We start from the raw sequence: 56,586 nt of genomic DNA, 5'->3' as shown, positions 1-56,586 counted from the left end.
GACTTGGGAAAAGGCACCACGCCGCACGACGTGCTGCCGCGCCATATCGGCCATGAGCAGCGCAGCGCACGGCTGCTCAAGGCCGTGTGCGAACGCTTGCGCGTGCCGGTGGAATGCCGCGAACTGGCCGACGTGGTGGCGCGCGAGCACGGCAACATCCACCGCAGCGGCGACCTGGGCGCTGCCGCGCTGGTGCGCCTGCTGGAGCGCTGCGACGCCATCCGCAAACCCGCGCGGCTGGACGAGATCCTGCTGGCCTGTGAATGCGATGCGCGCGGACGCCTGGGTTTTGCCGATCGGCCCTACCCGCAGCGCGCGCGCATCAACGCCGCGCTCGCGGCCGTGCAGTCGGTCGCCACCAGCAGCGTGGCTGCGCACGCTGCGCAACTGGGCCTGAGCGGCCCCAAGGTGGGCGAGATGATTCACGCCGCCCGCGTACAGGCCGTGGCCGACTGGCTTCACGCCACCGCGCAGCCTGCCCCAGAGCCTCAGGGCAACGCTGGCTGAGCACCTGTGGTGCCTGGCCCTGGTGAGGATTCCCGGTGAGGATTGGCCGCGGGTACGCAGCAACAGCCATTCGTATGGCGAATCGTTAGCGCCGCGGCCCCACAACAGGGGCGCGCGCCACACGAGGGTTGGTTCCGCAGCGCCTTACACCGATTGCACCCAGCGCGCGATATCGGCCGCGCCCAGCGCGCCGGAGATGCGCGCTGCCTCCTGTCCGCCGCGAAACAGGATCATCGTCGGGATGCTGCGGATGCCGTAGCGCGCCGCGATCGCGGGGTGCGCCTCGGTATCCAGCTTGGCCAGCCGCACGCGCGGCTCCAACTCGCGCGCAGCCTGAGCGAAGGCTGGCGCCATCTGGCGGCAGGGGCCGCACCACGGCGCCCAGAAGTCCACCACCACGGGCAGGTGGCTGCGCGCCACATGCCGATCGAAGCTGGACGCATCCAGCGCCAGCGGTTCGCCCGTGAACAGTGGCCGGTGGCAGCTGCCGCAGTCGGGCGCACTGCCCAGTTGCGCAGCCTGCACGCGGTTGGTGGTGTGGCAGTGGGGGCAGACGACGTGCAGTGCTTCGGGGGAGCTCATGGAGGACCTCGCGGGGGTTGGCGAAACCAGGCAATTGCGGGTAAGGGGTCAGGTTTTCAATGCCTACGGCCCTGCGGGTAGCCGGCCTACAGTGGCCGCGCACGTGCAGGGTTAAGGTTGCGGGCGATGCCCACGCCGCCTCTGCCGACTTCCCGCCACGCCCTGTTCCTCGACTTCGACGGCACGCTGGCCGACATTGCCGCACAGCCGCATGCCGTGCAGCTGCCACCCGGCGTGGTGGACTGCCTGCAAGCGCTACATGTGCGGCTGGAGGGGGCGCTGGCCATCGTCACCGGCCGCACCATGGCCGATATCGACCATTTTTTGGACCCGCTGCGCCTGCCCGTGGCCTGCGAGCATGGCGCGCAGTACCGCCTGGGCAACGGGCGCAGCGGCGGCCTGCCGGCGCTGCCACTGCAGCCGCTGCTGGCCGCGCTGCGCCCGCTGATGGCGCAGCACCCCGAGCTGCTGCTGGAGGCCAAGAGCGCCGGCCTGGCGCTGCACTACCGACAGGCGCCGCAACTTCAGGCGTTGTGCCTGCAGGCGATCACACAGGCGCTGCGTGAGGTGCCGGGCGCCGAGTTGCTGCACGGCAAGTTCGTGTACGAGGTCAAGCCCGTGGGGCCGGACAAGGGCCGCGCGATCACGGACTTCATGCGCCTGGCTCCCTTCGCCGGGCGCGCGCCGCTGTTCGTGGGTGACGATGTGACGGACGAAGCCGGCTTTGCCGCTGCACAGTCGCTGGGGGGCCTGGGCATCAAGGTGGGCGAAGGCGCGACGAGCGCCCACGCGCGGCTGGCCACGCCCGCCGCCGTGCGCCAATGGCTGCAGCAGGCCGTGGGCGAGGAGATCACATGACGAGCAAAGCACCTCACGTGGGCGCCACCGCCATGGCCGCACCGTCGCTGGCGCTGGGAATGATCGGCAATTGCACCATCAGCGCGCTGGTGGATGCGCGCGCCTGCATTGTCTGGAGCTGCATGCCACGCTTTGACGGCGACCCGGTGTTCAATGCGCTGGTCCAGCCCGGCCCCGATGGCAGCCGCTTCGCCATCGAGCTGGAGGACTTCGCCCGCAGCGAGCAGTGGTACGAGCCCAATACCGCCGTGCTGCGCACGCACCTGACCGACGCGCACGGCAACTGCCTGGAGGTGACCGACTTCTGCCCGCGCTTCTTCGCACGTTCTCGCGCCTTTCGCCCCGTGATGCTGGTGCGCCGCGTGCGACCGGTGCGGGGGGCACCGCGCATCCGCGTGCTGGTACAGCCGCGCTACGACTGGGGCATGGCCCAGCCCGCCCTCACGCGCGGCAGCAACCACATCCGCTACGTGGGGGGCGACTTCACGCTGCGGCTGAATACCGACGCGCCCGTGGCCTACGTGCTCTCGGGCGAGCCCTTTGTAGCGGGGCGCGAATACAACTTCCTGCTCGGCGCAGACGAAACGCTCTCCGGCGGCATTGGCGACACCGCACGCCACTATGAGCAAGAGACCGTGTCGTACTGGAAGCACTGGACCCAGCGCCTGCATCTGCCGCTGCAGTGGCAGGAGGCCGTGATCCGCTCGGCCATCACGCTGAAGATGTCGCTGTTCGAGGACACGGGCGCCATCGTCGCGGCGATGACCACGAGCATCCCCGAATCCGCGCACAGCGGCCGCAACTGGGATTACCGCTACTGCTGGCTGCGCGACGCGTTCTTCGTGGTGCGCGCGCTCAACAGCCTGTCGGAAGTGGGCACCATGGAGGACTACCTGCGCTGGCTCGGCAACATCGTGGCCAAAACCGGCAGCGGCCACATTCAGCCGCTGTACGGCATCGGGCTGGAGCACGAGCTGCCCGAATCCGTCCTGCCCCACTTGGCTGGCTACCGCGGCATGGGCCCGGTGCGCGTGGGCAACCAGGCGGCAGAGCACTTCCAGCACGACGTGTACGGCAACATCGTGCTGGGCGCGGCGCAGTCCTTCCACGACCGGCGGCTGCTGCACCCCGCCGGCGCCGCGGAGTTCGAGCGCCTGGAGCGCGTGGGCGAGCTGGCCGTGCAGGTGTACGGCAAGCCCGACGCGGGCATGTGGGAGCTGCGCACGCGCGCGCGCATCCACACCTCGTCAGCCCTCATGAGCTGGGCAGCCTGCGACCGGCTGGCCAAGATCGCACGCGCCCTCCAACTGCCCGAGCGCGCCCATTACTGGCAGCAGCATGCGCAGCGCATGCATGGCGAGATCCTCGAGCGCTCGTGGCACGCCAAGCGCCAGGTGTTTGCCGAGAGCTTTGGCGGCAGCGAGCTGGACGCCAGCGTGCTGCTGATGGCCGAGGTGGGCCTGATCCACCCCACCGATCCGCGCTTCGTGAGCACGCTGGACGCCATGGAGCACACGCTGTGCGACGGCCCCTTCATGCGCCGCTACGAGGCCGCGGACGATTTCGGCAAGCCCGAGACCGCGTTCAACATCTGCACCTTCTGGCGCATCGACGCGCTGGCGCGCACCGGCCGGCGCGAGCAGGCGCAGGAGATCTTCGAAGCCATGCTGGCCGTGCGCAACCCGCTGGGACTGCTGTCCGAAGACACCCACGCCGCCACCGGCGAGATGTGGGGCAACTTCCCTCAAACCTATTCCATGGTGGGCATCATCAATGCCGCCATGCGGCTGTCCGCCCCCTGGGACAGCGTGATCTGACCTGGAGCCTTCCTGCATGAGCCGACTCGTCGTCATCTCCAACCGCCTGGCCGACCCGCGCAAGAGCGCTGCCGGCGGCCTGGCCGTGGCCCTGGGCGACGCGCTGGCACGCACGGGCGGCCTGTGGTTCGGTTGGAGCGGCACCGTCACCCGGGACGGCACGCCCGGCGAAGGTGCGTTGCAAACACACCAAGCCGGCAACGTGACCCTGGCCACCGTGGACCTGTGCCAGGCGGACCACGCGGCCTATTACCAGGGCTACGCCAACAGCGTGCTGTGGCCGGTGCTGCACTACCGGCTGGACCTGGCAGACTTCAGCGCCAGTTACAGCGAGGGCTACCGCCGCGTGAACCAGATGTTCGCGCGCAAGCTGCTGCCGCTGCTGCGCGAGGACGACGTGATCTGGGTACACGACTACCACCTGATTCCGCTGGCGGCGGAACTGCGTGCGCTGGGTTGCCGCCAGCGCATCGGATTTTTCCTGCATGTGCCCGTTCCGCCGCCGCTCATCCTCGCAGCGCTGCCGCAACACGAGTGGCTGATGCGTTCGTTCTTTGCCTACGACCTGGTGGGCCTGCAAAGCGAGGCCGACGTCGTCCACTTCACACGCTACATGGTCAACGAAGCCCATGCGCAAGAGCTGGACGGGCAGCGCCTGCGCGCCTTCAACGCCACCGTGCGCGTGGCGGCCTTCCCCATCGGCATCGATGTGCAGGAGTTCCAGCGCCTGGGCCGCGCACCCGATGCGGTGCAGACCTGCGAAGCCCTGCGCGCGGAGTATTCACGCCGCCAACTGTTGCTGGGCATTGACCGGCTGGACTACTCCAAGGGCATCCCGCACCGCGTGCGCGCCTTCCGCCAGCTGCTGGAACGCTACCCCGAGAACGAGCACAGCGCCACACTGGTGATGATCGCCTCGCCCTCGCGCGACGACGTGCACGCCTATGCCGACCTGCGCCAGGAGCTGGAGGGCCTGTGCGGCGCCATCAACGGCGACTATGGCGATCTGGACTGGATGCCGCTGCGCTACATCCACCGCACCGTCGCCCGCAAGCGCGTGCCCGGCCTGTGCCGCGCGGCACGCGTGGGGCTGGTCACGCCGCTGCGCGACGGCATGAACCTGGTGGCCAAGGAATACGTGGTGGCGCAAGAGCCCGAGGACCCGGGCGTGCTGGTGCTGTCGCGCTTTGCCGGCGCGGCCGAGCAGCTCAAGGAGGCCTTGCTGGTCAACCCCTACGACACCCAGGGCATGGCCGACGCGATCCAGACCGCGCTGCGCATGCCGCTGTCCGAGCGCCAGTGGCGCCATGAACGGCTCATGGAACGCATCCAGCGCCAGGACGTGCACTGGTGGCGCAACAGCTTCCTGCAGGCGCTGCGCGACGAGGCTGCGCCGCCGGTCACCGCGCCGGCAGGGGCCGTGGCAGCCTCTTGAGGGTTGTCTGGGTGCACGCGTCCTGCGCGCAGCGGCCCCTCCACGCCCCAGCCGGTCAAGGCTGCAGCTGTGGAGTTCAGCCCGGCTGCTGCAGCAGAGCTAACGCCGCGTAGTCGCCCACCTGGCCGCCCAGCCCCGCAGGCTCCAGCTCTACCCCGGCGGTCAGCGCGGGGAAGTAGCGCGCCAGTTGCGCACGCAGCAGCGGCAGCAGCAGCGCCTGGTGGTGCAGGAACACGGCACCGCCCAGGCTGATGCGCCGCAGGTCCAGCGTGGCCACCAGGTTGTACAGCAGCCGTCCCATCAGCACGCACAGCGCCTGCACTTCGGCCAGCGCGGCCGCGTCACCCGCGTCCGCCGCCGCCATCAGCGCAGGCGCCTCCCGGCCCAGTCGGCGCGGCAGCGCACTGCCCGCGACGAGCGACTCCACATCGCCCTGGTTGCCGCAGCCGCACAGCGCCACGTCGCTGCCCGCGTAGGGGTCGCCCACGTAGCTGTGGCCGGCATGGCCCGCGTTGCCGTTCTTGCCACGCAGCACGCAGCCGTCCACGCACAGGCCGACGCCGATGCCGGTGCTCCAGGTCACATAGGCGCAATCGTCCTCCCCCCGCAGTGCTCCCCACAGCCGCTCGGCCTGCAGCGCGGCGACGGCATCGTTGGCAACATGCACGCGGTCTGCGCGCAGCGCCTGCGCCAACGGCGCCTGCAGCGGCACCCGGGTCCAGTCGTTGCCCAGGCCGCGCGGCGCACCGGCGAGCCCTCCGCAGATGTTCGGGTTGACCACTTCGACCATGCCCGCACTCCGCACGAACGGCCCGCAGGACGCCACGCCCACACCCGCCAAGTCCGAACGCTTGATGCCCTGCTGCGTGCAGGCGGCATCCAGCAGCCGCAGCACCTGCTGGGCCAGCGCATCCGGCGCACCGGTCTTGGCGGTGGGCTCCGCCACGCGCGTGAGCAACACCGGCGGCCCGCTGCCGTTGGCAGGGTCCGCCAGGCACACGGCCACCTTGGTGCCGCCAATGTCCACGCCGGCATGCAGGCCCGGCGACTGGGAGGTATGAGGTTGCTGCGGCATGGGGCCCATCATGGCGCAACCGCGGCCGCCTCGGCTGTAGGGCAAAAACGTTTATCTCAATTGATAGCTACCCGCGCTTGTCCAGCGAGGGTTAGCGCCATAAAACGCTCACAACCATTTGACCGCTAGTGTAGTGTTTGATTCTTAATGAAACTTAATTGAGCAACCACGCTCCAATGCTCTACTACGGTTTGCATTGGAGTGAAAAATTGCGAGTTGCCCCGACGATTGTGTTGACGGATGAAGAGGAAAGCGAGCTGAGCCGGCTGGCGCGCTCCAAGCGCACCAGCGTCAGATTGGCCCAGCGCGCCCAGATCGTGCTGCTGGCCGCGCAGGGGCTGCAAAACAAGGATATTGCCGAGCAGCTTGGCATTGGGCGCGTGCAGGTGGCGCGCTGGCGTGAACGCTACCTGCAATTGGGGCTGCAAGGTATCGAGCGCGACTTGCCGCGCGGCGCACCGCCGGTGAAGGTGGATGTGGCCAAGCTTGTGAAGCTAACCACACAGACCAAGCCCGAGGCGGCCACGCACTGGAGCACGCGCACGATGGCCGCTGAGTTGGGCGTCAGCGCCAGCACCGTGATGCGCCATTGGCAGGCCCACGGTCTCAAGCCTCACATCGTGCGCGGCTTCAAGGTCTCGCGCGATCCGCAGTTCGTGCAAAAGCTCGAAGACATCGTGGGGCTTTACATGTCGCCGCCCGAGCATGCGCTGGTGCTGTGCTGCGACGAAAAGAGCCAGGTGCAGGCGCTGGACCGAACGCAGCCCGGGCTGCCGCTCAAGAAGGGGCGCGCGGCCACCATGACGCACGACTACAAGCGCAACGGCACAACCACCTTGTTCGCTGCGCTCAACGTGCTCAACGGTCAGGTCATCGGCCAGTGCCAGCAGCGCCACACCCACATCGAGTGGCTGAAGTTCCTGCGTCAAATCAATCGGGAGACGCCCAAGGACAAGACGCTGCATCTGATCGCCGACAACTACGCCACGCACAAGCATCCAGCTGTGCAGGAGTGGCTGGCCAAGCACCCCAGATTCAACATGCACTTCACGCCGACCTCGGCATCGTGGCTGAACATGGTCGAGCGCTTCTTTCGCGACATCTCCGAGAACCGGCTACGCCGCGGGGTGTTCACCAGCGTGCCCGAACTCGTCTCGGCCATCGATGAGTACATCGCGCATCACAACACCAACCCCAAGCCGTTCATCTGGACCAAGAACGCTCGCGACATCCTGCAAAAGGTCATCCGCGCCAATAGCCGATTAAGTTCCAAACAGAATGCAACACTACACTAGGCTGAGCAGGAAGCTCAGCAGCACGGTGCTGGCCAGCGGAATGAACCAGTCGCGCCCGAAGAGGCGGAACTGAAAATCCCCCGGCAGCCGGCCCAGCCCCAGGCGGCGCAGCCAGGGGGTGAGCCCGTTGATGAGCACCAGGGCGAGGAAAACGACGAGAAGCCAGCGCAGCATGGGCCGAGTGTAGGCGCCTGCAGCCCGCGTGGCGTGCCGCTAGGGCCTGTGATGGAAGGAGTCGCGAAGCTCATGACAGCCTGCCCATCAAGGCGCGTGACGCAGTGCGTGCGCCCGCACGCACAAGGAACGCAACACCGAGGGGGCTGTCATGAGCTTCCCTTCGGGTTGCCTCGCAAAGGGGCCGTCTGCGGCGTTGCCCGCGCTGGCAAGGCACGAGCCTTGCGGCGCGCAAGCGCCTGGCATCCACCTTCTTTGCGAGGCAATGCGATCCCCTTCCATAGTGTTCACAGGCCCTAGCGCTGCACGCCCCAGCGCCGCACCGTCAGGCGCTCCAGCGTGTGAAATCCCAGGTTCTCCACCGCCAGGCCGATGGCGATCACCATGGCGAGGCCCGCGAAGACCTTGTCTGTGTAGAGCTCATTGCGGTTCTGGAAGATGTACCAGCCCAGGCCGCCCTGCCCCGAAGACGCGCCGAACACCAGTTCCGCCGCGACCAGCGTGCGCCAGGCGAAAGCCCAGCCGATCTTCAACCCCGACAGGATGAACGGCAGCGCCGCGGTCACCAGCAGTTGCAACACGTAGCGCAGCCCCTACAAGCCGTAGTTGCGCCCCGCCATGCGCAGCGTCTCGGGCACGCCTTGAAAGCCTGCGTAGGTGTTGAGCGCCAGCGGCCACAGCACGGAATGCACCAGCACGAAGACCAGGCTGCCCTCGGATCGTGGGGTAAAGCGGACATCGTGACAGCCCCTGTAGAACCCTCAGAGCCGGTGGCTCCGGTCACCCTGCGCAAAGCCCAGGGGCCGCCACGGCGCGCCTGCGCCCACGGCCAGCACCTTGAACAGCTCGCCCATCTCGTGCTCCATCATCAACTTGGCCGCTTGGGCGCGCTGGGCCTGCGTCAGCCGCTCCAGTTCGGATAGCAGACCGCAGTTGATGAGAAAGTGCGCCTGCGTCGTGTAGCCCAGCACCTGCAGCCCCGCGTCCTGCGCGGCCAGGGCCATCGCGGTGAAGTTGACGTGCGCGGTGATGTCCTTGAGGCCTACGTCCGCCAGCGGGTCGGAATCCACCTGGTGCCCGCGGTGGCACACCAGCGTGCCCATGTGCCGCTGGGGGTGGTAGTACTCGTCCTCGCCAAAGCCGTAGTCGATCAGGAAGGCCGCGCCCCGCACGAGGTGCTGGGCCAGCGTGCGCATGAAGGCCTCGCCCTGGGGGTGGATCTCGGTGAGGTAGTCGTGCGGGCCGTCGATCTCCACCGGCGGGCGCAGCGGGGTGGGGCGGTCTTGCCACACAAAGCCGTTGCCCGACTCGTCCAGGGCCACGCCGCGTTCGTGCCACAGGCCCGCGCGGCGCTGCAGCAGTTGAACGGGCATGGCGTCCAGCACCTCATTGCCCACCACCACGCCCTGCATCTGATCGGGCAGGCGGTCGACCCAGTGCACGCGGTCGCCCCAGGCCGCCAGCGTGGCCTGCTGGCGTGCGCGCAGGCTGCCCGACAGGTCCACGATGGTGTAGCGCCGCACGCGGTCGCCCAACGCGCCCAGCAGCTGCGCGGCCAGCGCGCCGCTGCCGGCGCCAAACTCCCAGACCTCGTCGGTGGCGGTGGCGTCCAGTGCCTCGCGCACCTGGCGGGCCAGCACGCGGCCGAAGACGGGGGACAGCTCGGGCGCGGTCACGAAGTCGCTGCCGCTGGCGGGCATGGCGCCGAACTTTGGCAGGTCGCCCGCGTAATAGCCCAGGCCCGGCGTGTACAACGCCAGCGCCATGAACCGGTCGAAGCCGATCCAGCCTCCCGCCTCGGCAATGGCCTTGGCGACATGGGTCTGCAGGGCGCTCGGTAAAATTGTGGGTTTGCTCGTCACGCGTCCGATTGTCCCCCAATGACCTCTCCTGCCCGCCCCCGCACCGTGCTGGTGACAGGCGCCGCCCGGCGCCTGGGCCGCAGCATTGCGCTGGCGCTGGCGGCCGGGGGCTGGCAGGTGGCCGTGCATTACCGGTCTTCGCAACAGGACGCTCTTGAAACAGTAGCTGCTTGCGCAGAACTGTCGGGCTCTAGTGCCCATTTTGATGCTGATTTTGCCGATGAAGCGGCCGTGCGCGCCCTGTTGCCGCGCGTGGTGGCGCACTTCGGTGCGGTGGATGCGGTGGTCAACAGCGCCTCGCTGTTCGAACACGACACGGCCGCCAGCTTCAGCTACGCGCTGCTGGAGCAGCACCTGCGCAGCAACACCGGCGCACCGGTGCTGCTGGCGCAGGCGCTGCATGCCCATCTGGAGCAGCGCGCCGCCGAGGGCGAAGCCGACGTGCAAGGCGCGGTGGTGAACCTGCTGGACCAGAAGCTGTGGAACCAGAACCCGGACTTCCTGAGCTACACCCTCTCCAAGGCCGCGCTGGAAGCCGCCGGCACCATGCTGGCCATGGCGCTCGCGCCGCGCGTGCGCGTGGTGGGCGTGGCGCCGGGGCTCACCCTCACCAGCCATCTGCTGACGGGCGAGCGCTTTGAGCGCATGCACGCACTGAGCCCGCTGGGCCGCTCGTCCACGCCAGAAGACGTGGCCGCCGCCGTGCGTTTCGCGCTGGACAATCGCTCGCTCACCGGCACCACGCTGCTGGTGGACGGCGGCCAGCACCTGATGCGCTTCGAGCGCGACTTCTCCCTGATGTGAACCCCGCACGCCCCGCCATGCACACCGCCGCCGGCACCCAGATCCTCACGCTCACCGGTTTGCGCTTCGACGCGAACCTGGGCATCCTCGCGCACGAAAAAAACGCGCCCCAGCCCATCCAGGTGGACGCCGAGCTGAACCTGGGCACCCAGCCCCTGGCGCCGCGCGACGACGACATCCAGCACGTGCTGGACTACCGCAAGGTGCGCCAGATCATCATCGACGAGTGCACGGCCGAGCATGTGAACCTGCTGGAGAGCCTGATCGGCAAGCTGGCCAACCGGCTGATGCAGCTGCCCGGCGTGCTGGGCGTGCGCGTGAAGATCGCCAAACTGGAAATTTTTGATGACTGCGAAGTCGCCATTCGCGTCGAGACAGGACAGTGGTAAACCCATGAACACCGCCAACAACACCCTTCCCACCGCCGCCGACTGGGCCGGCGAAGATGCCGCGCCCGATGCGGCCGACACACGCAAGATCCAGCGCGAGTCCCACAAGCTGGAAAAGCGCCTGTGCCGCGAGGTGGGCCGTGCCATCACCGACTTCAACATGATCGAGGAAGGCGACAAGATCATGGTGTGCATGTCCGGCGGCAAGGACAGCTACACGCTGCTGGACATCCTGCGCAAGCTGCAAAAGCGCGCACCGGTGAAGTTCGACATCGTGGCCGTGAACCTGGACCAGAAGCAGCCCGGCTTCCCCGAGCATGTGCTGCCGGACTATTTCAAGAGCATCGGCGTGCAGTACCACATCGAGAACCAGGACACCTACAGCGTCGTCAAGCGTGTGGTGCCCGAGGGCAAGACCACCTGCAGCCTGTGCTCGCGCCTGCGCCGCGCCATCCTCTACAAGGTGGCGGACGACCTGGGCTGCACCAAGCTGGCGCTGGGCCACCACCGCGACGACATCGTCGCCACGCTGATGCTCAACATGTTCTACGGCGGCCGCATGAAGGGCATGCCGCCGAAGCTGGTCAGCGACGACGGCAAGCATGTGGTGATTCGCCCGCTGTGCTACGTGCCCGAAAAGGACACGGCGCGCTGGGCGCAGTACCAGCAGTTCCCCATCATTCCCTGCAACCTGTGCGGCAGCCAGGACGGCCTGCAGCGCGTGGCCGTCAACGAAATGCTGCGCGAATGGGACAAGAAGTTCCCGGGCCGCATCGAGAGCATGTTGCGCGCCATGGGCCACGTGGTGACCACGCACCTGATGGACCCCCACCTGCACGACTTCAAGAACGCCAAAGCCACTGGCATTGCCGACCCGAATGGCGACATGGCGTTCGATCACGAGGAATTTCCGGTCGCACCCGCGCTGCCCGGCCTGCAGGTGGTGCAACTGGGCTGAACGCAGCGCCGCGCAACGCCGTACCATCACAGGCGCGGGGCCTGATGCCCCGGGGAGATACCGCCATGGCCTTCCTGCGCCACATTCCTGCCCTCGCGCTGTGCGCCGCGGCCGCGCTGCTGGCCGGCTGCGCCGGTCCGCGCCTGGTGGAGAGCGACGTCAGCAGCTTCTCCACCCTCAGCGCCCTGCCCAGCCCACCCACCTACCGCTTCGAGCGGCTGCCCTCGCAGCAGGCGCAGGCCGCAGCGTTTGCACCCATCGAGGCCCTGGCCGAACAGGCGCTTGCGCGCGTGGGCCTGCGCCGCGACGACACCCAGCCACGGCTGGTTGCACAGATCGGTGCCGAGGGCGGCTACGCCACACCGCGCTACTGGCCCTATGCGCCCGATCCGTTCTACGGCCGCTTCGGCTGGGGCCTGGGCTACGGCGGTGGCTGGGGTTTTGGCGGCATGGGCTGGATGATGGACGGCCCGCCCACCCTCTACCACCGCAAGGTCAGTCTGATGCTGCGCGACGCCGCTTCGCAGCAGGTGGTGTACGAAACCTCGGCCGTGTACGAGGACGTGTGGACGGATGATCCCGCCATCTACGGCGTGCTGTTCGACCAGGCGCTCACCGGCTTCCCGCGCCCCCCAGCGGGCCAGCGCAAGGTCCGCACAGAAATCACGCCACAACGCTGACTCCCCCGCGACCTGAAAGGACCCGCCATGCGAAGCTCCATCCGACACCTTGTTCTGTGCGCCTGCCTGGGCACCGCGAGCCTGGTCGCCCAGGCATCCGGCCTGGGCGACACCCTGCGCGGCGCGACCGGCGGGGGTGCCAGCCCCTCCACGCTCGGCGGCATGTTGGGTGGGGGCGCTGCGCCGTCGGCCCTGTCTGCCATGGGTTTGAGTGGATCGGCCACCCCCAGCAACGCTGCCGGGGTGATCACCTACTGCATGAAGAACAACTATCTGAATGCCGACAAGGCCGCACTGGTCAAACAGCAGCTGCTGGGCAAGATGGGCCTGGGCGCGGCCCAGCCCGAGCCCCGCGACGAGGGCTACCTGAGCGGCCTGTCGGGCATGGTCAGCGGTTCCAACGGCAAGCAGTTCAACCTGAACCGCCTCAAGGGCGACCTGAAGGAAAAGGCCTGCGACTTCGTGCTCGACAACGCCAGTTCCCTGCTCTGACCCCACGCCTGCGCTCTTTTCCATGCACGCCACCCGCATCATCGCCATCCGCCACGGCGAAACCGCCTGGAATGTGGACACCCGCATCCAGGGCCATCTGGACATACCGCTCAACGACACCGGCCTGTGGCAGGCCCGGCAGGTGGGGCAGGCGCTGGCCGACGAAGCGGTGGCCGCCATCTACAGCAGCGACCTGCAGCGCGCCTACGCCACGGCCGAAGCCGTGGCACGCACCACGGGCGCGCCCCTCACGCCCGTGCCCGGCCTGCGCGAGCGCAGCTTTGGCAGCTTCCAGGGGCGCACCTTCCAGCAGATCGAGACCGAATCCCCCGAGCAGGCCCTGCGCTGGCGCAAGCGCGATCCCCACTTCGTGCCCGACGGCGGCGGCGAGTCGCTGGACATGCTGCGCGAGCGCATTGCTGTCACGGTGGACGGCATTGCCGCGCGCCATGCCGGCGAGCAGATCGTGCTGGTGGCCCATGGCGGGGTGATGGACGTGCTCTACCGCCTGGCCACGCGGCTGGACCTGCAGGCCCCACGCACCTGGCAGCTGACCAACGCCGCCATCAACCGGCTGCTGTGGACCGAGGGCAACGGCCTCACCCTGGTGGGCTGGGCCGACACGCAACACCTGGAGAACGCGAGCCGCGATGAGATCCACTCCTGAGCATCCGCCCGAACACCTGCGCGCCACCGTCGGGCTGCGCGTGGACCTGATCGACACGCCAGCACTCGTCGTCGACCTGGATGCCATGGAGCGCAACATCCAGCGCATGGCCGAATTCGCGCACAAGCACCAGGTGCGCTGGCGCCCCCACGCCAAGATGCACAAGAGCGCCGAGATCGCCCTGCAGCTGGAAAAGGCCGGCGCGCGCGGCCACTGCGTGCAGAAGGTGTCCGAAGCCGAGGCGCTCGCCGCCGGCGGCGTGGCCGACCTGTACATCAGCAACGAGGTACTGGGGGGAGCCAAACTATTGCGCGCGGCACGCCTGGCCGCGCAACTGGCCGCACGCGGCGGGCGGCTGGGCATCGCGGTAGACAGCGAAGAGGGCATCACCCGCCTGTCCGAGGCCATGCGCGTGGCGGGCAGCGACGCCGGCATCGACGTGTTCGTGGAGATCGACGTCGGCCAGGGCCGCTGCGGCGTGCCGCCCGGCCCGGCGGCGCTCGCCCTGGCCCAGGCCGTGGCAGCCCAGCCGCGCCTGCATTTCGCGGGCCTGCAGGCTTACCACGGCAGCGCACAGCACCTGCGCAGCGCGGCCGAGCGGCGCGCGGCCATCGCCCACGCAGTGCAGGCCGCCGCCGATACCCGCGCGCTGATCGAGGCCGCGGGCCTGCCCGTGCCGCTGGTCACGGGCTCCGGCACCGGCACGCTGGTGCACGAGGCCGCCAGCGGGGTGTATGGCGAACTGCAGGCCGGCTCGTTCCTCTTCATGGACGCGGACTACGCTGCCAATGAACGCGAAAGCGCCCAGCCCGCCTTCGAGCATGCGCTGTTCGTGAAGACGCAGGTGATCTCTGCGCGACCCACGCACGTGGTGTGCGACGCAGGGCACAAGAGCCACGCCATCGACTCCGGCCTGCCCCTGGTCTGGGGCCTGCCGCCGGAACGCGACCTGCGCTACGCCAACGGCGGCGACGAACACGGCGTCCTGCACGCAGCTGGCCCCAAGGCGCGCCTGCCGGCCCTGGGCCGCATGCTGTGGCTGGTACCCGGCCACTGTGACCCCACGGTGAACCTGCACGACTACCTGATTGGCGTGCGCGGCGGCCTGGCGCACGGCGTAGTGGAGCGCGTCATCCGCGTGGATGCACGGGGCGCGGTGACGTAAGCGCCAAGCAAGGCGCGCGGGCACACTGTCTCCTGATGGAAGACATTGCTGCCGGTGACCTCAAGGCCATACTGCATTCCCAGAGGGCCAACATCTACTATCTGGAGCACTGCCGGGTGCTCGTCAATGGCGGCCGCGTCGAGTACGTGACCGACGCGGGCAAGCGAAGCCTGTACTGGAACATTCCCATTGCCAACACCACGAGCATCTTGCTGGGGACGGGCACCTCGATCACGCAGGCCGCCATGCGAGAACTGGCGAAGGCAGGCATACTGGTGGGCTTCTGCGGTGGTGGCGGTACGCCGCTTTTCGCAGCCAATGAAGTCGACGTAGAAGTCGCTTGGCTCACACCGCAGAGTGAGTACCGGCCCACCGAATACCTGCAGTACTGGGTGAAGTTCTGGTTCGATGAGGAACTGCGCCTGCACGCCGCGAAGCAGTTGCAGACCTGGCGACTGCAGCGGCTGGCGGCCGAATGGAACAGCCGCTCTTTGCGTGAAGCCGGTTTTTCCATCGATCTGGGTCGTTTGCAGAGCCTGGTGCAGCAGTTCACACCACTGATCAGCAACGCCCCTGATGTGACAGCGCTGCTGACTGACGAGGCACGCTTGACCAAGGCCCTCTTCAGGCTGGCCGTGGAAGCCGTGGGCTACGGGGAATTCACGCGGGCCAAACGCGGAACGGGTACCGACGCTGCGAACCGCTTCCTTGACCATGGCAACTATCTGGCCTATGGCCTGGGCGCTACCGCGACCTGGGTGTTGGGCCTGCCGCACGGGCTGGCGGTATTGCACGGCAAGACGCGACGGGGTGGTCTGGTATTCGACGCAGCAGACTTGATCAAGGATGCAGCCATCCTGCCGCAAGCCTTTCTGTCGGCGATGCGGGGCGATGATGAACAGCAGTTCCGCCGCCAATGCATAGAGGCGTTGACGCGCAGCGAATCATTGGATTTCATCATCGACACACTCAAACACATCGCCAGCACGACGTCGCGGCTGGCCGACGCGCCCCCTCCTGTCCGGGAGCCAAATGCATGAACGTGCTCTTCGTCGCGCAATGCACCAAGCGTGCATTGACTGAAACCCGCCGCATCCTCGATCAGTTTGCGGAGCGGCGCGGCGAGCGTACCTGGCAAACGCCCATCACCCAAGCCGGGCTGGACACCGTGCGCAAGCTGCTGCGCCAGACCGCACGCAAGAACACCGCAGTGGCCTGCCATTGGATTCGTGGGCGTGACCACAGCGAGTTGCTATGGGTGGTGGGCGACGCCAGCCAATTCAACGACCAGGGTGCGGTGCCCACCAACACCACGGCCAGCAACGTGCTGCGCGCAGGCGATGAAAACGCCTGGCACCACCTGCCCCAGATGACCGCCCTGGCCGCGCTGGCTGCCCTGCTGCACGACCTTGGCAAGGCCACGCAGGCGTTTCAGGATAAGCTCAAAAACCCCGGTCTGCGCGAGCGCAACCACTACCGGCATGAATGGGTGTCGGTGCGGCTGTTCCAGGCCTTCGTGGGCCAGGACGATGACGCTGGCTGGCTACAACGGCTGGCGGCCTATGCCGACGCAGACACCGATGCGCAGGCACTGGAGGCAGCGTGGCTGGACCATGCGGGCGGGCGGCTGTTGCGCGATGGGCTGGACGAGCCCCAGGCCAAGCAACATTTGCCATTTGCCCGCCTGCCGCCGCTGGCCCAGGCGGTGGCGTGGCTGGTGTTCAGTCACCATCGCCTGCCCTGCCTGCCTGTGGAGCAGGCACAAGGCGTGGACGCAGAGGACATGGAAGACGGCAGGCGCACACACCGCCGTTTCGGTGCGCGCCCCGGCTTCATCAACACCGGCGATTTGGACGACGTGCTGCTGCGCATCAGCGCCGACTGGAACGAACCACGCGAGCACGCAGAGCCCTCCACTGTGCGTGCCCACTGGCACTTTCCGCACGGCCTGCCCGTCACCAAACCCGCCTGGCGCAAACAAGCCGCCCGCTACGCACGCAAGCTGCTGGAGCTGTCACAAACCGCCGGACAAGGCACGGTAGTGCACGACCCGTTTGCCATGCATATTGCGCGCCTGTGCCTCATGCTGGCGGACCACCACTATTCCAGCCTCACCAGCGCCGCCGCACGCGCCCCGTACCTCAGCCAAGGCTACCCGCTCTACGCCAACACCCGCAGCAATCACTATCAAAACAATAGCTGCTCACGCTTGATGGATAAGCGCCAGAGCCCAATTTTTAATCAAACGCTGGACGAACACCTGCTGGGTGTGCAAGCCCATGCCACGCTAGTGGCACGCTCCCTGCCCAGCCTCACGCACAGCCTGCCTGCACTCAAGAACCACAAACCCCTCAAAAAACGCAGCGCCGACCCGCGTTTTGCCTGGCAAGACAAGGCCGCCGACCTGGCCGCCAGCGTGCGCGCCCGCGCAGTGCCGCAAGGCGCGTTCATCGTCAACATGGCTTCCACGGGCTGTGGCAAGACGCTGGGCAACGCTCGCGTGATGAACGCGCTGGCCGACCCCGCCACCGGCCTGCGTTGCGCCTTTGCCATGGGACTGCGCACGCTCACGCTGCAAACCGGGCGCGTGTTCCAGAACGACCTGCAGCTGAGCGACGAGCAACTGGCCATCCAGGTCGGCGGTGCCGCCAGCCGGGCTCTGTTTGAATACTGGGAACAGCAGGCCGAAGCCACCGGCTCCGCATCCAGCCAAGCGCTGCTGGACGAAGCGGGCACGGTGCTCTACGAGGGCAACGACCAGCACCCGCTGCTGCAGCGCCTGACCGACGACGCCAAAGCCCACGCCCTCATTGCCGCGCCCCTGCTGGTCTGCACCGTAGACCACCTTACCCCCGCCACCGAAAGCCTGCGCGGCGGCCGCCAGATTGCGCCCATGCTGCGCCTGCTGACCAGCGACCTGGTGCTGGACGAGCCCGACGACTTTGACATGGCCGACCTGCCCGCTCTCACCCGTCTGGTGCACTGGGCGGGCCTGCTGGGCTGCCGCGTGCTGCTGTCATCGGCCACACTGCCGCCCGCGCTGGTGGAAGGGCTGTTCCTGGCCTACCGTGCCGGGCGCGCCGTGTACCAGCGCCACCGCAGCGAACGGCCCAGCGAGCCTGTGAACATCTGCTGCCTGTGGATCGACGAGTTCCACCAGACCACGCAGGACTGCGCGGATGGGCCCGCCTTCCGCGAAGCGCACACCCAGTACGTGCGCAAGCGCGTTGCCAAGCTCAAGCAGGCCGAGGTGCGGCGGCTGGCGCAGATTGCGCCCCTGCCCGACACCTGGCACGGCATGCAAGAAGCCGAACGCCGCAAAGACTTTGCCCGCCTGGTGCTGGAACAGGCTTGGCAACTGCACCAGCAGCCCCACAACCACAGCACCGATGCCAGCGGAAAGCGCGTGAGCCTGGGCCTCATCCGCATGGCCAACATTGCCCCGCTGTACGACGTGGCGCTGGCGATGTACGCAGCCGATGCTCTGCCGTCCGAGTTGCAAGGCCAGGTCCGCATTCACCTGTGCGTGTACCACTCGCAGTTCCCGCTGCTGCTGCGCTCGGCCATCGAGCAGCAGTTGGACGCCCTGCTCAACCGACGCGGAGCCAAAGACGGGCACGACCCCGCGCTGCACCGCCCCGCCCTGCGCGCCCTCATAGACGCCCACCCCGAGCCCCACCACCTGTTCATCGTGCTGGGCAGCCCCGTGACCGAAGTGGGCCGCGACCACGACTACGACTGGGCCGTGGTCGAGCCCTCGTCCATGCGCTCGCTCATCCAGCTGGCCGGGCGCGTGCGGCGGCACCGGCCTGAGGCCGTGGTCGGGGTGAACATGGTGGTGCTGGACAGCAATCTGCGGCATTACAACAAGCCCGACAAGCCTGCGTATGAAAAGCCGGGGTTCGAGACAGCGCATGCGCCGTTCCAGCTCAAGTCACACTATTTGCATGATCTGCTGGCACGCGAGATGGGCCAATCCGCCGCATGGGCAGTAGACGCACAACCGCGCATTGACCTGCCGGCCGACAAGCTTCTGCCCAGCCGCCGCTGGATCGACCTGGAGCACGCCCGCATGCACGACAGCCTGCTACCTAAGCCACAAGGCACCGCAACGCCCACGCATGCGGCCTGCCTGCAATGGCACGAGCCCCAGCCCGACGCGCCCCGGTCCCTGTGGCTTACCGGCCTGCTGCCGCAGTTCCAGCGGTTCCGCCAGGACGATCAAAAACGCGACGACGTGGCCCTGCTGCCAGACGAAGAGGAAGAAACGCTGTTGCTGCACCGCGTGCAAGACGGAGAGCGGCGCTACGAAAAGCTCTTTGTACCCATCCACCAAAGCTTGTGCCACCCGGTGCCCGCAGCGCAACTGGCATCAGCCAGCGTGTCGCCCTGGCCGAAGTTGGGTTTGATGGAGGAATTGGCCGCACTGGCACAGGCGCGGGGCTTGTCGCTGGAGCGATGTGCTGAACGCTATGCCACCGCCAGCCTGCCTGAATCGCAGGCAGGCTGGCGATGGGATGAGCGTTTGGGCTTTAGCAAGAAAGCCTGAGCTGCCTATGCGGCAGTGAATGTCAGCAGGTCAGTGACTTTTCTGAGCTGTCTAGTCGACAGTGAGGGGATGGTACATCTTCATCGACTGCAAAAATTTCAGGCTACATCTTTAATTTTTCAGCTGGTCATTGACTGGTATGAATTTTTGAGCATAATAAAAACCCGAATGCAGCTGGAACCTGCATTCGGGTTTTATCAACAACGTGCTTCTCGGCACCAACAAGAAAGTGAGGTCACAGTGGATAGCTTTCACGCCCTCAGGAGGGTTTTGTCGGCTACCTAGCCGTTTCCACATCCCCGGTTGGTTTTGTGCTGACCGGGGAATTCTAGCTTCCAACCCTTTTGGAAAGGTATTCCCATGTCTGAAGCCCCTGCAACAGGTGGCAAGGCGGGCTACCGAGCGGCCATCAGTGCCTTCTTGCAAGAACGATTGCAAGCCAAGCTCGACAAGCTCAAGCCTGACGATCCCCAACGCGATGAGGTGATTGCTTCGTTCGCCCATGATGTGTGGCTGGCCAGCGCTGCCAAGCGCGTGGAACAAATCCAGGCCGTAACCCATTCCCTCAAACCCATCCACCCCGATGCGCGGGGCACCAACCTGTACGTGGAACCCCGCACCCTGCCGCCGCTGGCCGAGCTGGGCAGCCACGCATTGGGTGAGCGCTTTGTAGGCGATGTGGTGGGTAACGCTGCGGCGCTGGATGTGTACAAGCTGCTCAAGCTGGAGGTGAACGGCCGCAGCCTGCTCACCGCCCTGTTGGCGCACGATGCCGACGCATTGGCAGCGCTGCATGCCGACCCGGCCCAGGCCGAGAAGCTGCGCGATGCTTTTGTATCGCTCACCCAGCCCCGCGCTGAAGGCCCCAGCAGCCACACGCTGGCCAAGCAGCTCTACTGGTTCACCGGCACTGACGCCTGCGACGACGCCCACTACACCCTGCTGGCCCCGCTGTACGCCACATCGCTGGCGCATGCGGTGCATGCCCAGGTACAGGAAGACCGCTTTGGCGAGGCCAACAAGGCCGCCCGCCAGGCGCGGCGCGAGCGCAAGATGCATGACGGCGTATTCCATGACTACCCCGACCTAGCCGTACAAAACATGGGGGGGTCAAACAAACAGAATCTAGGGCTGCTCAACGTTGCGCGTGGAGGTAAGAACTACCTGCTGTCATCGCTGCCGCCGCAGTGGCAAGCCAGCGCAGTGCGGCTGCCGGTGCATGCGACTTCGGTGTTTGACCGCCTGTTCATCGCCCGGCCCGAGGTGCGCCGCACGGTGCGGGCGCTGCGGGTGTTTTTGGAGTCCAACCCCGACGCCAATCTGGCCACCCGTGATCGGCGCGAGGAACTGCTCGACGCGCTGGTGGACGAGCTGGTGTCGCTGGCCGCCGAGTTGCAACAGATGCTGCCACCGGGCTGGAGCTGGGATGACGAGCGCTTTGCGGATCTGCACCGCAGCGAGCAACTGTGGCTGGACCCGTTGCGTGCCGAAAAACCCGATGAAGCCGACTTTGCCCGCGAGTGGCTGCAGATGGACTGGCCTGCCGTCGTGGGTCAGCGCTTTGCCAACTGGCTCAACGCGCAGCTGCGCGGCAAGCTGCCCTTGGGCGATGCGGAAGCCCGTGCATGGCAGAAGGAGTTGCTGACCGACGAGGACGGTTTTCAGCAGCAACTGCGCACACTGCGCCAGCGGCTTGACCGCACAGCGACGGAGGTCATGCCATGAAGCAACCCCAAGCCATCCTCGTACTGCCCCACCTGCGCATTCAAAACGCCAACGCCATTGGCAGCCCGCTCACGCATGGCTTCCCGTCTATCACTGCCTTTACCGGCGTGATGTGGGCGCTGGAGCGCAAGCTGGCCGAGGCCGGTGTGCCGCTACAACTGCACGGCGTGGGCGTGGTGTGCCACCACCATCAGGAGCAGGTCACGCAGGGCTATGTGCGCAACTTCAACCTCACGCGCAACCCGGTGGACAAAGACGGCAGCACCGCCGCCATCGTGGAAGAAGGCCGCATGCACCTGCAGATCACGCTGGTGCTGGCCGTGTCAGAAAAGCGCGCGCCCGGCACCCCGGCAGCGCTGGTGCAAAGCAACCAGGCACAGCTGGACGAATGGGCTGCGCAAGCGGGCCACATCCTGGCCGGCATGCGCGTGGCGGGGGGCAGCGTGCTGCCATCGCGCCCGGTGCCAGGCAAGCGCGTGCGGCCCTGGATGGCCGTTGTGCCTGAAGACCCTGTGGCGGCAGAGAAGGAGTTCCGCCAATGGCGGCGGCAGTGGCTGCCGGGCTTTGCCCTGGTGGGGCGGGATGACCTGTTGGCCCAGTACCTGCAAGCGCTGCGCACCGCCCAGCCCGACGCCACGCTGCTGGACGCCTGGCTGCATGCGGCCCGCTTCAACTACGCGCCGGTCGTACCTGACGGCGAAGCCTCAGCACCCGATGGGCAGGTGAAGTGGGAGGACCCGCAGCGCCGCAAAGGCAGTGGCTGGGTCGTGCCCATCCCCGTGGGCTATGCGGCGCTCACGCCCAGCCATGCCCCCGGCACCGTGCGCAATGCACGCGATGCCAGCGTGCCCATGCGGTTTGTGGAATCGGTCTACGCCCTGGGCGAGTGGATCAGCCCGCACCGCCTGACGCATCTGGCCCAGTTGCTGTGGCATGCCGAAGCCAACGAAGCACAGGGCTTGTACCGCTGCCGCAATGGCTACCAACCCGCCCAGTCGGAAGACGCTAACAGCAACTCAAACACCGAAACGCTAGACGAATGGGACGACGACGAGGCCTATGCATACACCTGAGCCCCGCGTGCCCACCCCTTCGCATCCAACACCCCTATTTTTGAAAGATTGACACCATGACCGACAAACTCACTACCGCATCCGTCCTGGCCTTTGAACGCAAGCTGGACCCATCCGACGCCGTGTTCCATGCAGGCCGCTGGGACGACCGCGCACAGTCGCACGCGTGGCAGCCCGTCACTGTCCGTGAAAAGTCTGTGCGCGGCACCATCAGCAACCGCCTCAAGGCCAAGGACCAAGATCCCGCCAAGCTGGACGCCGCCATCGAGAACCCCAACCTGCAAACCGTGGACGTGGCCGCCCTGCCCGCTGAGGCTGACACGCTCAAGGTGCAATTCACGCTGCGCGTGCTGGGAGGCGCGGGCACGCCATCGGCGTGCAACAGCGCGGCCTACCAAGCCAAGCTGCTGGCTACGGTGCAGGGCTATGTGCAGCAGCACGGCTTTGGCGAGCTGGCCCGGCGCTACGCGGCCAACCTGGCCAATGGCCGCTTCTTGTGGCGCAACCGCGCCGGGGCCGAGCAAGTCGAAGTGACGGTGGAGCAGATGCAGAACGGGCAGGCTGCGCAGATATGGTCTTTTGATGCCCTGGCGCTTAATACACGGGCGGTAGGCGCTATCAATACAGAAGCAAAAGGCCTCGACGAGCTAGGCCAGGCGATGGCTGCCGGGCTGGCCGGATCACAGCATGTGCTGCTGCGTATCACGGCCTTTGTGCGCCAGGGTGCGGGGCAAGAGGTGTTCCCATCGCAAGAGCTGATTCTGGACAAGGACAGTGCTGGCAAGAGCAAGACGCTGTACCACGTGGACGGCGTGGCCGCCATCCACTCGCAAAAGATCGGCAACGCCATCCGCACCATCGATACCTGGTATGAAGGCGCTGAAGAACTGGGCCCCATCGCGGTGGAGCCCTACGGCTCCGTGACCACCCAAGGCAAGGCCTACCGCCAGCCCAAGCAAAAGCTGGACTTCTACACCCTGCTGGACAACTGGCTGTTGAAAGACCAGGTGCCGCCCGTAGAGCAGCAGCACTTTGTGATGGCAGTGCTGATCCGTGGCGGCGTATTTGGCGACGCCAGCTGATGGGCGAGGCGCCATGACCACGCACTACATCAACATCACCCTGCTGCCCGACCCGGAGTTCAGCCACGCGCACCTGCTGGGCGCGCTGGTAGCCAAGCTGCACCGTGCCCTGGTGCAGGGGCATACCACCGACATTGGCGTGAGCTACCCGCAGCACGTGAGCCAGCCGCTGACAAAGCGCACCCTGGGCGCGGTGCTGCGCCTGCACGGCACGCCCGAGGCGCTGCAGCGCCTGATGGAGGAAGACTGGCTCAAGGGCATGCGCGACCACACGCAGGTGGGCGAGCTGCTGCCAGTGCCCGCCAACGCACAGCACCGCACCGTGCGACGCCGCCAGTTCAAGACCAACGCAGACCGCCTACGCCGCCGCCGCATGCAGCGCAAGGGCGAAACCGCCGAGCAGGCCGCAGCTGCTATCCCCGACACGGTAGAGCGCCGACCTGACTTGCCGTTTGTGCAACTGCGCAGCAGCAGCACTGGTCAGTCGTTTTGCTTGTGCGTGGAGCATGGCCCACTGCAACCGCTGCCTGTGGCCGGGGCCTTCAACGCCTATGGCTTGGGGCATGACGCGACCGTGCCTTGGTTTTGAGCCTGTTTGACCCTTTTTTCAGGGGCCATGGCAGGGCCTTGTGAATCAAGCACTTACGGAGCACCCTAGGAATTGGGGTGTTCTGGCTTTATGGGGGAATGTTCTTTAAAAACAGAACGTTGGGTGGGATAGGGTCCAGTTCACTGCCGCATAGGCAGCTCAGAAATTTCGCGTCAAAGCTGTGGCTCGAATCGTCTTGTTCACTGCCGCATAGGCAGCTCAGAAATACCTCATGAAGTACGCCTCCAAAGTGGAGTCGTTCACTGCCGCATAGGCAGCTCAGAAATCCTGCACGCCCGCAGCACGCCCGGCATGGTGGTTCACTGCCGCATAGGCAGCTCAGAAATTGCCAGGTCAGCGCATCGCGGTCGAAGTCGTGTTCACTGCCGCATAGGCAGCTCAGAAATAAATCGCGCAGATGCACATGCCGCCCCACCAGTTCACTGCCGCATAGGCAGCTCAGAAATCTGAATCGACACAGGAACCGTCTTAGACGCCGTTCACTGCCGCATAGGCAGCTCAGAAATGGATGTGTACATCATCACGCAGGGCCCCAACGTTCACTGCCGCATAGGCAGCTCAGAAAACACCGTAAGCTGCATGCCATGAGTGCTCAAGGTTCACTGCCGCATAGGCAGCTCAGAAATTGGAGCCATTGGCACGCGGAGGCCAGCTCTTGTTCACTGCCGCATAGGCAGCTCAGAAACTGGTGCAGCCCATGATTGGGCGCATACTGGCGTTCACTGCCGCATAGGCAGCTCAGAAAAGCCGCAGTCCTCACACCCGGATGTAAGTAGAGTTCACTGCCGCATAGGCAGCTCAGAAAACGCGCAAGCCGTCATAGGCCGGAGCGGTCCAGTTCACTGCCGCATAGGCAGCTCAGAAACGGCGGGGGTGCGGGGAGGCAACCGCCCGGCGTGTTCACTGCCGCATAGGCAGCTCAGAAAGCTGGGTTGGCGAGCTGGGCGTATCCGGCATGGTTCACTGCCGCATAGGCAGCTCAGAAAAACGCGCCTGCCCGTTGAGCAGCCATTCATTAGTTCACTGCCGCATAGGCAGCTCAGAAAACCCGGAAAACCTTTTTGGTGGTGGCGTGTGCGTTCACTGCCGCATAGGCAGCTCAGAAATGCGGGGCACGTGTCTTGTTTCGTTTCATAGGGTTCACTGCCGCATAGGCAGCTCAGAAAGATTTGAGCCAATCGAGCGTAGTAGACATGCCGTTCACTGCCGCATAGGCAGCTCAGAAAGTTCGGTGCTCGCGCTTCGCGCTGCGCTCCGCGTTCACTGCCGCATAGGCAGCTCAGAAAACCCGTTGAAGTCCTTTTCCCTGAGCCTGTCGGTTCACTGCCGCATAGGCAGCTCAGAAAAATCCATCCCAGCTGGAACAGACGTCGAATACGTTCACTGCCGCATAGGCAGCTCAGAAAGCCATAGGCGTAGAAAACCAAGACTGAGAAGTGTTCACTGCCGCATAGGCAGCTCAGAAATTGTAGCCCGCCTGGAACGGGTATTTAGTGCCGTTCACTGCCGCATAGGCAGCTCAGAAAACTACAAGGCAGACGGTTTCCAATTTCCAGATGTTCACTGCCGCATAGGCAGCTCAGAAATGCGTGCGGGGTGTCTAGCAGCACCTCAAGCTGTTCACTGCCGCATAGGCAGCTCAGAAAACAGCCGCAGCCCGATCCTGAGCCCGGTGACGGTTCACTGCCGCATAGGCAGCTCAGAAAAACATTAATGGCCTGCAAATTGACCATGAGTTGTTCACTGCCGCATAGGCAGCTCAGAAATTTCCCGTGCGGATGCGATGGGCGGTGGCGTAGTTCACTGCCGCATAGGCAGCTCAGAAAGCCGTCTTTTTGCATAGAACCGAGCGTCTACAGTTCACTGCCGCATAGGCAGCTCAGAAAATGAGCCAGTACGCCAGCAAGGACGACATGATGTTCACTGCCGCATAGGCAGCTCAGAAATTGCCGAGTGGCCCTAGCAGTTCAGCCAGTGCGTTCACTGCCGCATAGGCAGCTCAGAAATTCGGCGCGACCTGAAAAGCGCCGTGCTGGCTGTTCACTGCCGCATAGGCAGCTCAGAAATGCATGCCGATGCGGCTTACCTCATCGGTCGCGTTCACTGCCGCATAGGCAGCTCAGAAATGCCACGTTGAAATCATCAAGGACACCCCATGGTTCACTGCCGCATAGGCAGCTCAGAAACGGGGCACGCGGAGCGTTACCGGCATGGCTTGGTTCACTGCCGCATAGGCAGCTCAGAAAAAGCGGAAGCTGCGCAACGATCCAATGTTTGCGTTCACTGCCGCATAGGCAGCTCAGAAAACGCGCTGGAGGCGCTGTATTCAGTGCTTGACGTTCACTGCCGCATAGGCAGCTCAGAAAAAAACGCGCGCCACCAGCTTCGTGCCGCTGCTGTTCACTGCCGCATAGGCAGCTCAGAAACCTGAGCGCCCCAGCCAGATTGTCCACGTCGAGTTCACTGCCGCATAGGCAGCTCAGAAAGCAAAGCAGTGGAAGCGCCGCGCCCTGCAAGCGTTCACTGCCGCATAGGCAGCTCAGAAAATGACCACCACCCCACACGGGCAAGTGCCAGAGTTCACTGCCGCATAGGCAGCTCAGAAAAGCCCACACAGGAACGAGTAAGCGATAGGCCTGTTCACTGCCGCATAGGCAGCTCAGAAATGCGTCATCAAATCGTTTGTCTGCGCGAAGCGGTTCACTGCCGCATAGGCAGCTCAGAAAACCTCGACCACCACAGGGGGCCAACATGGCTGGTTCACTGCCGCATAGGCAGCTCAGAAACTTTAAACCCGCTACGGATGAACGACGCCTCGGTTCACTGCCGCATAGGCAGCTCAGAAATTGAGCTGCGCGGCGGCGACAGCGGCTTCCACGTTCACTGCCGCATAGGCAGCTCAGAAATCAAACCGGCGCGGCGCTGGGGCCTCTGTAAAGTTCACTGCCGCATAGGCAGCTCAGAAATGAACTGCCGCGAGTCCGCCTGATGAGCGACGGTTCACTGCCGCATAGGCAGCTCAGAAATCGATGAAGCCGCGCTGAAAGAGACTCATCCCGTTCACTGCCGCATAGGCAGCTCAGAAACACGGCGTCGAGCATGTCGCCAATGGGGTCTGGTTCACTGCCGCATAGGCAGCTCAGAAAAATCTGAGCGGATGGTTTCGATGAAGTCTGCTGTTCACTGCCGCATAGGCAGCTCAGAAATTCGTGCCCTTCGTGAGCTAATCGGGCGAATTGTTCACTGCCGCATAGGCAGCTCAGAAAAAGGCAGAGCCGGTGCCTACGGGCGAGTTGACCTGCAACCCGCCACCCGTACCAAGGCAATAGAGAATCCGCGCAACCGAGAGGAAGCGCGATGCGCAAGAGCAGGTATCCGTTCAGAAAGTCCGCTCGTGCTTGAGAAACAATGCGCGCAGGTTCACTGCCGCATAGGCAGCTCAGAAAAGGATCACCAGCGTTGCCGCTGCGATCCATGGGTTCACTGCCGCATAGGCAGCTCAGAAACATGCTCGCCGGCCCTCTCATCGCTCTGTGCTTGTTCACTGCCGCATAGGCAGCTCAGAAAGACTCATCGCGGCGCACGCCCTGCCAGCTGATGTTCACTGCCGCATAGGCAGCTCAGAAAAGGCGCAGACATAGGCCGCAAGAGCCAGATAAGTTCACTGCCGCATAGGCAGCTCAGAAATTCACCGAACAAGCCGACGCCGCCGCCCTTGCCGTTCACTGCCGCATAGGCAGCTCAGAAAAGCACGAGACCAATAGCGGCGAGCGCGTCGGTGTTCACTGCCGCATAGGCAGCTCAGAAAAACGCAGGAGACGTTTGACATGAACTACACTCCACCCAGCCCGCCCGAACTGCTACTGGACAACCAACTGTGCTTCGCGCTGTATTCCGCGTCGTTGGCCATGACCAAGCTCTACAAGCCGCTGCTCGACACCCTGGGCCTGACCTATCCGCAGTACCTGGTGATGCTGGCGCTGTGGGAGCGTGACGGGCTCACCGTCTCCGAGCTGGGCGAGCGCCTGTTCCTCGACTCGGGCACGCTCACGCCGCTGCTCAAGCGCCTGGAAGCCGCAGGCCTACTGGTGCGGCTGCGCGACGTGCAGGACGAGCGCCGCGTGCGCATCACGCTCACCGGCCAGGGGCGTGCGCTGCGTGATGGCGCCCAGCCCATCCCGCACTGCGTGCTGGCCCGCACGCAGTGCACACCCACCGACATTGGCGCCCTGACCGCGCAGCTCCATGCGCTGCGCGACCGGCTCGTGCAGCCGCAGGCCTGACACCGTTTTCCCTCATGCCCCGTTGGCGGGGCCTTTGTTCCACTCTGAAAGGATGCACCCATGACCACGCTCGACAAGGTTCTCTACACCGCCCGCGCCCACACCACCGGCGGGCGCGACGGCGCATCGCGCAGCGATGACGGACGGCTGCAGGTCCAGCTGTCCTCGCCCGGCGGCAGCGGCACGGGCACCAACCCCGAGCAGCTTTTCGCCGCCGGCTACTCGGCCTGCTTCATCGGCGCCATCAAGGCCGTCGCCGCGAAGCAAAAGCTGACCCTGCCCCAGGACTTGGCCATCGACGCCGAGGTGGACCTGGGCACGATCCCCAATGCCTACGGCATCGCCGCACGCCTGAAGGTGCACCTGCCCGGCATGGACCGCGCCCAGGCGCAGCAGTTGGTCAACGACGCGCACCAGGTCTGCCCCTACTCCAACGCCACACGCGGCAACATCGACGTGACGCTGACCCTGGCCTGAGGCACCGTAGCGGGCGGCGCAGTTCTCCGCGTTTTCCCTAGTCTGGCGGGATACCCATTGCAAGCGAGCGCTCAGCTTCCGGGTTCATCATGCGCGGTCTGTCCCCCGCTTCGCCTGCATTGCCCGCGCCATGAAGATCGCCCTGCTGTCCGACATCCACGCCAACCTGCCCGCCTTCGACGCTTGCCTGGAGCATGCGCGAGCGCACGGTGCACAGCAGTTCGCGCTGCTGGGCGACCTGGTGGGCTATGGCGCGGACCCCGGCCCGGTGCTCGACCGGGCCATGCAGCTGGCCGCCGCGGGCGCACTGTGCGTGCGCGGCAACCATGACGCAGCCGCCCTCGCCCCGCCCGCCGTCGCCCAAAACCTGGGCGACCAGAGCGCACAGTGGACCCATCCGCACCTGGACGAGCGCCAGCGTGCCTTCCTGGCCGGCCTGCCGCTGACCGAGCGCCTGGGGCCCGACGCGCTGCTGGTGCACGCCAGCGCCGACGGCCCCGAACGCTGGCACTACATCACCGACAGCAACGCCGCCGAGCGCTGCATGACCGCCGCCACGCGCATCGACCCGGCCATCCGCTACGTCTTCTGCGGCCACGTGCATGAGCAGGCGCTGTACTTCCTCACGCCCACGGCCAAGCTGATGCGCTTTTCGCCCCAGCCGGGCGTGCCCGTGCCCGTGCCGCCGCACCGCCAGTGGCTGGCCATCGCCGGCTCGTGCGGCCAGCCGCGCGATGGCGACACGCGCGCCATGTATGCCCTGTTCGACCCGGACGCCGCCACCATCACCTTCCAGCGCGTGGCCTACAACCATGCCGCCGCCGCGGCCGCCGTGCGCGCCAGCGGTCTGCCCACGTTCTTTGCCGACCGGCTGGAGCGCGGGCGCTGAGCCGTCCTTTCCACCCTCTAGGACCAGACGCACCACCGCCCCATGAAGCTGCTCACGCCCGGCACCGAGATCGACGGCTTCGTGGTGCATGAGTGCATACACGCGGGCGGCATGGCGCACATCTACCGCGTGGGCTATGCCAATGCGTCGCGCGACCCGGGCTTTCCCATGGCCATGAAGATCCCGCGCATGACGGCAGGCGACGGGGCCGAGAACATCGTGGGTTTCGAGGTCGAGCTGACCATCCTGCCCACGCTGTCGGGCCACCACGCGCCGCGCTTCGTGGCGGCGGGTGACCTGATGCGGCTGCCCTACCTGGTCATGGAATACGTGCAGGGCGATACGCTGCAGCATTGGCTGGACGATCGCCCGCCGGGCGACACCGCTGCGCGCAGTGCGGAGACCATCGCCCGCATCGGCGGCGCCATGGCGCTGGCCGCGCACAGCATCCACCAGCAGAACGTCTGCCACCTGGACCTGAAGCCCGCCAACGTGCTGCTGCGCGAAGGCGGCAGCGTGGTGCTGCTGGACTTCGGCCTGTCCTGCCACGCGCACTACCCCGACCTGCTGGCCGAGGAAATGCGCCAGGCCGTGGGCTCGCCCACCTGGATCGCGCCCGAGCAGGTGGTGGGCGTGCGCGGCGACCTGCGCAGCGACATCTTCGCGATCGGCGTCATGCTCTACGAGATGGCCACGGGCGAACTGCCTTTCGGCTCGCCCACCACACAGGGCGGCATGCGCCAGCGCCTGTGGATGACACCTGCGCCGCCGCGCCAGTACCGCCCCGACCTGCCCGAGTGGCTGCAGGAGGTGATCCTGCGTTGTCTGGAACCCGAAGCCGCGCAGCGCTACCCTTCGGCCGCGCACTTGGCCTTCGACCTGGCCAACCCCGACCAGGTGCCCATCACCGAGCGCGGCCGGCGCCTGCGCGGGCCCGGCGTGGGCGCGCACTTCAAGCGTTGGATCAAGGCTGCGGGCATGCACTACCAGCCCAGCCCGCTGCCGGCGCGCCAGATCGCCGAGGTGCCCATCCTCATGGTGGCCGTGCCGCACGACGACGTGACGGACGCCACGCTGTACTCCTTGCGCGAAGCGGTTGCCCGTTCGCTGGGCATACGCCCCGGCGCGCGGCTGGCCTGCGTGACGGTGATCTCGCCCTCGGCCAGCAGCACGTCCGACAGCACGCGCAGCGAGACCATGCTGCACCGCACGCACCTGGCGCGGCTCAAGCAGTGGGCAGCGGGGCTGGACCTGTCGCGCCACAGCGCCAGCTACCACGTGCTGGAGGCCAGCGACGTGGCCCAGGCCCTGGTCCGCTATGCCGAGGGCAACCGCGTGAGCATGATGATCCTGGGCGCCGCCATGCACGGGCTGCAGTTGCAGCGCTTCATCGACACCGTGCCCATCCGTGTGGCGCGGGATGCACCCTGCACCGTCATCCTGGTCAAGCAGCAACTGCCTTTCGACGCGCTGGGCCAGTGACCCCGCGGGGCTGCCGCAAGCGTGACAATCACGCCATGACCGCGCCCCACACCGATGACACGCTCCACCCCTACGCCAGCCTCACGCCCGACCTGGTGCTGGACGCGCTGGCCAGCGTCGGCTTGTATGGCGACGGCCGGCTGATGGCCCTGGGCTCCTACGAGAACCGCGTGTACCAGGCCACGCTGGAAGACGGCAGTCGCGTGGTGGCCAAGTTCTACCGCCCGGGGCGCTGGAGCGAGGCGCAGATCCTGGAGGAACACGCCTTCTCCCAGGAGCTGGCCGATGCCGAGGTGCCCGTGGTCGCGCCCCTGCTGCTGCACGGCCGCAGCCTGCACCGGCATGCGGGCTTCGACTTTGCCGTCAGTCCCTGGCGCGGCGGGCGCACGCCCGAGCTCGACGACTTCGAGGTGCTGGAGTGGCTGGGCCGCTACCTCGCACGCATCCACAACGTGGGCGCAGCCCGGCCCTTCGCGCAGCGCCCGGCGCTGGACCTGCAGACGTTGGGCCAAGAGCCGCGCGACTGGCTGCTGGGCGCACAGATCATTCCCCTGGACCAACAGACGGCATGGCGCGATGCCTGCGAACAAGCTCTCGAATTAATAGCTGCTGGCGCTTGTCTATCGGGCGCTACAGGCCAATTTGGCTTAAAAGACGCGAGCAACATCCGCCTGCACGGTGACTGCCACCCCGGCAACGTGCTGTGGACGCCCGTGGACGACGCCGGCCACGGCGGCCCGCATTTCGTGGACCTGGACGACGCGCGCATGGGCCCGGCCGTGCAGGATCTGTGGATGCTGTTGTCGGGCGAGCGCCGCCAGCGCACAGTACAGCTATCGGCACTGCTGGACGGCTACGAGCAACTGCGCCCCTTCGACCGGCGCGAGCTCGCGCTCATCGAGCCGCTGCGCACACTGCGCCTGATCCACTACAGCGCGTGGCTGGCGCGGCGCTGGAGCGACCCGATCTTTCCGATCAACTTTCCCTGGTTCGGCAGCAGCGACTACTGGCGCGGCCAAGTGGACATGCTGCATGAGCAGATCGAGGCCATGCAGGAGCCACCCCTGGTCGCCTGAGGACGGTCAGCCAGCCGGTCGCTGCGGGGCCGGCGAGGCAGCCAGGGACTGCTTCCACCCCCGCACGATCACATCGGTGAAAAACTGACGGTCCAGCCAGAGCCAGACCAGCACCGGCACCAGCGTGGGCAGTACCAGCACGCCCACCTGGTAGCCGTAGACGATGGCCTCCAGCTGCCACTGGTCCACGCGCAGCACCCGCACATCGAACTGCGCCGCGCCCGCCAGTTGCATGAGCAGGTACATCACCAGGCTGAAGGCCTGCGCCGGCAACAGCAAGACATAGCCCAGCGCCGCGCGGGAGGCCCGCCCCGGCGCACGCGCGGCACCCCAAGCCGCCACCAGCAGGGCGGCAAAGATCGGCAGGCCATAGGCGTAGCGGCCCGGGTCGGCCTCCAGCGTGACTTCGGCCCGGCGCCCGCCGGAGTTGGGTACGGCAATCTCCACCGCGGTGTCCACCTCCATGCGGCCCGGCTGCTGGTGTACGCCGCGCACCCACATGGGTGCCGCCTGTTCCAGCGCCACATGGGAGAGCCATGCCACAGGGTAGGAGAGCCATGGCGAGGCCTTGGTCCACAGCAGCGTCAGCACAATCATGGCGCCAAAGGCATACAGGACAAAGCGCGTGAGCACGGAGGGTCGGCGCGCAGGGGCTCCGGTTTGCACGGGTTTTGTCACGGGGAAATCCTCCTGCGCCTGGGGGCTCAGCGCGGCGACAGGTCGAGCGAGGTGCTCACCTGCCCCTGGCCCTTGTCCAGGCGTGGCATCACCAGCGGCATTGGCGGGGCGGGCGGCTCATCGGGTGGCGGCGTTTCCTGGGGCGGCTGGGCCTTGGCACCGGCACGGACCCAAAGCAGCCAGACGATCAGCACATCCAGCATGATGAGCCCCTGCCACAGGAATTCGTGCGCAAAGTTGAACACCGCCGTGTTCCACTGGCCCAGGTAGAAGAGGCTGATCACCCGCACCACGTTCAGTGCCTGCACCGCAGCAAAGCCTGCGACCAGGCCGAGCAGTTTGTGGCGCAAGGAGGAAGGAAAGGCGATCACGGCCGCGAACAGGACGATGCAGGCCTCGATCCCGTTGCACCCCGGTTCGATGGACACGCCAAAACCCGTGAGGGTGTTCCACAGCACCTTGCCCTGCGCGCCGGCCGTGGTATCAAACCAGGTGACCAGCCCTGCGCAGATGCGGGCCAACAGCGCCGTCCAGGGCAACTGGACACCGCCAGCGCTATCGACCTGACATGCCTGTCATCGGGTGCTGCGGCAGGGGCTCAGCAGGCTCAGCCCTCACGCTGCTGGCCCTCTTTGGACCTGCCTAGCCCACCCTGCAACGAACTGCGCGAGGACCGTGCGCCTCCATCAGTCCTGCTTGGCCCCGGATATTTTCACCAGCTTATCGATGATGGGGTTGGACGCCTCAAAGTCCTTGCGGAACTGTGCGGCCCCGCCTTCCACGCCTTCCAGGCCGAAGACCTGCAGGCGGGCCTTCATCGCGGTGGAGTGGATGATCTGCACCGCCTCCTTCTCCAGACGGGCCAGGATGGGCTTGGGCGTGCCCGCCGGCGCCAGCATGGTGAACCAGGCGATGGTCTTGAACTCCGGGTCGGGAAAGCCCGCCTCGGCCATCGTGGGCACGTCGGGCAAATCGGCCAGTCGCCGGGGGCCCAGGATCGCCAGCGGGCGCAGGCGCTCGGCCTTGATCTGCGGCTGCGCGGCGGCCAGCGTGCCCATACCCCAGGAGACCACGCCCGCAGACAGATCCTGGATGTGCGGCGCCTCGCTCTTGTAGGCCACGTGCGTCATCTCCAGCTTGCGCGAGTCGCTGAGGTAGGCGCTCATCAGGTGGCCGGGCGAGCCGGTCCCGTACGAGCCGTAGTTGATCTTGCCCTTGTTCTGTTGCGCCCAGGCCATGAATTCCTTCATGTTCTTGACGGGCACGTTGGCGTTGACCATCAGCACCAGGCTGGTCGCAGCGATCTGGGTGATGAACTCGAAGTCCTTGCGGATGTCGTACGGCACCTTGGAAAACATGTGGTGCGCGTAGAACACGGGCGTGGAGTACGACACCAGCACCGTGTAGCCATCAGGCGCCGCACGCGCGACCGCGTTGGCGCCCAGCATGCCCGAAGCCCCGCTCTTGTTGTCCACCACCACCGGCTGGCCCAGGCGCTTGCCCAGTTCGTCGGCCAGCACGCGGCCCACCACGTCGGTGCCGCCCCCGGCGGCAGCCGGGATCACCATGGTGATGGGCCGGCGCGGATAGTCCTGCGGCGCGGCCGCATTCTGGGCCAGGGCCAGCCCCGAACAGCCCCACACCAGGGCAGAAAAAACCAGCGATGTCTTGATTCCCATGTCACAACCCTTTTTGATCGGAACGCAGGTTTCGATATTCACCATCTGAGGTCCAGACAACCATTAGGGATAGCCTTGATGTGGACCGGGACACGCGGAACCGCCGTGGCGCAAAAAAACCCGGCCTGCTTGCGCAGGACCGGGTGTGGTCGGTCTGTAGAGACGGCCCGGCACAGGCCGGGCGCGAGGGTGGCAGGCCCGCCTCAGGCCAGTAGCGCGTTCACGCGCTTCACGTACGCGGCCGGGTCCTCCGGCAGGCCTCCTTCGGCCAGCAGCGCCTGGTCGAACAGGATGTGTGCCAGGTCGTGAAAGTGCACGCTGCCGTCCAGCTTCTTGACCAGCGCATGCTCGGGGTTCACTTCCAGCACGGGCTTGGCGTCAGGCGCGCTCTGGCCGGCCTGCTTGAGCAGGCGCGCGAGCTGCGTGCTCATGCCGCCGTCCTGCACCACCAGGCAAGCGGGCGAATCAACCAGGCGCGTGGTCACGCGCACGTCCTCGGCCTTGTCCTTGAGGGCTTCCTTGAGCTTGGCGAGCACGGGCTTGAAGGCCTCGGCGGCCTCCTCGGCCGCCTTCTTCTCGGCCTCGTCCTGCAGCTTGCCCAGGTCCACTGCGCCCTTGGCCACGGACTGCAGCGGCGTGCCGTCGAAGTCCTGCAGGTAGTTCAGCGCCCACTCGTCCACGCGGTCGGTCATGAGCAGCACCTCGATGCCCTTCTTCTTGAAGACTTCGAGCTGCGGGCTGTTCTTGGCGGCGGCCAGCGTGTCGGCGGTGATGTAGTAGATGGCCTCCTGGCCCTCCTTCATGCGCGCCTTGTAGTCGGCAAAGGAAACGCTCGGCGTATCCGATGTGGTGGAGGCAAAGCGCAGCAGCTTGGCCAGACGTTCGCGGTTGGCGAAGTCCTCGCCCAGGCCTTCCTTGAGCACGGCGCCGAACTCGGCGTAGAACTGGGTGTACTTGCCTTCCTTGGCCTTGTCCTCGGCGCTGACCACGTCCTGCACGCCATCGGCGCCTTCCGCCGCTGCCTCATGCTTGTCGTGCTTGGCCAGGTCCTCGAGCATGGACAGCACGCGCTTGACCGAGCCGTCGCGGATCAGGCGCACGTCACGGCTTTCCTGCAGCAGCTCGCGGCTCACGTTCAGCGGCAGGTCGGCGGAGTCGATCACGCCCTTGACGAAGCGCAGGTAGCTGGGCATGAGCGACTCGGCGTCGTCCATGATGAACACGCGCTTGACGTACAGCTTCACGCCGGCCTTCTTGTCGCGGTTCCACAGGTCGAACGGCGCCTTGGCAGGGATGTACAGCAGCTGCGTGTACTCGGTGTTGCCCTCGACGCGGTTATGGCTCCAGGTGAGCGGGTTCTCGAAGTCGTGGCTGATGGACTTGTAGAAGTCCTGGTACTGCTCGTCGGTGATGTCCTTCTTGGGCCGCGTCCACAGGGCGCTGGCCTTGTTCACGGTTTCCCACTCGCCGGTCTTCACCATCTGGCCCGGCTCGCCTTCCTTCTCGCTCTCTTTCCACTCCTCCTTTTCCATGAGGATGGGCAGGCTGATGTGGTCGGAATACTTGCCGATCACCTGCTTGATCTTCCAGGCGTTGAGGAACTCCTCGGCATCCTCGCGCAGGTGCAGGATCACGCTGGTGCCGCGCGCCGCACGCTCGATGGCCTCCACCTCGAAGTCGCCCGCGCCGCCGCTGGCCCAGCGCACGCCTTCGCTGGCGGGCAGGCCCGCGCGGCGGCTCTCGACCGTGATGCGGTCGGCCACGATGAAGCCCGAGTAGAAGCCCACGCCAAACTGGCCGATCAGCTGCGCGTCGGCCTTCTGGTCGCCCGACAGGCGGTTCATGAAGTCGCGCGTACCGCTCTTGGCGATCGTGCCCAGGTGGTCAATGGCCTCCTGCTCGCTCATGCCGATGCCGTTGTCGGTGATGGTCAGCGTGCGCGCTTCCTTGTCGAAGGACACGCGCACCTCCAGGTTGGGCGCATCCTCGTACAGCGCGGCATTGTTCAGCGCTTCAAAGCGCAGCTTGTCGCAGGCGTCCGAGGCGTTGGAGACCAGCTCGCGCAGGAAGATCTCTTTGTTGGAATACAGCGAATGCGTGACCAGGTGCAGCAGTTGCGCCACTTCGGCCTGGAAGGAATGGGTGTGCTTGCTCATAGGTGTTTTTCAAACAAGGGCAACGGGAAAGAAATCACAGGGGATTCAACCATGTTCTCCGGCGCGGCCGGAACGCATGCGCAGGTGGGGGCGCCGCGGCCGGCTTCAAGGGGCGCGGCACGGCGATTTGCCCCCAACCAATGCCACGCTGGCCGCATGCCCCAGCGTCGGCGCGATCCTGAGCGCGGTGATCTACAACGCACCGCTGTCGAGCGGCAGCAGCGACTGAACGCCCACCGCAGCCATCAAAAAAGAGAGCGGCTTGCGCTCTCCTTTTCTGCATTTCAAATGGTTTTGAAGTGCAAACGCCCTTTTGGCGAGCGCTAGCAGCTCCTGATTTAATAGCTTAAAAGCGCTCACCCGGCGCCAGATAGCGCCACTGGCCCGGCGGCAGCTTGCCCAGCAGCACCTGGCCGATGCGGATGCGCTTGAGGCCCACCACCTTGAGGCCCACCAGCTCGCACATGCGTCGGATCTGGCGCTTTTTGCCCTCGCGCAGCACGAAGCGCAACTGCTCGGGGTTCTGCCACTCCACCACCGCCGGCTTGAGCTGCTGGCCGTCCAGCGCCAGGCCATGGTTCAGCAGCGCCAGCTTGTCGGCGGGGAAGACGGCGCGCACATCCTGCGCGCGATCGCCGTACTGCACGCGCACCAGGTACTCCTTGTCCACCGTCGAGTCCTCGCCGATGAGCTGGCGCGCCACGCGGCCGTCCTGCGTCAGCACCAGCAGGCCCACGGAGTCGATGTCCAGCCGCCCGCAGGGTGCCAGGCCCTTGAGTTGCGCCGGCGCGAAGCGCGTGCGGCTCTCATCGTCCTTCCAGTGCGTACGTGGGTTGATCAGCGCCACGGCCGGCGTGTGGCCGTCCTCGGCCTGGCCGCTCACATAGCCCATGGGCTTGTGCAGCAGGATGGTCACCTGCTGGCGCTGGTGGCCCTGGGCCGCGCGGTCCACGTCGATGCGGTCGTGCGGCCCCACCTGCAGCCCCATGGCCGCCACCTGCCCGTTGACGCGCACCCAGCCCTGGGCGATCCAGTCGTCGGCCTCGCGGCGCGAACACAGCCCCAGATCGGCCATGCGCTTGTTCAGGCGCATGCGGCCGTCTGCAGGCGCCTGCGCAGCGCCAGCGGGCGCACGGGTGGCAGGAGGGCGCGGCGCGGCCGGCGCGTGCTGGCTCGCCGTACGGGGGGCGCCTGCCGCGCCGCTGGGTGCGGCCGTGCCGGCCGTGCGGCCTGCGGACCGGCCCGGCGCCTTGCCGGTAGCCACAGGTGCTGCGGGCGTGGTCGGCTTGCGCAGCACCAGCCGCGGGCGCAGCGGAGTGGGGGAAGCAGAAGCGGACGGTGCGGGGACGGACCGTGCGGGGGGGCGTTCGGGCGTTTCGGGCATGGCGCTATTGTCTCGCGCCGTGGAGCGCGCCGCGCCCCGCCCCATCTACCGCGCCTTCAGATCATGGCGGCGGGCTCGTTCTCGTCGGCCGGCGCCCTGCGCGGTGAAGCGCGGCGCCGGGGCCCGGGGCGGCCCGCGTCCGCCGGCTCCATCCGCCTGAACAGGCTGGTGCGCAGCGCCTGCAAGTCCAGCACGCGCAGGCCGCCGTACTCCACGCGGATCGCCCCCTGCGCTTCCAGGGTCGCCAGGGCCTCGTTCACACGTTGGCGCGACAGGCCGACCAGGTAGGCCAGCTCCTGCTGGGTGATGCGCAGCACTTCCCCGACGCCCGGGTAGAGCACGGGGTTGAACAGCGCCGCCAGGCTGCGCGCCACGCGCAGGTCGGGGTTGGTGAGGCGGTCGATTTCCCGCGCGGCGATGAACTGCGCCAGGCGCTCGTTGAGCTGGTTCATCACGAAGCGGTTGAAGCCGATGGAATGGTCCAGCAGCCAATGGAAGGTGTCGATGGGCAGGCCCGCCACCACGCTCCTGCGCAGGGCCTGGATGTTGTAGCGGTAGGGCTCGCGCTTGACCGCCGTGCCTTCGCCGAACCAGCCGCCGGGGGGCACGCCGGTGAAGGTCATGGTCAGCCCGTCGGCGTTGTCCGCGCTCATCTTGAGCAGGCCCTCGACCACCCCAAACCAGTACGTCACCGGCCGGCCCACACGGCACACGTAGTCGCCCGGCTGGGCATCGCCGACGGCCAGCGCTGCCACCGCCCGTTCGCGCTCGGCGGGCTGCAGCAACGCCATCCAGGGAATGCCGCTGAGTTCTTGGGCCGTGGGCGGGCGGCGCCGCTGGTGCAGGGAGGCGTCTTGGCTCATGCGCGCAAGCATGCGGTCAAAGCGCGCAGCGGGGCAGCGGGAATACCACGAACCAACGCCTGGCCGGTCCGAGGTATCGACACACCCTGGTGCTATTGATTTAATAGCTGTTGGCGCTTACTGATTCTGGGTTCAAGCCCTGTTTGACTACAAACCCATCACTGCGTCGGCAAGGCATAGCGGTAGCCGCGAAACGCCCACACGGTGCGCGCCGGCTCGATGCGCTCCAGCACCAGGCCGGGGGCGGCGGTATCCCCCTCGTGCAGCACCTGGCCGTTGACGATCACCATGCGGTACACGGGGTTGGACGAGTAGGTCACGCCCGCGAGCTGCAGGGTGGGCAGTTGCTCACGCACGCTCGCCGGCAGGTCGGCCTGGGCAAAGACGGTTCCCGTCGATTCCTGCGGCGCGGGTGCCGGCGGCGCAGCGCGCGGGGCCGGTGCGCGGGCAGGCGCCGCGGGGCCGGCGCGCTGCGCTCGGGCCGGGGGCAGGCGCTTCGGCGCGGGCGGAGCGCTCGGGCGTGGGTTTGGATGCTGGTGCCGGTGCTCGCGCTGGCGCTGGCGCTGGCGTTGGCGTTGGCGTTGGCGTTGGCGTTGGCGTTGGTGTTGGCGTTAGTGTTGGTGTTGGTGTGGATGCGGGCGCAGTTTCGGGCGCAGGCGCTGCCCCATGGGCCGGCACGGCCATCGGCGCGGCGGCGGCTGGAGCGGCAGGCGCCGGTATCGCGGGGCGGGCGCAGGCACCACCGCGGCCACCGTCGCACTGGGCGCACGCACCAGCCACCAGGCGCCGGCTGCCGCCCCTACACCCGCCAGCGCTGCAAGCACCATCCAGGGCAGCCCCCGCGCCGGTGCGGCGCGCTGCACGGTAGGCACCGCGACGGGCGACGCGGGGGTATGCAGGCCGGGCACGCTGCCACGGCCGCGCTCGGCCTGGGCGCGCCGCAGCGCATCAAGAATGTAGGACATGGGTTCAGGCTCCGCTGAGCAAACGCGGCTCCGGCACGCCTGCGGCGCGGTTGAGCAACATCAGGGTCAAGGGACCAGCGCGGCCATCGGGCGTGAGGCCCTGGCCCAGCTGAAATTGGTGGATGCGCGCGCGGCGCGCGGCGGGCGTTGCGGTACGGGCTGCGGCGGTGCCCGCGCCGGCGGCCGCCAGTTGCTGGTCCAGCCAGGCAGCGCCCGCGGCAGTGGCGGTGACGTCGCCCGAATCGGCCAGCTCGGCAGGGGCCTTCCACAGCGTGGCAACCTCGCCGCGCCACAGCGGCGCAAGCTCCGTCACGCGCACCTGCAGCGTCTGGCCCTGCACGCCTTCCAGCGTGGCGGTGCCGTCATCCAGCCGGCGCAGCAAGACCGCCACCTCAGGCGCCAGGGCCTCGCCCTGCGCATCGCCCTCGGCGGGCCGCAGCATCAGCAGCACGGGCCGATCAAGCTGGCGCAGCAGGTTCAGGCTGGCGCGGCGGCTGCGGTAGCAGCGCAGGCCCTCGGACGCCAGCGCGGCGCAGGGGTCCGCGGCGCCGTCGGGCACGCTCGCCTGCCACTGCCGGGCCAGCGCCTGCCAGGCCGCCGGCGCCTGCGCCACGGGCTGGATGGCCAGGAACTGCGCCAACGTCGGCGGGAGGGCCGGCGCGTCGGGCGCAGAAGCGGCCGAGGCGGGGGATGACGCGGGCACGGCCGCAGCCGACGCGGCGATGGCCGGCACCTGCGCCTGTGTCTGTGCCTGCGTGGAGCCGGCGCCACCGTCTGCAAGCGGCCACCAGCCCAGGGCCCAGGCCAGCCCGCCCAGCGCCGCCGCGCCCACCAGCCCGCCGGTTCCAGCGGCCAGCCAGCGCCCCGCCGTGCCGGGGCGCGCCGTGGCGGGCGCATCGAACACCTCGCGCGCGGCGCGGCGCACCATGGCATCGGTCACCTCGCGCACACCCGCGCCGTAGGCACCCAGCAGGGCACGGTCGCACAGCAGGTTGATGCGCCGCGGCACGCCACCCGTCAGCGCGTGCACGCGCGCCAGCGCCCGCTGCTGAAAAGGCAGCGGCCCTTGCAGCCCGGCCACGGCCAGGCGGTGGGCGATGTACTGGCGTGTTTCGTCGGCGCTCAAGGCGTCCAGGTGGTAGCGCGCGATCACGCGCTGCGCGAGCTGCTCCAGCTCCGGCGCCGCCACCATCGCACGCAGTTCGGGCTGGCCGATGAGGATGATCTGCAGCAGCTTGCGCTCGCTGGTCTCGAGGTTGGTGAGCAGACGCAGTTGTTCCAGCACATCGGGCGCGAGGTTCTGCGCCTCGTCGATGATGAGCACGTTGTTGCGCCCCGCCGCGTGCTGCTGCAGCAAGAAGTCGTTGAGCGGGTCCAGGCAGTCCTTCACGGTCTCCGCCCCCGGTATGGCGGGGCGGTGCGCCACGCCAAATTCGTCGCAGATGGAGCGCAGCAGCTCAGGCACCGTGAGCTTCGGGTTGAAGATGTAAGCAACGTTGCACTGCGGCGGAATCTGTTCCAGGAAGCAGCGGCACACCGTGGTCTTGCCGGTGCCGATCTCGCCCGTGAGCAGCACGAAGCCGCCGCCCGCATCCAGGCCGTACAGCAGGTGGGCCAGGGCTTCGCGATGGCGCTCGCTCATGAAGAGGTAGCGCGGGTCGGGCGCGATGGAAAAAGGCGGGTGTTCGAGTCCGAAGAACGGGGCGTACATGGCGGCGAGCATAGCGCCCTCGCCTGTCGCGCCCATGAACCCCTCAGCTCCCCGCGATCACCACCTGTCGAGGGCGGTCAGGGTTAGACCCCTGAGGACTAACCCTTGAATTGTCATCGCAAAGACAAGATAACGTCAAAGTCGTTCCTACCATTGGTTGCAAACCGGCAGCGGACTTCGTGTTTCCCGTGCGCTGCCCTCCACAGACCCTGATAGGAACCGGAATGAAGACCACATTCCCCCATCTACTGCTGCAGCACGCCGCCCAGCGCCCCGACGCTGCAGCACTGCGCGAGAAAGAATATGGCATCTGGCAGACCTGGAGCTGGAAGGACGCCGCGGCCGAGGTGCGCCACATGGCCTGCGGCCTGCTGTCGCTGGGCTTTGCCAAGGGCCAGAACCTGGCGCTGATCAGCGACAACCGGCCACACCTGTACATGGGCTTCGTGGCCGTGCAAAGCGTGGGTGGCGTGCCGATTCCGCTGTACCAGGACGCCGTGGCCGCCGAGATGACCTTCGTCATCCAGGACGCGGAGATTGCCTTCGCGTTTGCCGAAAACCAGGAACAGGTGGACAAGCTGCTGGAAGTGCGCGAATCGGTATCCGGCATCCAGCACATCATCTACGACGACCCGCGCGGCCTGCGCCACTACGACCAGCCGGGCCTCATCAGCACCGCGCAGTTGGTGGCGCGCGGCGCCGAATGGGACAAGGCCCACCCCGGCGCATGGGATGCCCTGGTGGAGCAGATCGACCCGCAGGACGTGTCGGTGATCCTCTACACCTCGGGCACCACGGGCAAGCCCAAGGGCGTGTGCCAGACCCATGCCAGCTTCATCGCCTCTGCGCAAGGCGCGGTGGAGGTGGACCGCCTGGGCCCGCAGGACAACGTGATTTCCTACCTGCCCCCGGCGTGGGTGGGCGACCACCTGTTCTCGCTCGCGCAGTGGATGGTGGCCGGCTTCACCATCAACTGCCCCGAGTCCGCCAGCACCGTGTCCATCGACCTGCGCGAGATCGGCCCCACCTACTACTTCGCCCCGCCGCGCGTGTTCGAAGGCATGCTGACGTCGGTCTCCATCCGCATGGAAGACGCCGCTGCGCCCAAGCGCTGGCTGTTCGAGAAATGCATGCAGCTGGCGCGCCGTGTGGGCTCCGACCTTCTGGACGGCAAGCCCGTGGGCGCAATTGACCGCCTCAAGTACCGCCTGGCCGACCTCGCCATCTACGGACCGCTGCGCAACGTGATGGGCCTGTCGCGCATCCGCGTGGCCTACACGGCAGGCGCGGCCATCGGGCCCGACCTGTTCCGCTTCTTCCGCTCCATCGGCATCAACCTCAAGCAGCTCTACGGTCAGACGGAAACCTGCGCCTACGTCTGCCTGCAGCGTGATGGCCAGGTAGACCTGAACACCGTGGGCCAGGCGGCTCCCGGCATCGAGCTGAAGATCGCCGACAACGGCGAGGTGCTGGTCAAGGGCGTGTCGGTGCTCAAGGAGTACTACAAGCGGCCCGACGCCACCGCCGAGGTGATCGACGCCGAAGGCTACTTCCACACCGGCGATGCCGGCGTGATCGACGCCAACGGCCAGCTGCGCATCATCGACCGCGCCAAAGACGTGGGCAAGACGGCCAGCGGCGCCATGTTCGCGCCCAACTACATCGAGAACAAGCTCAAGTTCTTCCCGCACATCAAGGAAGCCGTCTGCTTCGGCAACCAGCGCGATCAGGTCTGTGCCTTCATCAACATCGACTACGAGGCCGTGGGCAACTGGGCCGAGCGCCAGGGCATCCCTTACGGCGGCTATGTGGACCTGGCCTCCAAGCCCAAGGTGATCGAGCTGATCGCCGACTGCATCTCGCAGGTGAACGCCGACCTGGCCGCCGAAGCCGGCATGGCCGACACGCAGGTCGCGCGCTTCCTCGTGCTGCACAAGGAGCTGGACCCCGACGACGACGAACTGACCCGCACACGCAAGGTGCGCCGCAATTTCATCGCCGAGAAGTACGGCGTGCTGGTGGATGCGCTGTACACGGGCAAGGCCGAGCAGTTCATCGAAACGCAGGTGAAGTTCGAGGACGGGCGCAAGGGCAGCGTGAGCGCCACGCTGAAGATCACCGACGCCAAGACCTTCCCCGCCACCCGGGCGGCCGCCTGACACGCAACGAGGCAGCAGACACATGACCAGCAAGAAGATTGGCGACGTCATCCTCGACGTCAAGAACATCAGCCTGCGGTTCGGCGGCGTCAAGGCGCTCACCGACATCTCATTCAACGTGCGCGAGCACGAGATCCGCTCGATCATCGGCCCCAACGGCGCGGGCAAGAGCTCCATGCTCAACTGCATCAACGGGGTGTACACGCCGTCCGAGGGCTCCATCACCTTCCGCGGCCAGACCTTCGGCCACATGAACAGCCGCCAGGTCGCCGAGATGGGCATCGCGCGCACCTTCCAGAACCTGGCGTTGTTCAAGGGCATGAGCGTGATCGACAACATCATGACCGGGCGCAACCTCAAGATCAAAAGCAACCTGCTCCTGCAGGCACTGCGCATCGGACCGGCCGAGCGCGAGGAGATCGCCCACCGCGAGAAGGTCGAACACATCATCGACTTCCTGGAGATCCAGGCGCACCGCAAGACCCCCGTCGGCCAGTTGCCCTACGGCCTGCAAAAGCGCGTGGACTTGGGCCGGGCCCTCGCCATGGAACCTCAGGTGCTGCTGCTGGACGAGCCCATGGCCGGCATGAACGTGGAGGAGAAGCAGGACATGTGCCGCTTCATCCTGGATGTGAACGACGAGTTCGGCACCACCATCGTCCTCATCGAACACGACATGGGCGTGGTGATGGACATCAGCGACCGCGTCGTGGTGCTGGACTACGGCAAAAAGATCGGTGACGGCGCGCCGGACGAAGTGCGCAACAACGAAGACGTGATTCGCGCCTACCTGGGCACCAGCCACTGAGGGCAAGCAAATGGCATTCTTTCTCGAAACCCTGATCGGCGGCCTGATGGCCGGCATGCTCTACGCGCTGGTGGCACTCGGCTTCGTGCTGATCTTCAAGGCCTAGGGCGTCTTCAACTTCGCGCAGGGGGCCATGGTGCTGTTCGCGGCCCTGGCCATGGCGCGCTTTGCCGAGTGGATCCCGGAGTGGACCGGCATCAGCAACCCCATCGTGGCCAATCTGGCCGCGTTCCTGATCGCAGGTCTGTGCATGTTCGCAGTGGCCTGGTTCATCGAGCGCCTGGTGCTGCGCCACCTCGTGAACCAGGAAGGCGCCACGCTGCTCATGGCCACGCTGGGCATCACCTACTTCCTGGAAGGCCTGGGCCAGACCTTCTTCGGCAGCGACATCTACAAGATCGACATCGGCATGCCCAAGGACCCGGTGTTCCTGCTGGACACCGTGTTCGAGGGCGGCGTGCTCGTGAACAAGGAAGACGTGATTGCCGCAGGCATTGCCGCCGCCCTGGTGGTGGTGCTGAGCATCTTCTTTCAAAAGACCAAGACCGGCCGCGCATTGCGCGCCGTGGCCGACGACCACCAGGCGGCGCAGTCCATCGGCATCCCGCTCAACCACATCTGGGTCATCGTGTGGTGTGTCGCCGGTGTCGTGGCACTGGTGGCCGGGATGATCTGGGGCTCCAAGCTGGGCGTGCAGTTCTCGCTGACCACGGTGGCGCTGCGCGCGCTGCCGGTGGTGATCCTGGGCGGCCTGACCTCGGTGCCGGGCGCCATCATCGGCGGGCTGATCATCGGCGTGGGCGAGAAGCTCTCCGAGGTGTACCTGGGCCCCTTCGTGGGCGGCGGCATCGAGATCTGGTTTGCCTACGTGCTGGCCCTCGTGTTCCTGCTGTTCCGGCCCCAAGGTTTGTTCGGCGAGAAGATCATCGATCGCGTATGACATACGCGATCAACCCGCAGGGTTCTTCGCCGCAGGCGAAGGATGGTCTTCCGGCGAGGGCACGCAGTGCCCGCAGCCAAAAGATCATCGCCCTTGGTTGAAAGATTTGGAGTAAATAATGTTCTACCGCGAAAACGGCCAGTTCAAGACCACCTACAAGGCCGACCAGCAGATCTTTCCCATCACCCAGGACCGCATCGCCATCCTGCTGCTGTTGGCCGTGGCCTTCGTGGCGGTGCCCGCGATGGCGTCGGACTACTTCTACCGCGCCATCCTGATCCCGCTGGTCATCATGTCCATGGCCGCGCTGGGCGTGAACATCCTCGTGGGCTACTGCGGGCAGATCTCGCTGGGCTCGGGCGCCTTCATGGCGGTGGGCGCCTACGGGGCCTTCAACTTCTTCGTGCGCTTCCCCGGGATGCCGCTGGTGCCGGCCCTGATCCTGGGCGGGCTGTGCGCCACGTTCTTCGGCATCCTGTTCGGGCTGCCCAGCCTGCGCGTGAAAGGGCTGTACCTGGCCGTGGCCACGCTGGCGGCGCAGTTCTTCAGCGACTGGATGTTCCTGCGCATCAAGTGGTTCACCAACAATTCCGACTCCGGCTCGGTCTCGGTCAGCAACCTGCAGGTCTTCGGCATGCCGCTGGACAGCGCCATGGCCAAGTACCTGTTCTGCCTGACGCTCCTGGTGGTCGTGGCCCTGCTGGCCAAGAACCTGGTGCGCGGCGCCATCGGCCGCGAATGGATGGCCATCCGCGACATGGACGTGGCCGCCGCGGTGATCGGCATCCGCCCGATGTACGCCAAGCTCAGCGCCTTCGCCGTCAGCTCCTTCATCGTCGGCATGGCGGGCGCGCTGTGGGCCTTCGTGCACCTGGGTTCGTGGGAGCCGGCGGCGTTCTCGGTCGAGGTGTCGTTCCGCCTGCTGTTCATGGTCATCATCGGCGGCATGGGTTCCATCATGGGCGCGTTCTTCGGCGCAGCCTTCATCGTGGTGCTGCCCATCTTCCTGAACCAGTTCCTGCCCGCGGTGGCCGGCATGTTCGGCGTGGACATCTCCACCGCCGCCGTGTCGCATGCGGAACTGATGATCTTCGGCGCGCTGATCGTGTGGTTCCTCATCGTGGAGCCCCACGGCCTGGCCAAGCTGTGGTCCATCGGCAAGCAAAAGATGCGCGTGTGGCCCTTCCCCCATTGATGCCATTGCAAGGTGTGTTCCGCGCCGACCGGCGCAATTCAGGCGACGTTCCATCCAACCACAAGGAGACAAGACCATGAAATTCACCCGACTCGCTGCGGCCGCCACGGTGGCCTGCACCCTGGCCGGCTTTGCAGGCGCCGCCGCCGCCCAGGCCAAGGAACAGTTCTTCCCCCTGCTGTCGTACCGCACGGGCCCCTACGCACCCAACGGCGTGCCATGGGCCAACGGCAAGCAGGACTACATCAAGATGATCAACGCGCGCGACGGCGGCGTGAACGGCGTGAAGCTGACCTGGGAAGAGTGCGAGACCGGCTACGCCACCGACCGCGGCGTGGAGTGCTACGAGCGTCTGAAGAGCCGCCCCGGCGTGACGCTGTTCGACCCGCAGGCCACCGGCATCACCTTCGCGCTGACCGAGAAGGCGCCCGTGGACAAGATCCCGCTGATGACGCTGGGCTACGGCCTGTCGGTCGCGCAGGACGGCATGGCGTTCAAGTGGAACTTCCCCTACATGGGCAGCTACTGGACCGGTGCCGACATCCTGATCCAGCACATCGGCAAGAACGCCGGCGGCCTGGACAAGCTCAAGGGCAAGAAGATCGCGCTGGTCTACCACGACAGCCCGTTCGGCAAGGAGCCGATCCCGCTGCTGCAGGAGCGCTCCAAGATGCACGGCTTCGAGCTGCAGATGCTGCCCGTGACCGCGCCCGGCGTGGAGCAGAAGGCCACCTGGCTGCAGGTGCGCCAGAGCCGCCCCGACTACGTGCTGCTGTGGGGCTGGGGCGTGATGAACTCCACCGCCCTGAAGGAAGCCCAGGCCACCGGCTACCCGCGCGACAAGATGTACGGCGTGTGGTGGGCCGGTGCCGAGCCGGACGTGCGCGACGTGGGCGATGGCGCCAAGGGCTATCACGCACTGGCGCTCAACGGCCATGGCACGCAGTCCAAGGTCATACAGGACATCCTCAAGCACGTGCATGGCGCCAACCAGGGCACGGGCCCCAAGGACGAAGTGGGCTCGGTGCTGTACACGCGCGGCGTGATCATCCAGATGCTGGGCGTGGAGGCCGTGCGCCGCGCGCAGGAGCGCTTCGGCAAGGGCAAGGTCATGACCGGCGAGCAGGTGCGTTGGGGCATGGAAAACCTGGCGCTGGACCAGAAGAAACTGGACGCGCTGGGCTTCACCGACCTGATGCGCCCGCTGTCCACCAGCTGCGCGGACCACATGGGGTCCACCTGGGCCCGCGTGCACACCTGGGACGGCAAGCAGTGGAAGTTCTCGTCCGACTGGTACCAGGCCGATGAGCAGGTCATCAAGCCTATGGTCAAGGCCGGCGCGGACAAGTACCTCGCCGACAAGAAGATGTCCCGCCGCGAAGCGGGCGACTGCCAGTCCTAAGGACGTCCCCTGAGGCGCTGCGCGCCATCGTCCTTCTCGTCGGGAAGGGGGATGGCGCCGGTGGTCGGGCAAGACCCGTTCCACGGCGCCCGCTGGCGCGGGTTGCGCCAGGTTCAAGCGGCTGCGCAGGGCAGCCGCCAATCGAGAGGGCTGTGGCGACAGCCCTGCCGATTGGCACCACTACAAGGGCAAGGCTATGGAGTCCAGAAACATCGTTCTCAGCGTCAATGGCATCGAGGTCATCTACAACCATGTGATCCTGGTGCTCAAGGGCGTGTCGCTGCAACTGCCCGAGAAGGGCATCGTCGCCCTGCTGGGCGGCAACGGCGCGGGCAAGACGACCACGCTGCGCGCGATCTCCAACCTGCTCAAGGGCGAGCGCGGCGAGGTCACCAAGGGCAGCATCGAGCTGCGCGGCGAGCAGATCCAGAACCTCTCGCCCGCCGACCTGGTCAAGCGCGGCGTGGTGCAGGTCATGGAGGGGCGCCACTGCTTCGCCCACCTGACCATTGAGGAAAACCTGCTCACCGGCGCCTACACCCGCACCGACAAGGCCGAGATCGCGGCCAACCTGGAGAAGGTCTACAACTACTTCCCGCGCCTGAAGACGCGCCGCACCAGCCAGGCGGCCTACACCTCGGGTGGCGAGCAGCAGATGTGCGCGATCGGCCGAGCCATCATGAGCAACCCCAGCATCGTGCTGCTGGACGAGCCCTCCATGGGCCTGGCGCCGCAGATCGTGGAAGAGGTGTTCAACATCGTGAAGGATCTCAACGCCAAGGAAGGCACCACCTTCCTGCTGGCCGAGCAGAACACCAACATGGCCCTGAAGTATGCCGACTACGGCTACATCATGGAAAGCGGCCGCATCGTCATGGACGGCGCCGCGCAGGACCTGGCCAGCAACGAAGACGTGAAAGAGTTCTACCTGGGCGTCGGCGGTGGCGAACGCAAGAGCTTCAAGGACGTCAAGAGCTACAAGCGCCGCAAGGGCTGGCTGGCCTAATTACTCTCAAATTAATAGCTGCTAGCGCTTGACAGACAAGCGCTTAAGGCCGATTTTGCCCTAAACCTCTCCCAACGACAGGAGACCCAGGCATGAGCATGTTCTACGACGCCCTGGAAACCCGCGCCCCCGCCGAGCGCGAAGCCGCCCTCATGGCGGCCCTGCCCCGGCAGATCGCCCACGCCCAGCAGGCCAGCCCGGCCTTCGCCGGCATCCTGGCGGGCGTGGACGCCACCACCATCACCGACCGCGCCGCGCTGGCCCGCCTGCCCGTCACGCGCAAGTACGAACTGCTGGAGCGCCAGCAGGCGCAGCGCGGCCAGAATGCGTTCGGCGGCTTCAGCGCCCTGGCATTCGGGCGTCACATGCCCCGCGTGTTCGCCAGCCCCGGCACCATCTATGAACCCGAGGGCGCGCGGCCGGACTACTGGCGCATGGCACGCGCCATGTATGCCGCGGGGTTTCGCCCCGGCGAGCTGATCCACAACAGCTTCAGCTACCACTTCGTGCCTGCCGGCTCGATGATGGAAACCGGCGCCCACGCACTGGGCTGCACGGTCTTTCCGGGCGGCACGGGGCAGACCGAGCAGCAGGTGCAGGCCATGGCCGAGCTGCGCCCGGCCGGCTACATCGGCACGCCCAGCTTCCTGAAGATCATCCTCGACAAGGCCCACGAACACGGCGTGGCGCTGCCCAGCGTGACCAAGGCGCTGGTCTCGGGCGAGGCCTTCCCGCCCTCGCTGCGCGACTGGCTGGCCGCGCGCGGCGTGACGGGCTACCAGTGCTACGCCACGGCAGACCTGGGCCTGATCGCCTATGAGACCAGCGCGCGCGAAGGCCTGGTGCTGGACGAGGGCGTGATCGTCGAGATCGTGCGCCCGGGCACCGGCGACCCGGTGCCCGAGGGCGAAGTGGGCGAGCTGGTCATCACCACGCTGAACCCCGACTACCCGCTGATCCGCTTCGGCACCGGCGACCTGTCGGCCGTATTGCCGGGCCAGTGCCCCACGGGCCGCACCAACACCCGCATCAAGGGCTGGATGGGCCGCGCGGACCAGACCACCAAAGTGCGCGGCATGTTCGTGCACCCCGGCCAGATTGCCAGCGTGGTCAAGCGCTTCCCCCAGGTGCAGCGCGCGCGGCTGGTGGTCAGCGGCGAGATGGCCAACGACCAGATGGTGCTGCAGGTGGAGACCACGGAAACCGCCGCAGGCATGGCCCAGCAACTGGCCGAAGCGCTGCGCGAAGTGACCAAGCTGCGCGGCGACGTGCAGATGGTGCCTCCCGGCAGCCTGCCCAACGACGGCAAGGTCATCGAAGACGCGCGCAGCTACCGCTGATGCCCCGCGGGGCGGCCGGCCGGCGCCGTCCGTCGCCACGGCGTCGTGCGCGGCACACAAGCCGCCCACAGCCGCGTCAACCCCCCTGGGGTCAAACGTCGCCCATTTGTCAGGCGGTGCGGCCTCGGGGGTTTCCTTGATGTCCGGCACGCCGTTTCTCTCTATGATTGCGCCTCTTTTCCAAGGAGCATCATGAGAACGACATTCAAGATCGCCGTGGGAGCGGCCGCCATCCTGGCTGCATTCGGCGCATCCGCCCAGGCCTATCCGGTCAAGGACAAGAACATCACCATCGTCGTGCCCTTCTCGGCCGGCGGCCCCACCGACCGCGTGGCCCGTGACCTGGCAGAGGCCCTGCGCAAGCCCCTGGGCGGTGCCACGGTCGTCGTCGAAAACGCCGCCGGTGCAGGCAGCACCATTGGCGCAGCCAAGGTGGCCCGTGCACAGCCGGACGGCTACACCCTGCTGCTGAACCACATCGGCATGGCCACCATCCCCACGCTGTACCGCAAGCTGTCGTTCAACGTGTTGAACGACTTCGAGTTCCTGGGCATCGTCAACGACGTGCCCATGACCATCATCTCGCGCCCGACGCTGGAGGCCAAGAACTACAAGGAATTGGCCACCTGGATTGCGCAGAACAAGGAAAAGGTGAACCTGGGCCACTCCGGCCTGGGCTCGGCCGGCCATCTGTGCGGCCTGATGTTCCAGCACGCGCTGCAGTCGCACATGACGCCCGTGGCCTACAAGGGCGCGGCGCCCGCCATCACCGACCTGATTGGCGGCCAGATCGACCTGATGTGCGACCAGACCACCAACACCACGACGCAGATCGAGGGCAAGAAGGTCAAGGCCTTTGCCGTGACCACCAACCAGCGCCTGACGATGCCGTCGCTCAAGGACTTGCCGACGCTGCAGGAAAGCGGCCTGAAAGACTTCAACGTCTCCGTCTGGCATGGCCTGTATGCCCCCAAGGGCACGCCCGCCGCCGTGCTGACGCGCATCAACGAAGCGCTGCAAGTGGCCGTGAAGGATCCTGACTTCATCAAGAAGCAGGAAGGCCTGGGCGCCGTGGTGGTGGCCGACAAGCGCGTGCTGCCGGCCGAACACAAGAAGTTCGTGCAGTCTGAAATCGAAAAGTGGGGCATGGTGATCAAGGCAGCCGGCACTTACGCCGACTGATCTGCGCCAGCGCGGCGGGCGCGTCCGTCTGCCCGCCTTTCCTGCCAACGCCCGGTGCCCGCGCACCGGGCGTTTTTTCATGGGAACTGCGGGTAATCCTGCTGCCCCTGCGCGGCTGCGGCGCCTACAACCGAAGCCTTCTTTCACGCTTTTTGGAAAGACCGCATGCCGCACACATCCAGCCCACGCCGCACCCCACCGCGCCGCCAGGCCCTGCACGCCATCGCGGCGCTTCTTGCATTGGGCCTGGGCGCCACGGGCGCCGCGTATGCCCAAGCCAGCCCATGGCCGGCCAAGCCGGTCCGCATCGTGGTGCCGTTCGCCGCCGGGGGTACCACCGACATCCTGGCGCGCGCCATTGCGCCCGAGCTGGGCAAGGCCTTTGGCCAGCAGTTCATCGTGGACAACCGCGGCGGCGCGGGAGGCAACATCGGTGCCGAACTGGTGGCCAGGTCCGCCCCTGACGGCTACACGCTGCTGATGGGCACCGTGGGCACGCATGGCATCAACCGCGCGCTGTACAAGCAGCTACCCTACGACCCGATCAAGGACTTCGCGCCCGTGACGCTTGTCGCGTCGGTGCCCAACGTGATGGTCATGAACACCGAGAAGGCGCGCAGCCTGGGCATCAACACCGTGCAGGACTTCATCCGCTATGCCCAAGCCAACCCGGGCAAGCTCAACATGGCGTCCAGCGGCAACGGCACCTCGATCCACCTGGCCGGCGAGCTGTTCAAAAGCATGACCGGCACCTACATGCTGCACATGCCCTACCGCGGATCTGCGCCCGCGCTGCTGGACATGGTGGGCGGCAACATGGACGTGATGTTCGACAACCTGCCCTCCTCCATGGCCCATATCAAGGGCGGCAAGCTCAAGGCGCTGGCGGTCACCAGCGCGAAACGCTCCACCGCCCTGCCCGACGTCCCCACGGTGGAAGAGGCCGGCGGCCCCGCGCTCAAGGGCTTCGAAGCCAGTTCATGGTTCGGACTGCTGGCGCCCGCGGGCACGCCGGCCGACATCGTCCAGCGCGTCCAGCAGGAGGTGGCCAAGGCGCTGGCCACCCCTGCCGTCAAGGAGCGACTGCTGTCCCAGGGAGCGATTCCCGGCGGCAATACCAGCGCCGAATTTGCCAGCCTGATCGACCGCGAGCACCGCAAATGGGCGCAGGTGGTGAAGGCGTCGGGTGCGAAGGTGGATTGAAGAGCGGATGCGCGCGCCCGCCAGGGCGCGCTGCGCGTCACCAGACCACGTCGCAATCCTCGGCGGCGCTGCGGCGCAGCATGTCGATGAAGGGCGCCGCGCGCTGGCGCAGGCGCACGCCGTCGCCGCGAGGGGCCTCTTCCTCGGTCTGATCGTCCTCGTCCGGGGCGGTGGCCGCTGCAGCGGCCTCTTCAACCGCTACCGCCTCTTCCAGCGCGCGGATGGCGGCAGGAATCTGCGCGGCGGTGATGATGCCGTGCGGCTCATTCGGCGACTTGCCGATGATCTCCAGCAGCTGTTTGCCATTGGGCTCCAGCATGATGACGTCGGCGGTGGCGCGGGATTTGAATTTGAAAAGCATCGAAGTTCCAGGACAAAGGATCAGTGGGTGGCCGCAGGGCCTTCGTACATGTAGGCGCGGCTGAAAGGATAGTCGGACTGCGCACCCTTGAGCACGCCATCTTCCACGTGGCCCGTGGGCCGCACGGCCAGCATCTGGTGCAGCGCGGTCCAGCCGCGCTCGAAGGCCAGGGCGCAGCCCGCCAGGTACAGCCGGTAGGCGCGCAGCGCCTTCTCGCCGCGTTCCTTGCCGTGCTGCGCGACCAGCACGCTGCGCGCCTCGTCCTGACGGGCCTCCAGCGCATCCGACCAGGCCCACAGCGTGCGGGCGTAGTGGGGGCGCAGGTTCTCCGTGTCCACCATCTCCAGCCCGGCCCGGGCCATGTCGTGCAGCACCGCGCTCACATGCAGTAGTTCGCCGCCGGGGAAGATGTAGCGCTCGATGAAATCGCCCAAGCCGGCGCCCAGCCGGGGGTTGTCCAGCCCGCCCGACGTGATGCCGTGGTTGAGCAGCAGGCCGCCCGGGCGCAGCAGACGGTGCACGGTGGCGAAGTACCGCTCCATCTGCGAACGGCCCACATGTTCGAACATGCCGACCGAGGCAATCTTGTCGAACGGCTGCTCCACCTGCAGTTCACGGTAGTCCAGCAACTGCATGCGCACACGACCCTGTAGGCCGCGCTCCGCGATGAGCCGCTGCACATGCGCATGCTGGTTGCGCGACAGCGTGATGCCCGTGGCGTCCACGCCATACTCCTGCGCGGCCCACAGCAGCAGCCCGCCCCAGCCGGCGCCAATGTCCAGGAAGCGGTCGCCGGGACGCAGCAGGAGCTTGCGGCAGATGTGGTCCAGCTTGGCCTCCTGTGCCTGGGCCAAGCTCATGTCAGGCGTGCGGTAATAGGCGCAGGAATAGACGCGCCGCGGGTCCAGCCACAGGGCGTAGAAGTCGTCGGACAGGTCGTAGTGGAACTGGATATTGCGTGCGTCATGGGACAGGGTGTGCGCCGCCATCGAACGCGCACGCAGCAACACGCGCTGCCACCCAGTCGCCGGTCCCTCGTGCGTGGGGTTCTGCTTGAGCAGCGCCGCGGCCGCCGTCATCAACTGGCGCATGCTGCCTTCCAACGCTACGCGGCCTTCGACGATGGCCGCGCCCACGTTGCCAATCTCGCCCATGGCCAGGGCCACCACGGCCATGCGGTCGCGAAAACGCAACCGCAGGTCGGCATTGGCGTCACCCAGGCGCGCGCCGTCGGGCAGTTCGACAGCTACCCCTACAGGGGAAAGCGCCAGGCTGGCCTCCAGGGAGTGGAGCAGATGCTTCATGACATGTCCCTCGGTCTCCATGACAACTGCCATTCTTGAAGGGCGCGGGCAGGCCCGTCAATGGGCGCTGGCCGACATGCCGGCAAGGTGCTGTCTGACAGGTGCCGCGCGCACCGCCACCGGCAATGGCGCGGCAAAATTGCGGTGGATGTCCCGCCAGACATGCGCCACCAGCTCATTTATTAATAGCATATTTGGTATCACGGCTGGCACACCCCTCGGCCTTGGAAGGGCGCTCGCGGCTATGGCCTAATAGGGAGTTTTCACCGTTTTCATTTCAGGAGCCATCATGGGCAACAAAATCGTCACCGAAGCCGACCGCAAGCGCACTCCCCGTCCCACCCCCATGCCCGGCATGGCAGTGACCACCCACGGCCGCGGCCAGCGCGTGAGCCTGGAGCGCGGCGTGGCCACGCGCAGCAAGAAAAACCCTGGCAAGCGCGCCAACCAGGGCGGCTGATCGCCCCTTTTTGCCCGGCTTAGCCTGCAAGCCCTCTTCGGAGGGCTTTTTCATGGGCGGCACTGCACGCCGCCCGTGCCGCACCATCGCCGCATTCCCGCTACCGGAAGGCCCCATGCCCCAGACGCCCGCGCCACTGTCTCCCGAAGATGCCGCCGCGCTGTACCAGGCCCTGCGCGCCGAGGGCATGGCCGACGCCCTCACCACGCTGCACATCGGTGGCGCGCACACGCGGCTGCTGAGCGGCGCCGCAGACGCGCCCGCGCTGCTGCGCACGCTGGACATCGGCGCGCGCGTGACGGCCGCCACCTGCTTTGCCCACCAGCCGCCCACGGAGGCCGAGATGGAGCACGCGATCATGCTGGTGGAAGATGCGGTGATGCCGGTGCGCGACCTGCTGGCGCCCGGCTCCACGCTCTACACAGCCGACGGCGGCATACGCCAGATCGCGCTGGCTGCGGGCCTACCGGCGCAGCCGGAGTTGCGCCTGCCGCTGGAAGCGGTGGAGCACACCTTCAACCGCCTGGCCGCCCTCAGCCTGGGGCGCCCCGCCACGCAGGACACCCTTGCGCAGGACAACGCCTTCGCGGCCACGCTGCTCATCCTGCGCGAGTGCCTGCACCATCTGGGGTTTGACCACATCGTGGTCCGGTCCGACGCGGTGGTCTAGGGCCTGTTCACACTATTTTCGCCAGTGCGAATAGCGTGAGCAGGCCTTAAGCCGGCTTTGGGGCGCGCATCAGCCCGCAGCGGGGGGTGTGAACGCGGCGCGCGCGGCCTCTGCCTCAGCGCGTGCGCCGCAGCCCTCCAGGTGGTCGTTGACCAGCCCCATGGCCTGCATGAAGGCATACATGGTGGTCGGACCCACGAAGCTGAACCCACGCTTCTTCAAATCCTTGGACAGCGCCACCGACGCCGCCGAGGTGGTCATCGCACGCACCGCAGGCAGCGTCATGCGCTCGGGCCGCTGCTGCGCGGCCAGGGGCGCATAGCGCCACACATAGTGCGCCAGCGACCCGAACTCGCGGCGCAGTTCCAGCACGCGGCGCGCATTGTTGATGGCCGACTCGATCTTGCCGCGGTGGCGCACGATACCGGCGTTGCCCATCAGTTGGTCCACCTCGGCGGCGCCGAAGTCCGCCAGCGGCTCGGCCTCGAACTGCGCCAGCGCCGCGCGGAAGGCCTCGCGCTTGTTCAGGATGGTGATCCACGACAAGCCGGCCTGGAACCCCTCCAGGCAGAGCTTCTCGAACAGGCGGCGCTCGTCCGTCACCGGGAAGCCCCATTCGTGGTCGTGGTAGTGCCGGTACAGCGGGCTGGCGCGGCACCAGAAGCAGCGCGCATGGCCGCCCTCGTCGGTGAACAGGCCACTGGCCTCGTCTGGGGGGGAGGGTTCGGTGGTTTCGAGCATGGGGGCATTGTGGGGGTTGGGTCGCATGGCGCAAGAACGTCTTGCTATGCTTGGCCGCACCCGCCTCCGCCACCATGAGCACATCCACCCCATCGCCCCGGCGCCCGTGGCCGCTGCTGGCAGCCGCGCTGCTGCTGGGCGGCTGCGCCCAGTCGGGCGGCACGTTGGGCTACTACTGGCAGTCCCTGCGCGGGCACCTGGAGATCATGAACGCCGCGCGCCCGGTGCAGGAGTGGATCACCCACCCCGACACCTCCGCGCCGCTGCGCGAGCGGCTGCAGCTGGCCCAGCGCGTCCGGGCGTTCGCGGTGGACGAGCTGGCCCTGCCCGACAATGCCAGCTACCGCCGCTATGCGCGCCTGGACCGCACGGC

49 protein-coding genes, 3 pseudogenes and 2 CRISPR repeat arrays (2 of these 54 running past the window's edge) are annotated in these 56,586 nt (G+C 66.7%); of the genes and pseudogenes, 35 read left to right on the top strand and 17 right to left on the bottom strand.

What is annotated here, in order from left to right; translation table 11 throughout:
- Positions 1-507, top strand: partial view of a multifunctional CCA addition/repair protein gene (locus HND92_RS02965; protein WP_172205753.1) — the 3' end only. The gene continues 771 nt to the left of window position 1, outside the view; only the last 507 of its 1,278 coding nucleotides appear in the window; its start codon lies beyond the left edge, outside the window; it ends in the stop codon at positions 505-507.
- Positions 508-651: 144 nt separating this feature from the next.
- On the opposite strand, the gene trxC is transcribed toward HND92_RS02965, so the two are convergent.
- Positions 652-1,089 carry a thioredoxin TrxC gene (gene trxC / locus HND92_RS02960; RefSeq protein WP_172205751.1) on the bottom strand — a complete coding sequence of 146 codons (438 nt, stop codon included), beginning with the start codon at positions 1,087-1,089 and terminating at the stop codon, positions 652-654.
- A 126-nt stretch (positions 1,090-1,215) separates the two neighbouring features.
- Here trxC and otsB point away from each other — a divergent pair, with 126 nt between their 5' ends.
- From otsB to otsA, 3 genes are read left to right on the top strand one after another with little or no spacing between them, the layout of a single operon-like run.
- A complete protein-coding gene (otsB, locus tag HND92_RS02955) occupies positions 1,216-1,947 on the top strand; it encodes a trehalose-phosphatase (protein WP_172205749.1) in 732 nt (243 codons plus the stop codon).
- A complete protein-coding gene (locus HND92_RS02950; protein ID WP_172205738.1) occupies positions 1,944-3,764 on the top strand; it encodes a glycoside hydrolase family 15 protein in 1,821 nt (606 codons plus the stop codon). The genes otsB and HND92_RS02950 overlap by 4 nt, the downstream gene beginning before the upstream one ends.
- A 16-nt stretch (positions 3,765-3,780) precedes the next feature.
- Entirely contained in the window at positions 3,781-5,199 is a 1,419-nt protein-coding gene (gene otsA / locus HND92_RS02945; RefSeq protein WP_172205736.1) for an alpha,alpha-trehalose-phosphate synthase (UDP-forming), read from the top strand.
- 76 nt (positions 5,200-5,275) lie between these two features.
- On the opposite strand, the gene HND92_RS02940 is transcribed toward otsA, so the two are convergent.
- Positions 5,276-6,286, bottom strand: a complete 1,011-nt coding sequence (locus tag HND92_RS02940) for an ROK family protein (protein ID WP_172205734.1) — start codon at positions 6,284-6,286, stop codon at positions 5,276-5,278.
- Between the two features lie 164 nt (positions 6,287-6,450).
- Between HND92_RS02940 and HND92_RS02935 the strand changes: the two genes are divergently transcribed.
- Positions 6,451-7,569, top strand: coding sequence for an IS630 family transposase (locus HND92_RS02935; protein ID WP_231403305.1), 1,119 nt, complete (start codon positions 6,451-6,453; stop codon positions 7,567-7,569).
- Here HND92_RS02935 and HND92_RS02930 read toward each other — a convergent pair.
- The 3 genes and pseudogenes from HND92_RS02930 to HND92_RS02920 all read right to left on the bottom strand — a co-directional run bounded on the left by HND92_RS02930 (position 7,561) and on the right by HND92_RS02920 (position 9,605).
- Positions 7,561-7,743, bottom strand: coding sequence for a DUF2905 family protein (locus tag HND92_RS02930; protein WP_172205732.1), 183 nt, complete (start codon positions 7,741-7,743; stop codon positions 7,561-7,563). The two genes, HND92_RS02935 and HND92_RS02930, sit on opposite strands and share 9 nt — an antisense overlap.
- A 296-nt stretch (positions 7,744-8,039) precedes the next feature.
- Positions 8,040-8,459, bottom strand: a pseudogene (locus HND92_RS02925) (ABC transporter permease); the annotation flags it as partial.
- A 45-nt stretch (positions 8,460-8,504) separates the two neighbouring features.
- Entirely contained in the window at positions 8,505-9,605 is a 1,101-nt protein-coding gene (locus HND92_RS02920) for a class I SAM-dependent methyltransferase (protein ID WP_371814844.1), read from the bottom strand.
- An 18-nt stretch (positions 9,606-9,623) separates the two neighbouring features.
- Here HND92_RS02920 and HND92_RS02915 point away from each other — a divergent pair, with 18 nt between their 5' ends.
- The 18 genes from HND92_RS02915 (at position 9,624) to HND92_RS02830 (ending at position 32,006) form a co-directional block, all read left to right on the top strand.
- Positions 9,624-10,409, top strand: a complete 786-nt coding sequence (locus HND92_RS02915; RefSeq protein WP_172205730.1) for an SDR family oxidoreductase — start codon at positions 9,624-9,626, stop codon at positions 10,407-10,409.
- A 17-nt stretch (positions 10,410-10,426) separates the two neighbouring features.
- Positions 10,427-10,798 (top strand): dihydroneopterin aldolase, encoded by a 372-nt coding sequence (locus HND92_RS02910; RefSeq protein WP_011803955.1) that lies wholly within the window; start codon positions 10,427-10,429, stop codon positions 10,796-10,798.
- 4 nt (positions 10,799-10,802) lie between these two features.
- The gene (ttcA, locus tag HND92_RS02905) at positions 10,803-11,756 is read left to right on the top strand and encodes a tRNA 2-thiocytidine(32) synthetase TtcA (protein ID WP_047350059.1); all 954 of its coding nucleotides are present in this window, start codon (positions 10,803-10,805) and stop codon (positions 11,754-11,756) included.
- Between the two features lie 65 nt (positions 11,757-11,821).
- Entirely contained in the window at positions 11,822-12,436 is a 615-nt protein-coding gene (locus tag HND92_RS02900) for a DUF4136 domain-containing protein (RefSeq protein ID WP_041835861.1), read from the top strand.
- 27 nt (positions 12,437-12,463) lie between these two features.
- Positions 12,464-12,928: a DUF2501 domain-containing protein gene (locus tag HND92_RS02895; RefSeq protein WP_011803952.1), complete on the top strand. Its 465-nt coding sequence runs from the start codon at positions 12,464-12,466 to the stop codon at positions 12,926-12,928.
- A gap of 22 nt (positions 12,929-12,950) precedes the next feature.
- Positions 12,951-13,595, top strand: a complete 645-nt coding sequence (locus tag HND92_RS02890; RefSeq protein ID WP_011803951.1) for a histidine phosphatase family protein — start codon at positions 12,951-12,953, stop codon at positions 13,593-13,595.
- A complete protein-coding gene (locus tag HND92_RS02885; RefSeq protein WP_172205728.1) occupies positions 13,579-14,760 on the top strand; it encodes a DSD1 family PLP-dependent enzyme in 1,182 nt (393 codons plus the stop codon). The genes HND92_RS02890 and HND92_RS02885 overlap by 17 nt, the downstream gene beginning before the upstream one ends.
- Positions 14,761-14,795: 35 nt before the next feature.
- The gene (gene cas1f / locus HND92_RS02880; protein ID WP_172205726.1) at positions 14,796-15,800 is read left to right on the top strand and encodes a type I-F CRISPR-associated endonuclease Cas1f; all 1,005 of its coding nucleotides are present in this window, start codon (positions 14,796-14,798) and stop codon (positions 15,798-15,800) included.
- The gene (gene cas3f / locus HND92_RS02875; RefSeq protein WP_172205724.1) at positions 15,797-19,309 is read left to right on the top strand and encodes a type I-F CRISPR-associated helicase Cas3f; all 3,513 of its coding nucleotides are present in this window, start codon (positions 15,797-15,799) and stop codon (positions 19,307-19,309) included. The genes cas1f and cas3f overlap by 4 nt, the downstream gene beginning before the upstream one ends.
- Positions 19,310-19,669: 360 nt before the next feature.
- Entirely contained in the window at positions 19,670-21,034 is a 1,365-nt protein-coding gene (gene csy1, locus HND92_RS02870) for a type I-F CRISPR-associated protein Csy1 (RefSeq protein WP_172205722.1), read from the top strand.
- On the top strand, positions 21,031-22,107 hold the full coding sequence (gene csy2 / locus HND92_RS02865) for a type I-F CRISPR-associated protein Csy2 (RefSeq protein WP_172205720.1): 1,077 nt from the start codon (positions 21,031-21,033) through the stop codon (positions 22,105-22,107). Before csy1 ends, csy2 begins: the two co-directional genes overlap by 4 nt.
- Before the next feature lie 56 nt (positions 22,108-22,163).
- A complete protein-coding gene (csy3, locus tag HND92_RS02860) occupies positions 22,164-23,189 on the top strand; it encodes a type I-F CRISPR-associated protein Csy3 (RefSeq protein ID WP_011803945.1) in 1,026 nt (341 codons plus the stop codon).
- A gap of 13 nt (positions 23,190-23,202) precedes the next feature.
- Positions 23,203-23,778 carry a type I-F CRISPR-associated endoribonuclease Cas6/Csy4 gene (cas6f, locus tag HND92_RS02855; protein ID WP_011803944.1) on the top strand — a complete coding sequence of 192 codons (576 nt, stop codon included), beginning with the start codon at positions 23,203-23,205 and terminating at the stop codon, positions 23,776-23,778.
- Between the two features lie 138 nt (positions 23,779-23,916).
- A CRISPR array of direct repeats spans positions 23,917-27,065; the repeat unit is 28 nt; unit sequence GTTCACTGCCGCATAGGCAGCTCAGAAA.
- Between the two features lie 152 nt (positions 27,066-27,217).
- Positions 27,218-27,607: direct repeats of the CRISPR family, unit length 28 nt; unit sequence GTTCACTGCCGCATAGGCAGCTCAGAAA.
- 19 nt (positions 27,608-27,626) lie between these two features.
- Positions 27,627-28,082: a MarR family winged helix-turn-helix transcriptional regulator gene (locus HND92_RS02850; protein WP_172205718.1), complete on the top strand. Its 456-nt coding sequence runs from the start codon at positions 27,627-27,629 to the stop codon at positions 28,080-28,082.
- 60 nt (positions 28,083-28,142) lie between these two features.
- Entirely contained in the window at positions 28,143-28,559 is a 417-nt protein-coding gene (locus HND92_RS02845) for an organic hydroperoxide resistance protein (RefSeq protein ID WP_011803942.1), read from the top strand.
- Positions 28,560-28,689: 130 nt separating this feature from the next.
- Entirely contained in the window at positions 28,690-29,448 is a 759-nt protein-coding gene (locus HND92_RS02840; protein ID WP_011803941.1) for a metallophosphoesterase, read from the top strand.
- 42 nt (positions 29,449-29,490) lie between these two features.
- Positions 29,491-30,930, top strand: coding sequence for a bifunctional serine/threonine-protein kinase/universal stress protein (locus tag HND92_RS02835; RefSeq protein WP_172205716.1), 1,440 nt, complete (start codon positions 29,491-29,493; stop codon positions 30,928-30,930).
- Between the two features lie 35 nt (positions 30,931-30,965).
- Positions 30,966-32,006 (top strand): serine/threonine protein kinase, encoded by a 1,041-nt coding sequence (locus tag HND92_RS02830; RefSeq protein ID WP_011803939.1) that lies wholly within the window; start codon positions 30,966-30,968, stop codon positions 32,004-32,006.
- A 6-nt stretch (positions 32,007-32,012) separates the two neighbouring features.
- Here the strand turns inward: HND92_RS02830 and HND92_RS02825 are convergent, their stop codons facing one another.
- From HND92_RS02825 to HND92_RS02790, 9 genes and pseudogenes are all read right to left on the bottom strand, one after another.
- Positions 32,013-32,684, bottom strand: a complete 672-nt coding sequence (locus HND92_RS02825; RefSeq protein ID WP_172205714.1) for an exosortase H-associated membrane protein — start codon at positions 32,682-32,684, stop codon at positions 32,013-32,015.
- Between the two features lie 26 nt (positions 32,685-32,710).
- Positions 32,711-33,223: pseudogene (xrtH, locus tag HND92_RS02820) on the bottom strand (exosortase H); the annotation flags it as partial.
- Between the two features lie 147 nt (positions 33,224-33,370).
- Positions 33,371-34,363 (bottom strand): tripartite tricarboxylate transporter substrate binding protein, encoded by a 993-nt coding sequence (locus HND92_RS02815; protein WP_011803936.1) that lies wholly within the window; start codon positions 34,361-34,363, stop codon positions 33,371-33,373.
- 203 nt (positions 34,364-34,566) lie between these two features.
- A complete protein-coding gene (gene htpG, locus HND92_RS02810) occupies positions 34,567-36,519 on the bottom strand; it encodes a molecular chaperone HtpG (RefSeq protein ID WP_012655504.1) in 1,953 nt (650 codons plus the stop codon).
- A gap of 346 nt (positions 36,520-36,865) precedes the next feature.
- Entirely contained in the window at positions 36,866-37,903 is a 1,038-nt protein-coding gene (locus HND92_RS02805; protein WP_253940097.1) for a pseudouridine synthase, read from the bottom strand.
- Positions 37,904-37,959: 56 nt separating this feature from the next.
- Positions 37,960-38,766: a Crp/Fnr family transcriptional regulator gene (locus tag HND92_RS02800; protein WP_172205710.1), complete on the bottom strand. Its 807-nt coding sequence runs from the start codon at positions 38,764-38,766 to the stop codon at positions 37,960-37,962.
- Positions 38,767-38,924: 158 nt separating this feature from the next.
- Positions 38,925-39,122 (bottom strand): general secretion pathway protein GspB, encoded by a 198-nt coding sequence (locus tag HND92_RS19270; protein WP_253940096.1) that lies wholly within the window; start codon positions 39,120-39,122, stop codon positions 38,925-38,927.
- 255 nt (positions 39,123-39,377) lie between these two features.
- On the bottom strand, positions 39,378-39,731 hold the full coding sequence (locus HND92_RS19265; protein ID WP_253940095.1) for a hypothetical protein: 354 nt from the start codon (positions 39,729-39,731) through the stop codon (positions 39,378-39,380).
- A gap of 4 nt (positions 39,732-39,735) precedes the next feature.
- Entirely contained in the window at positions 39,736-41,442 is a 1,707-nt protein-coding gene (locus HND92_RS02790) for an ExeA family protein (RefSeq protein WP_172209128.1), read from the bottom strand.
- A gap of 224 nt (positions 41,443-41,666) precedes the next feature.
- On the opposite strand from HND92_RS02790, the gene HND92_RS02785 reads away from it, so the two are divergent.
- The 9 genes and pseudogenes from HND92_RS02785 (at position 41,667) to HND92_RS02745 (ending at position 52,677) form a co-directional block, all read left to right on the top strand.
- Entirely contained in the window at positions 41,667-43,601 is a 1,935-nt protein-coding gene (locus HND92_RS02785) for a long-chain fatty acid--CoA ligase (RefSeq protein ID WP_041835859.1), read from the top strand.
- Between the two features lie 22 nt (positions 43,602-43,623).
- Positions 43,624-44,409 carry an ABC transporter ATP-binding protein gene (locus HND92_RS02780; protein WP_011803929.1) on the top strand — a complete coding sequence of 262 codons (786 nt, stop codon included), beginning with the start codon at positions 43,624-43,626 and terminating at the stop codon, positions 44,407-44,409.
- Positions 44,410-44,419: 10 nt separating this feature from the next.
- Positions 44,420-45,349, top strand: a pseudogene (locus tag HND92_RS02775) (branched-chain amino acid ABC transporter permease).
- 118 nt (positions 45,350-45,467) lie between these two features.
- Positions 45,468-46,544, top strand: a complete 1,077-nt coding sequence (locus HND92_RS02770; protein WP_172205708.1) for a branched-chain amino acid ABC transporter permease — start codon at positions 45,468-45,470, stop codon at positions 46,542-46,544.
- Between the two features lie 76 nt (positions 46,545-46,620).
- Positions 46,621-47,946, top strand: coding sequence for an ABC transporter substrate-binding protein (locus tag HND92_RS02765; protein ID WP_172205706.1), 1,326 nt, complete (start codon positions 46,621-46,623; stop codon positions 47,944-47,946).
- A 196-nt stretch (positions 47,947-48,142) separates the two neighbouring features.
- Positions 48,143-48,952, top strand: a complete 810-nt coding sequence (locus tag HND92_RS02760; protein WP_172205704.1) for an ABC transporter ATP-binding protein — start codon at positions 48,143-48,145, stop codon at positions 48,950-48,952.
- 92 nt (positions 48,953-49,044) lie between these two features.
- The gene (locus HND92_RS02755; RefSeq protein WP_011803924.1) at positions 49,045-50,292 is read left to right on the top strand and encodes a phenylacetate--CoA ligase family protein; all 1,248 of its coding nucleotides are present in this window, start codon (positions 49,045-49,047) and stop codon (positions 50,290-50,292) included.
- A 192-nt stretch (positions 50,293-50,484) separates the two neighbouring features.
- A complete protein-coding gene (locus HND92_RS02750) occupies positions 50,485-51,474 on the top strand; it encodes a tripartite tricarboxylate transporter substrate-binding protein (RefSeq protein ID WP_011803923.1) in 990 nt (329 codons plus the stop codon).
- A gap of 165 nt (positions 51,475-51,639) precedes the next feature.
- The gene (locus HND92_RS02745; RefSeq protein WP_011803922.1) at positions 51,640-52,677 is read left to right on the top strand and encodes a tripartite tricarboxylate transporter substrate binding protein; all 1,038 of its coding nucleotides are present in this window, start codon (positions 51,640-51,642) and stop codon (positions 52,675-52,677) included.
- Between the two features lie 37 nt (positions 52,678-52,714).
- Here HND92_RS02745 and HND92_RS02740 read toward each other — a convergent pair whose 3' ends face one another.
- A complete protein-coding gene (locus HND92_RS02740; protein WP_011803921.1) occupies positions 52,715-53,038 on the bottom strand; it encodes a DUF1840 domain-containing protein in 324 nt (107 codons plus the stop codon).
- 20 nt (positions 53,039-53,058) lie between these two features.
- Complete coding sequence (locus HND92_RS02735; protein WP_011803920.1) at positions 53,059-54,342, bottom strand: class I SAM-dependent methyltransferase; 1,284 nt, start codon at positions 54,340-54,342, stop codon at positions 53,059-53,061.
- A gap of 289 nt (positions 54,343-54,631) precedes the next feature.
- Between HND92_RS02735 and HND92_RS02730 the strand changes: the two genes are divergently transcribed.
- Both HND92_RS02730 and HND92_RS02725 read left to right on the top strand, forming a co-directional pair.
- Positions 54,632-54,802: a hypothetical protein gene (locus HND92_RS02730; protein ID WP_011803919.1), complete on the top strand. Its 171-nt coding sequence runs from the start codon at positions 54,632-54,634 to the stop codon at positions 54,800-54,802.
- Positions 54,803-54,917: 115 nt separating this feature from the next.
- A complete protein-coding gene (locus tag HND92_RS02725; RefSeq protein ID WP_253940094.1) occupies positions 54,918-55,472 on the top strand; it encodes a hypothetical protein in 555 nt (184 codons plus the stop codon).
- A 69-nt stretch (positions 55,473-55,541) separates the two neighbouring features.
- On the opposite strand, the gene HND92_RS02720 is transcribed toward HND92_RS02725, so the two are convergent.
- Positions 55,542-56,213 (bottom strand): DNA-3-methyladenine glycosylase I, encoded by a 672-nt coding sequence (locus HND92_RS02720; protein ID WP_172205699.1) that lies wholly within the window; start codon positions 56,211-56,213, stop codon positions 55,542-55,544.
- A gap of 74 nt (positions 56,214-56,287) precedes the next feature.
- Here HND92_RS02720 and HND92_RS02715 point away from each other — a divergent pair, with 74 nt between their 5' ends.
- On the top strand, positions 56,288-56,586 hold the beginning of the coding sequence (locus HND92_RS02715; RefSeq protein WP_172205697.1) for an aminopeptidase. It continues 847 nt past the right edge of the window; only the first 299 of its 1,146 coding nucleotides appear in the window; the start codon lies at positions 56,288-56,290; its stop codon lies beyond the right edge, outside the window.

Origin of the sequence: Diaphorobacter sp. JS3050, from assembly GCF_013154915.1 — a bacterium.
Lineage (GTDB): Bacteria > Pseudomonadota > Gammaproteobacteria > Burkholderiales > Burkholderiaceae_C > Diaphorobacter > Diaphorobacter nitroreducens.
Note: the sequence above shows the minus strand (reverse complement) of the source record. Positions and strands in the feature narration are given on the sequence as shown.

Excerpts from the sequence above, each read along its gene's own strand:
- HND92_RS02935 (WP_231403305.1), top strand. The coding sequence starts at position 6,451 with ATGCTCTACTACGGTTTGCATTGGAGTGAAAAATTGCGAGTTGCCCCG.
- HND92_RS02950 (WP_172205738.1), top strand. The coding sequence starts at position 1,944 with ATGACGAGCAAAGCACCTCACGTGGGCGCCACCGCCATGGCCGCACCG.
- HND92_RS02750 (WP_011803923.1), top strand. The coding sequence starts at position 50,485 with ATGAGAACGACATTCAAGATCGCCGTGGGAGCGGCCGCCATCCTGGCT.
- HND92_RS02835 (WP_172205716.1), top strand. The coding sequence starts at position 29,491 with ATGAAGCTGCTCACGCCCGGCACCGAGATCGACGGCTTCGTGGTGCAT.
- otsB (WP_172205749.1), top strand. The coding sequence starts at position 1,216 with ATGCCCACGCCGCCTCTGCCGACTTCCCGCCACGCCCTGTTCCTCGAC.
- HND92_RS02815 (WP_011803936.1), bottom strand. The coding sequence starts at position 34,363 with ATGGGAATCAAGACATCGCTGGTTTTTTCTGCCCTGGTGTGGGGCTGT.
- HND92_RS02770 (WP_172205708.1), top strand. The coding sequence starts at position 45,468 with ATGTTCTACCGCGAAAACGGCCAGTTCAAGACCACCTACAAGGCCGAC.
- HND92_RS02895 (WP_011803952.1), top strand. The coding sequence starts at position 12,464 with ATGCGAAGCTCCATCCGACACCTTGTTCTGTGCGCCTGCCTGGGCACC.
- HND92_RS02800 (WP_172205710.1), bottom strand. The coding sequence starts at position 38,766 with ATGAGCCAAGACGCCTCCCTGCACCAGCGGCGCCGCCCGCCCACGGCC.
- HND92_RS02900 (WP_041835861.1), top strand. The coding sequence starts at position 11,822 with ATGGCCTTCCTGCGCCACATTCCTGCCCTCGCGCTGTGCGCCGCGGCC.
- HND92_RS02930 (WP_172205732.1), bottom strand. The coding sequence starts at position 7,743 with ATGCTGCGCTGGCTTCTCGTCGTTTTCCTCGCCCTGGTGCTCATCAAC.
- HND92_RS02915 (WP_172205730.1), top strand. The coding sequence starts at position 9,624 with ATGACCTCTCCTGCCCGCCCCCGCACCGTGCTGGTGACAGGCGCCGCC.
- csy2 (WP_172205720.1), top strand. The coding sequence starts at position 21,031 with ATGAAGCAACCCCAAGCCATCCTCGTACTGCCCCACCTGCGCATTCAA.
- HND92_RS19265 (WP_253940095.1), bottom strand. The coding sequence starts at position 39,731 with ATGTCCTACATTCTTGATGCGCTGCGGCGCGCCCAGGCCGAGCGCGGC.
- HND92_RS02850 (WP_172205718.1), top strand. The coding sequence starts at position 27,627 with ATGAACTACACTCCACCCAGCCCGCCCGAACTGCTACTGGACAACCAA.
- HND92_RS02725 (WP_253940094.1), top strand. The coding sequence starts at position 54,918 with ATGCCCCAGACGCCCGCGCCACTGTCTCCCGAAGATGCCGCCGCGCTG.
- HND92_RS02785 (WP_041835859.1), top strand. The coding sequence starts at position 41,667 with ATGAAGACCACATTCCCCCATCTACTGCTGCAGCACGCCGCCCAGCGC.
- HND92_RS02890 (WP_011803951.1), top strand. The coding sequence starts at position 12,951 with ATGCACGCCACCCGCATCATCGCCATCCGCCACGGCGAAACCGCCTGG.
- otsA (WP_172205736.1), top strand. The coding sequence starts at position 3,781 with ATGAGCCGACTCGTCGTCATCTCCAACCGCCTGGCCGACCCGCGCAAG.
- HND92_RS02830 (WP_011803939.1), top strand. The coding sequence starts at position 30,966 with ATGACCGCGCCCCACACCGATGACACGCTCCACCCCTACGCCAGCCTC.
- HND92_RS02760 (WP_172205704.1), top strand. The coding sequence starts at position 48,143 with ATGGAGTCCAGAAACATCGTTCTCAGCGTCAATGGCATCGAGGTCATC.
- cas1f (WP_172205726.1), top strand. The coding sequence starts at position 14,796 with ATGGAAGACATTGCTGCCGGTGACCTCAAGGCCATACTGCATTCCCAG.
- HND92_RS02755 (WP_011803924.1), top strand. The coding sequence starts at position 49,045 with ATGAGCATGTTCTACGACGCCCTGGAAACCCGCGCCCCCGCCGAGCGC.
- HND92_RS02910 (WP_011803955.1), top strand. The coding sequence starts at position 10,427 with ATGCACACCGCCGCCGGCACCCAGATCCTCACGCTCACCGGTTTGCGC.
- HND92_RS02720 (WP_172205699.1), bottom strand. The coding sequence starts at position 56,213 with ATGCTCGAAACCACCGAACCCTCCCCCCCAGACGAGGCCAGTGGCCTG.
- csy1 (WP_172205722.1), top strand. The coding sequence starts at position 19,670 with ATGTCTGAAGCCCCTGCAACAGGTGGCAAGGCGGGCTACCGAGCGGCC.
- htpG (WP_012655504.1), bottom strand. The coding sequence starts at position 36,519 with ATGAGCAAGCACACCCATTCCTTCCAGGCCGAAGTGGCGCAACTGCTG.
- HND92_RS02740 (WP_011803921.1), bottom strand. The coding sequence starts at position 53,038 with ATGCTTTTCAAATTCAAATCCCGCGCCACCGCCGACGTCATCATGCTG.
- HND92_RS02765 (WP_172205706.1), top strand. The coding sequence starts at position 46,621 with ATGAAATTCACCCGACTCGCTGCGGCCGCCACGGTGGCCTGCACCCTG.
- HND92_RS02840 (WP_011803941.1), top strand. The coding sequence starts at position 28,690 with ATGAAGATCGCCCTGCTGTCCGACATCCACGCCAACCTGCCCGCCTTC.
- HND92_RS02745 (WP_011803922.1), top strand. The coding sequence starts at position 51,640 with ATGCCGCACACATCCAGCCCACGCCGCACCCCACCGCGCCGCCAGGCC.
- HND92_RS02805 (WP_253940097.1), bottom strand. The coding sequence starts at position 37,903 with ATGCCCGAAACGCCCGAACGCCCCCCCGCACGGTCCGTCCCCGCACCG.
- HND92_RS02845 (WP_011803942.1), top strand. The coding sequence starts at position 28,143 with ATGACCACGCTCGACAAGGTTCTCTACACCGCCCGCGCCCACACCACC.
- HND92_RS02790 (WP_172209128.1), bottom strand. The coding sequence starts at position 41,442 with ATGTACGCCCCGTTCTTCGGACTCGAACACCCGCCTTTTTCCATCGCG.
- trxC (WP_172205751.1), bottom strand. The coding sequence starts at position 1,089 with ATGAGCTCCCCCGAAGCACTGCACGTCGTCTGCCCCCACTGCCACACC.
- HND92_RS02780 (WP_011803929.1), top strand. The coding sequence starts at position 43,624 with ATGACCAGCAAGAAGATTGGCGACGTCATCCTCGACGTCAAGAACATC.
- cas6f (WP_011803944.1), top strand. The coding sequence starts at position 23,203 with ATGACCACGCACTACATCAACATCACCCTGCTGCCCGACCCGGAGTTC.
- cas3f (WP_172205724.1), top strand. The coding sequence starts at position 15,797 with ATGAACGTGCTCTTCGTCGCGCAATGCACCAAGCGTGCATTGACTGAA.
- HND92_RS02940 (WP_172205734.1), bottom strand. The coding sequence starts at position 6,286 with ATGATGGGCCCCATGCCGCAGCAACCTCATACCTCCCAGTCGCCGGGC.
- HND92_RS02730 (WP_011803919.1), top strand. The coding sequence starts at position 54,632 with ATGGGCAACAAAATCGTCACCGAAGCCGACCGCAAGCGCACTCCCCGT.
- ttcA (WP_047350059.1), top strand. The coding sequence starts at position 10,803 with ATGAACACCGCCAACAACACCCTTCCCACCGCCGCCGACTGGGCCGGC.
- csy3 (WP_011803945.1), top strand. The coding sequence starts at position 22,164 with ATGACCGACAAACTCACTACCGCATCCGTCCTGGCCTTTGAACGCAAG.
- HND92_RS02885 (WP_172205728.1), top strand. The coding sequence starts at position 13,579 with ATGAGATCCACTCCTGAGCATCCGCCCGAACACCTGCGCGCCACCGTC.
- HND92_RS02735 (WP_011803920.1), bottom strand. The coding sequence starts at position 54,342 with ATGAAGCATCTGCTCCACTCCCTGGAGGCCAGCCTGGCGCTTTCCCCT.